This is a genomic window from Streptomyces sp. NPDC033177 (assembly GCF_055577715.1).
The window spans coordinates 216605-271475 of the sequence record NZ_JBVIPS010000001.1; the positions used below are offsets into that span (position 1 = coordinate 216605).

The 54871-nt window shown below is 69.5% G+C and carries 56 protein-coding genes and 2 pseudogenes (1 of these 58 only partly in view); 26 read left to right on the top strand and 32 right to left on the bottom strand.

Features of this window, described 5'->3' with window-relative positions:
* The first annotated feature begins 470 nt into the window (after nt 1-470).
* Nucleotides 471-998: a transglycosylase SLT domain-containing protein gene (locus ACZ5U5_RS01075; protein ID WP_469014753.1), complete on the top strand. Its 528-nt coding sequence runs from the start codon at nt 471-473 to the stop codon at nt 996-998.
* Nucleotides 999-1027: 29 nt separating this feature from the next.
* Here the strand turns inward: ACZ5U5_RS01075 and ACZ5U5_RS01080 are convergent, their stop codons facing one another.
* The gene (locus ACZ5U5_RS01080) at nt 1028-1825 is read right to left on the bottom strand and encodes an SAM-dependent methyltransferase (protein WP_469014754.1); all 798 of its coding nucleotides are present in this window, start codon (nt 1823-1825) and stop codon (nt 1028-1030) included.
* 200 nt (nt 1826-2025) lie between these two features.
* Between ACZ5U5_RS01080 and ACZ5U5_RS01085 the strand changes: the two genes are divergently transcribed.
* On the top strand, nt 2026-3072 hold the full coding sequence (locus ACZ5U5_RS01085; protein ID WP_469014757.1) for a sulfotransferase: 1047 nt from the start codon (nt 2026-2028) through the stop codon (nt 3070-3072).
* Between the two features lie 99 nt (nt 3073-3171).
* On the opposite strand, the gene ACZ5U5_RS01090 is transcribed toward ACZ5U5_RS01085, so the two are convergent.
* Nucleotides 3172-6168, bottom strand: a complete 2997-nt coding sequence (locus tag ACZ5U5_RS01090; protein WP_469014759.1) for a CARDB domain-containing protein — start codon at nt 6166-6168, stop codon at nt 3172-3174.
* 200 nt (nt 6169-6368) lie between these two features.
* On the opposite strand from ACZ5U5_RS01090, the gene ACZ5U5_RS01095 reads away from it, so the two are divergent.
* Nucleotides 6369-6530, top strand: a complete 162-nt coding sequence (locus tag ACZ5U5_RS01095; RefSeq protein ID WP_469014762.1) for a hypothetical protein — start codon at nt 6369-6371, stop codon at nt 6528-6530.
* Nucleotides 6531-6554: 24 nt separating this feature from the next.
* Here ACZ5U5_RS01095 and ACZ5U5_RS01100 read toward each other — a convergent pair whose 3' ends face one another.
* Nucleotides 6555-7805: an NAD(P)/FAD-dependent oxidoreductase gene (locus tag ACZ5U5_RS01100; RefSeq protein ID WP_469014764.1), complete on the bottom strand. Its 1251-nt coding sequence runs from the start codon at nt 7803-7805 to the stop codon at nt 6555-6557.
* A gap of 88 nt (nt 7806-7893) precedes the next feature.
* Between ACZ5U5_RS01100 and ACZ5U5_RS01105 the strand changes: the two genes are divergently transcribed.
* Genes ACZ5U5_RS01105 through ACZ5U5_RS01115 form a run of 3 tightly spaced genes read left to right on the top strand, consistent with a single transcriptional unit; the run spans nt 7894 to nt 9695 of the window.
* Entirely contained in the window at nt 7894-8121 is a 228-nt protein-coding gene (locus ACZ5U5_RS01105) for a hypervirulence associated TUDOR domain-containing protein (protein ID WP_469014766.1), read from the top strand.
* Entirely contained in the window at nt 8118-8246 is a 129-nt protein-coding gene (locus ACZ5U5_RS01110; RefSeq protein ID WP_469014768.1) for a hypothetical protein, read from the top strand. The genes ACZ5U5_RS01105 and ACZ5U5_RS01110 overlap by 4 nt, the downstream gene beginning before the upstream one ends.
* Before the next feature lie 57 nt (nt 8247-8303).
* The gene (locus ACZ5U5_RS01115; protein WP_469014770.1) at nt 8304-9695 is read left to right on the top strand and encodes a mycothione reductase; all 1392 of its coding nucleotides are present in this window, start codon (nt 8304-8306) and stop codon (nt 9693-9695) included.
* A gap of 42 nt (nt 9696-9737) precedes the next feature.
* On the opposite strand, the gene ACZ5U5_RS01120 is transcribed toward ACZ5U5_RS01115, so the two are convergent.
* The 5 genes from ACZ5U5_RS01120 to ACZ5U5_RS01140 all read right to left on the bottom strand — a co-directional run bounded on the left by ACZ5U5_RS01120 (nt 9738) and on the right by ACZ5U5_RS01140 (nt 13792).
* A complete protein-coding gene (locus ACZ5U5_RS01120; protein ID WP_469014771.1) occupies nt 9738-11369 on the bottom strand; it encodes an FAD-binding oxidoreductase in 1632 nt (543 codons plus the stop codon).
* Between the two features lie 196 nt (nt 11370-11565).
* Nucleotides 11566-11778 (bottom strand): hypothetical protein, encoded by a 213-nt coding sequence (locus tag ACZ5U5_RS01125; protein WP_363205737.1) that lies wholly within the window; start codon nt 11776-11778, stop codon nt 11566-11568.
* Nucleotides 11779-11822: 44 nt separating this feature from the next.
* Nucleotides 11823-12581: an ANTAR domain-containing protein gene (locus ACZ5U5_RS01130; protein WP_469014774.1), complete on the bottom strand. Its 759-nt coding sequence runs from the start codon at nt 12579-12581 to the stop codon at nt 11823-11825.
* A gap of 77 nt (nt 12582-12658) precedes the next feature.
* Nucleotides 12659-13345 (bottom strand): ANTAR domain-containing protein, encoded by a 687-nt coding sequence (locus ACZ5U5_RS01135; protein WP_469014777.1) that lies wholly within the window; start codon nt 13343-13345, stop codon nt 12659-12661.
* A gap of 171 nt (nt 13346-13516) precedes the next feature.
* Nucleotides 13517-13792, bottom strand: a complete 276-nt coding sequence (locus ACZ5U5_RS01140; protein ID WP_469016828.1) for a PAS domain-containing protein — start codon at nt 13790-13792, stop codon at nt 13517-13519.
* A gap of 272 nt (nt 13793-14064) precedes the next feature.
* On the opposite strand from ACZ5U5_RS01140, the gene ACZ5U5_RS01145 reads away from it, so the two are divergent.
* Nucleotides 14065-14349 (top strand): DUF4190 domain-containing protein, encoded by a 285-nt coding sequence (locus tag ACZ5U5_RS01145; RefSeq protein WP_469014780.1) that lies wholly within the window; start codon nt 14065-14067, stop codon nt 14347-14349.
* 129 nt (nt 14350-14478) lie between these two features.
* On the opposite strand, the gene ACZ5U5_RS01150 is transcribed toward ACZ5U5_RS01145, so the two are convergent.
* Nucleotides 14479-15132: a type III effector protein gene (locus tag ACZ5U5_RS01150; RefSeq protein WP_469014781.1), complete on the bottom strand. Its 654-nt coding sequence runs from the start codon at nt 15130-15132 to the stop codon at nt 14479-14481.
* A gap of 131 nt (nt 15133-15263) precedes the next feature.
* Between ACZ5U5_RS01150 and ACZ5U5_RS01155 the strand changes: the two genes are divergently transcribed.
* Nucleotides 15264-15695, top strand: coding sequence for an Hsp20/alpha crystallin family protein (locus ACZ5U5_RS01155; protein ID WP_363205743.1), 432 nt, complete (start codon nt 15264-15266; stop codon nt 15693-15695).
* A 159-nt stretch (nt 15696-15854) separates the two neighbouring features.
* On the top strand, nt 15855-16289 hold the full coding sequence (locus tag ACZ5U5_RS01160) for a DUF2267 domain-containing protein (protein WP_469014782.1): 435 nt from the start codon (nt 15855-15857) through the stop codon (nt 16287-16289).
* 10 nt (nt 16290-16299) lie between these two features.
* Here ACZ5U5_RS01160 and ACZ5U5_RS01165 read toward each other — a convergent pair whose 3' ends face one another.
* Complete coding sequence (locus ACZ5U5_RS01165) at nt 16300-17625, bottom strand: APC family permease (protein ID WP_469014785.1); 1326 nt, start codon at nt 17623-17625, stop codon at nt 16300-16302.
* A 151-nt stretch (nt 17626-17776) separates the two neighbouring features.
* On the opposite strand from ACZ5U5_RS01165, the gene ACZ5U5_RS01170 reads away from it, so the two are divergent.
* Nucleotides 17777-18232 (top strand): SRPBCC family protein, encoded by a 456-nt coding sequence (locus ACZ5U5_RS01170; RefSeq protein WP_469014786.1) that lies wholly within the window; start codon nt 17777-17779, stop codon nt 18230-18232.
* A gap of 98 nt (nt 18233-18330) precedes the next feature.
* Complete coding sequence (locus ACZ5U5_RS01175; RefSeq protein ID WP_469014787.1) at nt 18331-19908, top strand: phytoene desaturase family protein; 1578 nt, start codon at nt 18331-18333, stop codon at nt 19906-19908.
* Nucleotides 19909-19940: 32 nt separating this feature from the next.
* Here ACZ5U5_RS01175 and ACZ5U5_RS01180 read toward each other — a convergent pair whose 3' ends face one another.
* On the bottom strand, nt 19941-20804 hold the full coding sequence (locus ACZ5U5_RS01180; protein WP_469014790.1) for an SDR family oxidoreductase: 864 nt from the start codon (nt 20802-20804) through the stop codon (nt 19941-19943).
* A gap of 500 nt (nt 20805-21304) precedes the next feature.
* Here ACZ5U5_RS01180 and ACZ5U5_RS01185 point away from each other — a divergent pair, with 500 nt between their 5' ends.
* Complete coding sequence (locus tag ACZ5U5_RS01185; protein ID WP_469014791.1) at nt 21305-21532, top strand: DUF5133 domain-containing protein; 228 nt, start codon at nt 21305-21307, stop codon at nt 21530-21532.
* A gap of 24 nt (nt 21533-21556) precedes the next feature.
* On the opposite strand, the gene ACZ5U5_RS01190 is transcribed toward ACZ5U5_RS01185, so the two are convergent.
* From ACZ5U5_RS01190 to ACZ5U5_RS01200, 3 genes are all read right to left on the bottom strand, one after another.
* Complete coding sequence (locus ACZ5U5_RS01190) at nt 21557-21970, bottom strand: SsgA family sporulation/cell division regulator (protein WP_469014792.1); 414 nt, start codon at nt 21968-21970, stop codon at nt 21557-21559.
* A gap of 127 nt (nt 21971-22097) precedes the next feature.
* Nucleotides 22098-22424: a plasmid stabilization protein gene (locus tag ACZ5U5_RS01195; RefSeq protein WP_469014795.1), complete on the bottom strand. Its 327-nt coding sequence runs from the start codon at nt 22422-22424 to the stop codon at nt 22098-22100.
* A 118-nt stretch (nt 22425-22542) separates the two neighbouring features.
* The gene (locus tag ACZ5U5_RS01200; protein WP_451216910.1) at nt 22543-22770 is read right to left on the bottom strand and encodes a DUF5133 domain-containing protein; all 228 of its coding nucleotides are present in this window, start codon (nt 22768-22770) and stop codon (nt 22543-22545) included.
* A gap of 426 nt (nt 22771-23196) precedes the next feature.
* Between ACZ5U5_RS01200 and ACZ5U5_RS01205 the strand changes: the two genes are divergently transcribed.
* Nucleotides 23197-24438, top strand: coding sequence for a cytochrome P450 (locus tag ACZ5U5_RS01205; protein ID WP_469014797.1), 1242 nt, complete (start codon nt 23197-23199; stop codon nt 24436-24438).
* 39 nt (nt 24439-24477) lie between these two features.
* Nucleotides 24478-24702: a hypothetical protein gene (locus ACZ5U5_RS01210; protein WP_469014800.1), complete on the top strand. Its 225-nt coding sequence runs from the start codon at nt 24478-24480 to the stop codon at nt 24700-24702.
* A gap of 43 nt (nt 24703-24745) precedes the next feature.
* Here ACZ5U5_RS01210 and ACZ5U5_RS01215 read toward each other — a convergent pair whose 3' ends face one another.
* Nucleotides 24746-25126, bottom strand: coding sequence for an ArsR/SmtB family transcription factor (locus tag ACZ5U5_RS01215; protein ID WP_469014801.1), 381 nt, complete (start codon nt 25124-25126; stop codon nt 24746-24748).
* A gap of 102 nt (nt 25127-25228) precedes the next feature.
* Here ACZ5U5_RS01215 and arsM point away from each other — a divergent pair, with 102 nt between their 5' ends.
* The 3 genes from arsM (at nt 25229) to ACZ5U5_RS01230 (ending at nt 31320) form a co-directional block, all read left to right on the top strand.
* On the top strand, nt 25229-26038 hold the full coding sequence (arsM, locus tag ACZ5U5_RS01220; protein WP_469014802.1) for an arsenite methyltransferase: 810 nt from the start codon (nt 25229-25231) through the stop codon (nt 26036-26038).
* Nucleotides 26039-26262: 224 nt separating this feature from the next.
* Nucleotides 26263-28152 (top strand): ATP-binding cassette domain-containing protein, encoded by a 1890-nt coding sequence (locus ACZ5U5_RS01225; protein ID WP_469014803.1) that lies wholly within the window; start codon nt 26263-26265, stop codon nt 28150-28152.
* A 138-nt stretch (nt 28153-28290) separates the two neighbouring features.
* On the top strand, nt 28291-31320 hold the full coding sequence (locus tag ACZ5U5_RS01230; protein ID WP_469014805.1) for a 3-keto-alpha-glucoside-1,2-lyase-like domain-containing protein: 3030 nt from the start codon (nt 28291-28293) through the stop codon (nt 31318-31320).
* Between the two features lie 54 nt (nt 31321-31374).
* On the opposite strand, the gene ACZ5U5_RS01235 is transcribed toward ACZ5U5_RS01230, so the two are convergent.
* The 6 genes from ACZ5U5_RS01235 to ACZ5U5_RS01260 all read right to left on the bottom strand — a co-directional run bounded on the left by ACZ5U5_RS01235 (nt 31375) and on the right by ACZ5U5_RS01260 (nt 36416).
* On the bottom strand, nt 31375-32226 hold the full coding sequence (locus ACZ5U5_RS01235; protein ID WP_469014806.1) for a carbohydrate ABC transporter permease: 852 nt from the start codon (nt 32224-32226) through the stop codon (nt 31375-31377).
* Nucleotides 32223-33128, bottom strand: a complete 906-nt coding sequence (locus ACZ5U5_RS01240) for a carbohydrate ABC transporter permease (RefSeq protein ID WP_469016830.1) — start codon at nt 33126-33128, stop codon at nt 32223-32225. Before ACZ5U5_RS01240 ends, ACZ5U5_RS01235 begins: the two co-directional genes overlap by 4 nt.
* 44 nt (nt 33129-33172) lie before the next feature.
* On the bottom strand, nt 33173-34426 hold the full coding sequence (locus tag ACZ5U5_RS01245) for an ABC transporter substrate-binding protein (protein WP_469014807.1): 1254 nt from the start codon (nt 34424-34426) through the stop codon (nt 33173-33175).
* A 64-nt stretch (nt 34427-34490) separates the two neighbouring features.
* Nucleotides 34491-34673, bottom strand: a complete 183-nt coding sequence (locus ACZ5U5_RS01250) for a hypothetical protein (protein WP_469014810.1) — start codon at nt 34671-34673, stop codon at nt 34491-34493.
* Nucleotides 34674-34703: 30 nt separating this feature from the next.
* A complete protein-coding gene (locus ACZ5U5_RS01255) occupies nt 34704-35099 on the bottom strand; it encodes a hypothetical protein (protein ID WP_469014812.1) in 396 nt (131 codons plus the stop codon).
* 69 nt (nt 35100-35168) lie between these two features.
* Nucleotides 35169-36416: a glycosyltransferase gene (locus ACZ5U5_RS01260; protein ID WP_469014813.1), complete on the bottom strand. Its 1248-nt coding sequence runs from the start codon at nt 36414-36416 to the stop codon at nt 35169-35171.
* 88 nt (nt 36417-36504) lie between these two features.
* Between ACZ5U5_RS01260 and ACZ5U5_RS01265 the strand changes: the two genes are divergently transcribed.
* Nucleotides 36505-37545, top strand: a complete 1041-nt coding sequence (locus ACZ5U5_RS01265) for a YncE family protein (protein WP_469014816.1) — start codon at nt 36505-36507, stop codon at nt 37543-37545.
* A 14-nt stretch (nt 37546-37559) separates the two neighbouring features.
* Here ACZ5U5_RS01265 and ACZ5U5_RS01270 read toward each other — a convergent pair whose 3' ends face one another.
* Nucleotides 37560-38744 carry a hypothetical protein gene (locus ACZ5U5_RS01270; RefSeq protein ID WP_469014818.1) on the bottom strand — a complete coding sequence of 395 codons (1185 nt, stop codon included), beginning with the start codon at nt 38742-38744 and terminating at the stop codon, nt 37560-37562.
* 301 nt (nt 38745-39045) lie between these two features.
* Between ACZ5U5_RS01270 and ACZ5U5_RS01275 the strand changes: the two genes are divergently transcribed.
* A complete protein-coding gene (locus ACZ5U5_RS01275) occupies nt 39046-40689 on the top strand; it encodes an ABC-F family ATP-binding cassette domain-containing protein (RefSeq protein WP_469014820.1) in 1644 nt (547 codons plus the stop codon).
* 30 nt (nt 40690-40719) lie between these two features.
* Here ACZ5U5_RS01275 and ACZ5U5_RS01280 read toward each other — a convergent pair whose 3' ends face one another.
* From ACZ5U5_RS01280 to ACZ5U5_RS01290, 3 genes are read right to left on the bottom strand one after another with little or no spacing between them, the layout of a single operon-like run.
* A complete protein-coding gene (locus ACZ5U5_RS01280) occupies nt 40720-41322 on the bottom strand; it encodes a response regulator transcription factor (protein ID WP_469014823.1) in 603 nt (200 codons plus the stop codon).
* Nucleotides 41319-42485: a sensor histidine kinase gene (locus ACZ5U5_RS01285; RefSeq protein ID WP_469014825.1), complete on the bottom strand. Its 1167-nt coding sequence runs from the start codon at nt 42483-42485 to the stop codon at nt 41319-41321. The genes ACZ5U5_RS01280 and ACZ5U5_RS01285 overlap by 4 nt, the downstream gene beginning before the upstream one ends.
* Nucleotides 42486-42493: 8 nt before the next feature.
* The gene (locus ACZ5U5_RS01290) at nt 42494-42736 is read right to left on the bottom strand and encodes a hypothetical protein (protein WP_469014827.1); all 243 of its coding nucleotides are present in this window, start codon (nt 42734-42736) and stop codon (nt 42494-42496) included.
* 165 nt (nt 42737-42901) lie between these two features.
* Between ACZ5U5_RS01290 and ACZ5U5_RS01295 the strand changes: the two genes are divergently transcribed.
* Nucleotides 42902-43795 carry an ABC transporter ATP-binding protein gene (locus ACZ5U5_RS01295; RefSeq protein ID WP_469014828.1) on the top strand — a complete coding sequence of 298 codons (894 nt, stop codon included), beginning with the start codon at nt 42902-42904 and terminating at the stop codon, nt 43793-43795.
* Between the two features lie 60 nt (nt 43796-43855).
* Nucleotides 43856-44575, top strand: coding sequence for an ABC transporter permease (locus ACZ5U5_RS01300; RefSeq protein WP_469014830.1), 720 nt, complete (start codon nt 43856-43858; stop codon nt 44573-44575).
* Between the two features lie 30 nt (nt 44576-44605).
* Here ACZ5U5_RS01300 and ACZ5U5_RS01305 read toward each other — a convergent pair whose 3' ends face one another.
* From ACZ5U5_RS01305 to ACZ5U5_RS01315, 3 genes are all read right to left on the bottom strand, one after another.
* Nucleotides 44606-45484 (bottom strand): GNAT family N-acetyltransferase, encoded by an 879-nt coding sequence (locus ACZ5U5_RS01305; RefSeq protein WP_469014832.1) that lies wholly within the window; start codon nt 45482-45484, stop codon nt 44606-44608.
* Nucleotides 45485-45553: 69 nt separating this feature from the next.
* Nucleotides 45554-46642 carry an ABC transporter substrate-binding protein gene (locus tag ACZ5U5_RS01310; protein WP_469014834.1) on the bottom strand — a complete coding sequence of 363 codons (1089 nt, stop codon included), beginning with the start codon at nt 46640-46642 and terminating at the stop codon, nt 45554-45556.
* Between the two features lie 236 nt (nt 46643-46878).
* The gene (locus ACZ5U5_RS01315) at nt 46879-47574 is read right to left on the bottom strand and encodes a haloacid dehalogenase type II (protein ID WP_469014836.1); all 696 of its coding nucleotides are present in this window, start codon (nt 47572-47574) and stop codon (nt 46879-46881) included.
* Between the two features lie 120 nt (nt 47575-47694).
* Between ACZ5U5_RS01315 and ACZ5U5_RS01320 the strand changes: the two genes are divergently transcribed.
* The gene (locus tag ACZ5U5_RS01320; protein WP_469014838.1) at nt 47695-48234 is read left to right on the top strand and encodes a CGNR zinc finger domain-containing protein; all 540 of its coding nucleotides are present in this window, start codon (nt 47695-47697) and stop codon (nt 48232-48234) included.
* Between the two features lie 82 nt (nt 48235-48316).
* Nucleotides 48317-48943 carry a TetR/AcrR family transcriptional regulator gene (locus tag ACZ5U5_RS01325; protein WP_469014840.1) on the top strand — a complete coding sequence of 209 codons (627 nt, stop codon included), beginning with the start codon at nt 48317-48319 and terminating at the stop codon, nt 48941-48943.
* A gap of 3 nt (nt 48944-48946) precedes the next feature.
* On the opposite strand, the pseudogene ACZ5U5_RS01330 reads toward ACZ5U5_RS01325, so the two are convergent.
* Nucleotides 48947-49129 (bottom strand): annotated as a pseudogene (locus ACZ5U5_RS01330) (SMP-30/gluconolactonase/LRE family protein); the annotation flags it as partial.
* A 316-nt stretch (nt 49130-49445) separates the two neighbouring features.
* Here ACZ5U5_RS01330 and proP point away from each other — a divergent pair.
* The gene (proP, locus tag ACZ5U5_RS01335) at nt 49446-50990 is read left to right on the top strand and encodes a glycine betaine/L-proline transporter ProP (protein WP_469014842.1); all 1545 of its coding nucleotides are present in this window, start codon (nt 49446-49448) and stop codon (nt 50988-50990) included.
* 28 nt (nt 50991-51018) lie between these two features.
* Here proP and ACZ5U5_RS01340 read toward each other — a convergent pair whose 3' ends face one another.
* A complete protein-coding gene (locus ACZ5U5_RS01340) occupies nt 51019-51552 on the bottom strand; it encodes a carboxymuconolactone decarboxylase family protein (protein WP_469014844.1) in 534 nt (177 codons plus the stop codon).
* Nucleotides 51553-51814: 262 nt separating this feature from the next.
* On the opposite strand from ACZ5U5_RS01340, the pseudogene ACZ5U5_RS01345 reads away from it, so the two are divergent.
* A pseudogene (locus ACZ5U5_RS01345) lies at nt 51815-52015 on the top strand (STAS domain-containing protein); the annotation flags it as partial.
* Between the two features lie 197 nt (nt 52016-52212).
* Nucleotides 52213-53271: a vWA domain-containing protein gene (locus tag ACZ5U5_RS01350; RefSeq protein WP_469014847.1), complete on the top strand. Its 1059-nt coding sequence runs from the start codon at nt 52213-52215 to the stop codon at nt 53269-53271.
* An 80-nt stretch (nt 53272-53351) separates the two neighbouring features.
* Here the strand turns inward: ACZ5U5_RS01350 and ACZ5U5_RS01355 are convergent, their stop codons facing one another.
* The gene (locus ACZ5U5_RS01355) at nt 53352-54728 is read right to left on the bottom strand and encodes an outer membrane protein assembly factor BamB family protein (protein WP_469014850.1); all 1377 of its coding nucleotides are present in this window, start codon (nt 54726-54728) and stop codon (nt 53352-53354) included.
* Nucleotides 54725-54871, bottom strand: the 3' portion of a protein-coding gene (locus ACZ5U5_RS01360; protein ID WP_469014851.1) for a SigE family RNA polymerase sigma factor. The gene runs 405 nt beyond the window's last position; 147 of the gene's 552 nt are visible here — the last part of the coding sequence; its start codon lies off the right edge, out of view; it ends in the stop codon at nt 54725-54727. Before ACZ5U5_RS01360 ends, ACZ5U5_RS01355 begins: the two co-directional genes overlap by 4 nt.

A 54871-nucleotide genomic window follows, 5' to 3' on the forward strand; every position in this document is an offset into this window, starting at 1 on the left:
GGGCGCAAGAGCCCGGTACCCGAAGTCATCGGGTTCACGTGTCGGATTTCGGGCCGCTGCCCCGATCGGCCCTGTCAAAGGCCACGAGTGGCAGCGCCCGGGCCCGGCATTCGACTCCGAAAGGGCTTGGCAGATGCCGGGTGGGCAAATTCAGCAGACCAAGCAGGAATAGATGAGTCACGGCCGGGCATACTCGCCCCTTTCTTGTGAGCCCGCCCATAGGGGCCACATCACACGCTAAGGGCGGTAGTAGAAACCCAGCCGTTTCCAGGGCCGTGGAACGAAAGCGAACGTACTCATCCCGAAAATGGCTACGTAGCCGGGTAGTACGTCACATCCTTGCGCCGCTTTCCCCTCGCCGCTAACCATGGACGACGTCGCAGGGCCGGAACTCGAACAGCGCGAATACCTCGCCTTTTTGAACGCACCGGCCCCGCCCCACGTCCCCCATGGAAAAGGTTCACTCCCGTATGACGACGCGCACCAGCACCGCCCGAGTCAGCACCGCCCGCATCGCCCGTATCCGCTCGTTCTCCGTCGCGGGCCTCGCCACCGCCGGAGCCGCGGCCGCTCTGCTCACCGTCGCCCCCTCCCCCGCCCAGGCCGCCGAGCCGCACACCGCCGCGGCCAAGGCGCCTGCCGCCGTCGCGAAGGCTAAGGCCGGCGACAAGTCGTACGCCAACAACCTCGACGGCTGGATCAAGGAGTCCCTGGACATCATGAAGTCCAAGAACATCCCCGGCTCCTACGAGGGTCTGCACCGCAACATCATGCGCGAGTCCGCCGGTGACCCGAACGCCCAGAACGGCTGGGACGTGAACGCGCAGAACGGCACCCCCTCCAAGGGCCTGCTCCAGGTGATCCAGCCCACCTTCGACGCGTACCACGTCAAGGGCACGCCGAATAACCTGACCGACCCCGTCGCCAACATCACCGCGGCCGCGAACTACGCCGCCGACAAGTACGGCTCGATCGACAACGTCGACTCCGCCTACTGAGCCACGAGCCTCCCGTAACCGCGAAGGGCTTACGGCACTCGTGCCACGCCGACCCATCCGGCCCGGATGGTCAACGAGCCGGGCATGACCGCGTCCGGCTTCCACTTCGGCCAGGGAACAAAGCCGGGGTCGACCAGTTCGAGACCGTCGAAGAGTGAGACCGTCTGCTCCGGGCTGCGCAGAATATAGGGAATGGCGCCGGAGTTGTTGTACTCCTCCTGCACACTGCGGTGCAGTTCGTCGTCCGCATCCGAGTGACTCAGCGAGGCATAACTGCCGGACGGAAGTCCCGCCACCAGACCGCGCACCAAAGTCAGCACGTCTTCCCAGGGGTCTATATGACCCAGCACATCATTGATCACAAGGCCGATGGGCTGGGACATGTCGAGCGTTCTCGCCGCACCCTCGAGAATCGTCTCGGTGTCGCGCATGTCTGCCAGCACATAATCCGTTGCGCCTTCAGGTGTGCTCCGCAAAAGCGTGTCGACGTGCATCAGAACAATCGGGTCGTGGTCCACGTACACCACCCGGCTGTCCCTCGCTATGCGCTGGGCGATCTCGTGGGTGTTGTTGGCCGTGGGCAGTCCGGCGCCCACGTCGAGAAACTGCTTGATGCCTTGCCGCGCCATCCAGGTCACCGAGCGACGCAGTACGTCGCGTGACTCCTGCGCCATCGGCACGATCAGCGGGAACTTCTCCTTGTAGGCGTCACCGGCCCGCTGGTCGGATTCGTAGTGGTCCTTGCCGCCGAGCCAGTAGTTCCATACGCGCGCGCTGTGCGGAAGGGAGGTGTCTATCTTGTGGATGTCTGCCGGTTCACTGCTCATTACGGTGCCTCTCTCAACTGGTCAGGGCGGGAAGCAAGGACAGCGGAACGCAATCTGCTACGTCAACGGCCCTCCCGTCAAAGCGAGTTGTTGCCCCGCGTGTTGAAGCCACTGTCCCCACTGCCACCTGGTGCCCTCGCCGTGGGTGTGCTGAGGTGCACACAGTCCCGGCATCCCCACCCCGGCCCCGGAGAGCGACCTTGCGCAGTCTGACCTTCGTCATCGGCACCGGCCGCAGCGGCTCCACCGCGCTGTCCCGCATCCTCAACACCCACCCCGACGTGCTCAGCCTCAACGAGTACATGGCCTCCGTCGGTGACGCGGCCTTTCCCGAAGGCCAGGTCTCGGGCGCGGAGTTCTGGCAGGCCCTCTTCCGGCCCACCCCGTACTTCGCGAACATGATCCGCAGTGGCGTCCTCATGCCCGAGTTCCTCTACACGCGCCGTCCGGGGCGGTACACGGCAGGAAACACCGGCATCCCCGCGCTCTCCCTCATGGTGCTCCCGCACCTCACCGACGACCCCGACGGCCTGCTCGACGAGATCCGTGCGGCGGTCGTCGACTGGCCCGTGCGGCCCGCCGCGGAACACCACGAGGCGCTCTTCGAGCTGCTCGGCACGCGGGTGGGGGGCAGCGCCGTCGTGGAGCGCTCCGGGTACTCGACGGGCTGGGCCCCAGGGCTGCGCGCCGCCTTCCCCTACGCCAAGTTCGTGCACCTTTTCCGGGACGGACCCGACTGCGCCCTGTCCATGAGCCGCCACCCCGGGTACCGCGTGATCACCTTGATCCGTGAGATCAGAGAACGGACGGGCGTGGAGAACTTCGGTGACCTGACCGAGGAGCACGTGCGCTCCCTGCCGCCCGACCTGGCGCCCCTGCTCGGCGAGCGGTTCGACCCCGCCCTCGTACAGGACCGTGATTTTCCCCTGCGTCGGTTCGGCGCCCTGTGGTCCGAACTCGTCATCCAGGGCACACGATTCCTGGAGGGCCTGCCCGCCACCCACCGCATGACGCTCGCCTACGAAGATCTCCTCGACGCCCCGCGGCAGGAACTCACCCGTCTCGCCGCGTTCGTCGAAGTCGACCCCTCCCGCCAGTGGCTGGACGCGGCGTGCGCGCAGCTCGACACCAGTCGCCGGGGCTCCGCCGAGAAGCAGCTGACGGCCGCCGAACTCGACGACCTCAGGGAGAGCTGCGCTCCGGGCAGCCGGGCACTGGACATGGTTGGTTCCGCGTGCCCTGACTAGAGTCAGGGCACGCGGAACCAACAGGTGGAGCAGACTCCCCACGTGACGGCGGCCGGTGGACTGCTCGGGACACGCCACCGCGCCGCCGCCATCGCGGCGTTACAACCCCTGCCTGGTCCCCGGTATGTCGGGGTCAAGGCGCGCGTTCGCTCCGTTGATCACGAACTGTGAGCCGGGCTCGATCAGGATGTCCCCGTCCCGCGAGTCGCTGATCTTCACGTTGTTGAGCGTCGCGCTGCCACGCGCGCCGCCCATGGCGAGGATGCCGGAGCCGTTGTTGGACTTCGAGATCGTCACGTTGCTGATCTTCACGTCCGGCATGGCACCTCCACCCGTCTTGAACTGGATCCCGTCGTACGTCGAGTCATGGATGTCGGTGTCGCGGATCGTGACACCCGGGATGCTCGGGCCCTGTGCGAACAGCGTGATGGCGCCGAACTCCTGGTCCTCGTTCCAGAACGCCCCGCCGGTGCGGTAGAGCCCGTTGTTCGCGATCAGTGTCTGCCCGGTGAAGGGGATCGGGTCGTGGTCGGTCGCGAGCATGATGCCGGGGTAGTTCATGGTGTCGTACACCAGATTGTTCTCGATCTTGTTACCGTAACCGCCGTACACCGCGATGCCGTTGGCACGCCACGGCAGTTGCACCGTGTTGTTGCGGAACACGTTGTCGTGGCCGACGTCGACCGACGTGTCCTTGACGTACTTGCTGGCCCACACGGCGAGCGCGTCGTCGCCGGTGTTGCGGAACGAGGAGTTGAAGACGGACGAATTACGGGTGCCGTTGGTGAAGTTGATGCCGTCGGCGTAGGTGTTGCGGATGCGCATCCCGCTGAATTCGAGGCCGTCGCCGGGGCCCCACAGCTCGGGGATGTTGCTGTAGTCGCGGCCGACCCAGGTACCGACGTTGGCGTGCTCGATCCACACATTCGCGATCTTGGTGTTCTTGCCGAAGCGGCCGTTGAGACCGACACCGCCCTCGGCATTGCCGTCGCCACCCCGGATGGTGCCGGAACCGAAGATGGCGATGTCGGAGATCTTGGTGTTGTCGTCGATGTCGAAGCCGAAGTTGCCCTCGTGCGGGTGATTGATGCCGCCCGCGTCCTGCGGCGGGGTCAGCGAGTACAGCTGCGCGTGCCACATGCCGGCACCTCGGATCGTCACGTCCTTGATGCCCACCTGGTTGAACTGGCCCCGGTTCAGCGGGTCATCGGTGAGGATCTTCTTCTCCTGGCGCCACTGGCCTGCCGGGATCCACACACAGTCGATCTCGCCGTTCTGGTCGGCGGTCACCGCCTTCTGGATCGCGTTCGCGTCGTCGATCCCGTCGTTGGGGACGGCCCCGTACTCGGTGATCGACCTGCACGAGGCGGGCCTGCTCGCCGCCGGCGCCACCTGCTCCAGATCGATCAAGTCGATCATGTAGTACGCGGCGTCGTCACCGGCGTCGCGCTGCAGGCGGAACTTGGTGCCCTGCGGGTAGGTCTGCGCGAGCAGGGCGTGCGACTCGTCGAAGAGCCGGCGCGCGTCGCCGCCGGGGGTGTTGGTCAGGCCCTCGGGCTGGTCCGTGTTCCCGTACAGCCAGCTGTGCTTGGACGAGAGGATCAGCTTTTGGACGAACTTGCCGTCGGCGTAGAGGCTCAGCGTCTTCTCCTGGCCGCCGCCGCCCGGGGCGTCCGGGATGGAGTTGCGTACGACGATGGAGTTGGTGGCGCTGGTCGAGGTGAACTCCACGTACTGACCGGTCGAGTTGAGCCGCACCGACTTGCGGCCCGAGGACTCCGTGGCGAAATTGGTGTGGCCGAAGGTCCGCTCGGCGTCCGCCTCCAGGAGCGTGCCGTTGTGCTTGCCGTCCTCCGCCTCGTACTCGACGTAGGGTGCGGCCGCGCCGCGCCCGACCACGATGGAGCGCGCGAAGACGTTGTTGTCCTCGTTCGTCTCGTCCACGACGTCGGTGGCATCGGCGGTCGCGGTGAGTGTGGCGCCGCCGCTGGCGGCGGTCCATGTGCCCGAGAGGCCGACGGTGGCGCTCTCACCCGCGGCGATGGCGGGCGTGGTGCCGTTCAGCGTCTTGTCGCCCACGGTCAGACGGGTCACCGATCCGGCGCTCACGGCGCTGGTCCCGCGGTTGTGCACCTTCGCCGCGAAGGTGACGTTCGCACCGACCGCGGGGTTGGCCGGGTTCGACGTGATGCCGGTGATCTCCAGGTCGGGTCCGGGGCTCTGGCCGACGGTCAGCTGCGCCTCGGCGGTGCGGCTGTTGTTGTCGTTGTTCTGCTCGGGGACCGTGTCGCCGGGGTCCACCACCGCGGACACGGTGTAACTGCCTTGCGCCCGCTTGCCGATGTCGACCGGGACCGTGGCCGACTCACCGGCACCGAGCGCGCCGACCCTGGCGTTGCCCGCGACCGTGCCGCCCAGACTGACGTCGACGGTGGTGGCGGCCGAGGCAGCCGAACCGGTGTTGCGCACAGTGGCGTCGACCTTGATGGCATCGCTCTCGCTGGGCTGCGCGGGACGCCAGTTCAGGTCGGTGACGGTCAGGTCGGGGTTGGGCGCCGGGGTGCCGTTGACCTCGAACTCCGCGACCTGGCCCCCGTATCCGGAACTGTTGGAGTAGATCTTCAGCCGGACCTCGGCATAGCGCCCGGAGACCGGGATCGTCACGCTGTTGCGGTTGCCGGCGGGGTCGAAGGTGTAGTCGGCCCTGGCCTTCACCGTACTGAAGTCGGTGGCGGACTGCGCGCGGCCGAGTACCTCGATGTTCTGCTTACGGGTCGACCACGCCGCGTCCGGGTTGAGTTTGAGGACGACTGAGTCGAGCTCCGCGTCGGCGCCGAGCTTCACGGTCAGCGTCGACGGATGGCCGCTGGATTCCCAATAACTGTTCGTGCTGCCGTCGTTGGCGTTGGGGGCGAAGTAGTTCTGGGTGGACGTGGACGCCTCGATGGGCTTGTTCAGCGCCAGATTCGTGGCCGCCTTGGGTGCCGACGGGGCTGACGGCGCCGCGTGGGCGGCGACGGGCAGGACCCCGGCTCCCAACAGTGCGGCGGTGAGCCAGACGCCGATGGTGCGTCGGCTCCGCTGTCTCCATCTCATGAATGTTCCTCTCGGTGCATGGCAATGACGCGTTCATGACATAACGACTTTCACGACATACCGACCCACAGATGTGGCGCACCTTTCGGGTGGGGGGCGTGGCGGCGACGGCAGCACTCAACCGCCACCCCAGCAAGAACGCAAGATGCGTGGCATAGATTGCAAATATTCGACAGATTTACGAGAGCATTAGATGGCGCATGGGATCTCGCGGACTGTCGCGCGAACTGTCCGATGCCGGCCTCAACCGGATGCTGGAGCGGAACACCCGCATGGTCAGGGCCGTCCGCGGCTTTGACCGACTCGCGGATCTGGACGAGCTGTTGGCGCAGCAGGCGCGCGTGGGCGACGAAGCCCCCTGAGGTGCGCCGACCGCCGACGCGGCATCAGCGACGCGCCGAGTCGGCCAGCACCTCCCGCGCGGCGCGCGTGCCCGACGCCAGCGCGCCCTGCACCGAACCTGTCGCCCTGTGGTCCCCGCACACATACCTTCCCGGGCTGTGGCGGGCCGTGCGGCTGAGCGGCCAGGGCGGCAGCATGGCGGGCAGTGCCTCCGGCACCGTGCGCACGGCCACCTGCTGCCAGCCGCTCGTGTCGGTGCCGTACAGCTCGGCCAGGCGTCGGAGTACCGCGTCGGCCGCGCCGGGCCCGTCCGTGCCGAGCACCGAGGTGGAGATCAGCGCGATGCTGGGCGGTGCGTAGGTACGTGCCACCTCGCTGAGCACACAGGTGTTCAGCACTGTCCCGGTGCTGTCGACCACCAGGGTCGGTTCTCGCAGCGGCGTGCTGTCGGACGCGTGGTAGTAGGTGGTGACCGTACGCCCGTCCGGCACGGGCAAGCCCGGCAGCAGGCGGGCTGCGGTCGCGGCATCCGTGGCGACCACGACGCTCGCGGCCGGCACCTCACTGCCGTCCGTCAGCAGCACGCCCGCGTCGGTGACCCCGGCGACGGGCGTCTCCAGACGCAGGACGCCGGTGGGCAGGTTCCCGGCCAGCTGCGCGGGCACCGCGCCGATGCCCTCGGCGGGCAGACACAGCGACCCCCGGACCATGCTCCGCCACACCAGGTGGAAGAAACGGGCGGAGGTCTCCAGGCGATCCTCCAGAAAGACTCCCGAGAGGAACGGACGCAGGATGTGGTCCACCGCCGCGCCCGAAAGGCCCGCTCGGGACAGAGCGGCCGCGGTGGAGCGGTCGGAACGTCGTTTGAGGAAGGCGACGGGCAGCACGGCGTCGCGGGCGGTGAGCGCCGCCATCGCGGCCAGGTCGCGGGACGCGAGGGCCCGTCCGGGCAGCAGGGACCCCGCCGCACTGGGCTGCCTGGTCGGATCGACGAGACGGACCGGCCCGTCCGGAGTGTGCGCGAGGAGGCCGGGGGTGAAAGGCCGCAGCCGAAGACTCTGCAGATAGACGCGCCGTTTCACCTGCGGGTAGGCGGTGTTGAACACCTGGAACCCGCGATCCAGCAGGAACCCGTCCTGCCGGTCCGTCCGCATCCGGCCGCCCGGTCCGTCGGACGCCTCCAGCAAGGTCACCCGCCGCCCGGCGCGGCACAGGTCCAGGGCGCAGGCGAGACCGGCGAGACCGGCACCGACGACCACGACGTCCGCTGCTCCGCGGTCATGGACCTTCGCCATCGGCTCTCCTCCGCTCCCGAAATGCTCCTTGTGATGTTCGGCTCCATCATGGGACTCGTCGTCCCGACGACCGGAAGGAACACGCCACATGGCCAAGGACAAGAAGCTGCGCAAAGGCGACGAGGTCACCTGGAGCAGCCACGGGCAGACCACCCCCGGCACGGTGAAGAAGAAGATCACGGGGCGGACCGAGACCGCAGGCCGCACCGTCGACGCGTCCAAGGACGAACCGCAGTACGAGGTGGAGAGCGAGAAGTCCGGCAGCCGAGCGGTCCACAAGCCGGAGTCGCTGCACAAGAAGCGCAAGTCGTCATGACCAAGGCTGCTGAAACGGACCGCAAGGAGGACTCCCACAGCGTGGGCCAATCCCCCGAGACCCCCTGGCGCTACTCCCTCATGAACTGGGGCCACGATCCGAAGAAAGCGGGCACCGGGTCCTGACGGTCCTGACCCGGCCGGATGCCGACGCGACTGGGGTCGCGCAGGTGTGAATACGCGGTGGACGGCTACATATTCTTCATGCCGCATCATGATCTTGTCGTAATCGGAGCAGGCACGGGCAACTCACTCATCGACGACCGCTTCGCCCACCTGGATGTCGCCGTCGTCGCCGAGGGGCCCTTCGGGGGTACGTGCCTCAATGCGGGGTGCATTCCCAGCAAGATGCTCGCGTTGACCGCGGACGTGGCCCGTCATGTGCGGGAGAGCGAGCGTCACAACGTCCGGGCCACGCTGCACGGTGTCGTCTGGCCGGCGGTTCAGGAGCGTGTCTTCGGGCGGCTCGACGCCACATCGCGCGACGGGGAGCAGGGCCGTCGGGACGAGGACTTCGTGACGGTCTACCGGGGGCACGCGCAGTTCACCGGGGAGCGTGAGCTGCTCGTGGAGAGCGAGGGCCGGAGCGAGCGGGTCACCGCCGACCGGATGGTGATCGCCGGGGGCGGGCGCCCCGTGGTGCCGCCGGTGGTCACCGACTCCGGGCTCCCCTTCGAGACCTCCGACACCGTGATGCGCCTGGATCAGGTGCCCGAACGGATGGTCATCCTCGGCGGCGGTTACATCGCGGCGGAGCTGGCTCACGTCTTCCACTCGGCAGGGACCGCCGTCACCGTGGTCGAGCAGCAGGAGCGCCTCCTGATGCCGCAGGACGAAGAGATCTCCCGGGCCTTCACCGATCTCGTGGACGGTCAGTGGGATCTGCGGCTCGGGCGCGAGCTGAGCGAGGTGGCCGGTGAACCGGGCAAGCTGCGGCTGACGCTCGACGACAAGACGGTCATCGAGGCGGACACCCTGCTGGTCGCCGTCGGGCGTCGCCCCAACAGCGACCACCTCGACGTCGAGCGGGCCGGCATCGCATGCGACGACAAGGGCCTGATCACCGTCGACGCGCAGCTGCGGACCAGTGCCTCCGGCGTCTGGGCGCTGGGCGACATCGCGGCCGGTGGCCCCCCGTTGAAGCATGTCGCCAATCGCCAGGCCGCCGTGGTGGCCGACAACCTCCTGCACCCCGGCCGGCCGCGCTCGATGTCGTACGACGTGGTGCCGTCGGCCGTGTTCACCTCCCCGCAGATCGCACAGGTGGGGCTCACCGAACAAGAAGCCCGTGAGCAGGGCCTCGACTACGCGAGTGGCGTGCACCGCTACGCGGACGTGGCGTACGGCTGGGCCCTGGAGGACACCACCGGCTTCTGCAAGGTCCTGGCCGAACGCGGTACCGGCCGCCTGCTCGGAGCCCACATCCTCGGGGACCAGGCCGCCACCCTGGTGCAGCCGCTCGTCCTCGCCATGCGATTCGGCCTGACGGCTCGGGACGTCGCTGAACAACCGCTGTGGATCCATCCCGCCCTGACCGAGGTCGTCGAGAACGCCCTGCGCGACCTCGACGAGTAAGCCGCACGCGTACGCCGGGGCCTTCCCCCGGCTGCCTCTGCCTCAGGAAGCAGGCAGCGGATCGATGACGACCCCGGGGTTGAGGATGCCCGCCGGATCCAGGACCTTCTTGCCCGCCTGCAGGGCGGCGGCGAAGAGGTCGGGGCGCTGCTGGTCGTACCAGGGGCGGTGATCGCGGCCGACCGCGTGGTGGTGGGTGATGGTGGCGCCGTGTGCCATCAGGGCCCCGGAGACGGCTTGTTTGATCTCGTCCCACTGCTCCACCGTCTTGCCCCACCGGCCGGCGGCGTAGATCCCGAAGTACGGGGCGGGCCCGTCCGGATAGACATGGGTGAACCGGCAGGTCACGACGCCTTCCGCACCGACCTGGCGCATGGCGTCCTGCGCGGCTTCGTCGACGGCCGCGCGCAGCGCCTCGAACCGGTCCCAGGTGCAGGCCGTCTCGAACGTCTCCACGATCATGCCCTGCGCGGCCAACGCGTCGCGCTGGTACGGCATCCGTACGAAGGAGGAGCGCCAGGCGTCGGCGGCTCCGCTGCTGGCGCCGCGGTCGGTGCTGGCCCCGCTGTCCGTGTTGTCGGTGTAGCGGGGCGGCTCGGCCAGGGTGCCGCCGTGGTCGCGGCAGAGCTCCAGCGCGCGTTCCATCCAGGCGTGGACGGGGTGGTCCGCCGATTCGAAGCCGAGCACCAGGACCGCGGTCGGTGAACCCGCGTTGATCAGCGCCTCCACGGGGTCCAGGAGGCGGCAGTTGGCGGGGTTCAGCCCGGACTGGGACAAGGCGCGCACCGCCCGCACGCCCGCGTCGTAGTTGCTGAAGCCCACCGACACGCCGGCCCGCCACCGAGGACGGTCCTGGAGGCGCACCCAGGCTTGGGTGATCACGCCCAGTGAGCCTTCGGAGCCGAGGAACATACGGTCGGGTGACGGCCCGGCGCCCGAGCCGGGCAGCCGCCGGGACTCGACGACTCCGCTGGGGGTGACGACCCTCAACGACTCGGTGAGGTCGTCGACATGAGTCAGCTGCGTCGCGAAGTGGCCGCCCGCCCGAGTGGCCAGCCAGCCGCCGAGGGTGGAGAACTCGAATGACTGGGGGAAGAACCGCAGGGAGTATCCGCGGGGCCGCAACTGCTCCTCCAATCGAGGGCCCAGGGCGCCTGCTTGGACGAGGGCGGCCCGGCTGATCGTGTCGACGTCGAGGACTCGGTCCATCGACGTCATGTCCAGACTGATCACCCCGGCGTACCGCTCCCCCACCCGCGGCTCGACGCCTCCCACCACCGATGAGCCGCCGCCGAACGGGACGACCGCGATGTCCGCGTCGTGACACCAGTCAAGGACGTGGACGACCTGGGCCTCGGAGGCCGGGCGTACGACCAGGTCGGGCACGTGGGGCAGCTGGCCAAGCAACGCCCGCACGACATCGCGGAAGGCCTGCCCATGGCTGTGCGCGAGCCGGTCGCGCACGTCCGCCGAGACGATCGGCGCCAGAGACGCCGGGGTGCTGACCCTGCTCGCGCCCACGCCGAACGACGCGATGGCCGGCGCCTCGTGGACGGTCAGGTCGGCACCCGGCAGCAACTGGGCGGTGCGGCGGGTGAGTTCCGCACGCTCCCGGCCCGACACCGCGTCCTCGACGTTGCCCCAGCCCCACCACGAACGTGTCTTGCCGGTCATGACCGCCACCCATCTGAACGCCGGGTAAGTTACCTGACGGTCACCTTGGCACAGGGAGGGCTACGCGCGCCGCACGCACCCTCGCATCCCTCTCCCACGCGCTGGAGCCACGGCGGTGACATCGTCTGCAACTGGTGACGCCACGCGCCTGGTGCCTGGGCCTCGCACTATGCCGCCCGACCGGGCACACGGCTCTTCAGGCTGCTTCGTAGTGATGCGCCCGCCCGCCGCGCCACTTCACCCACGCCGGGTCGTCGAGAAGCCCCTCCGCGTCGGGCAGGCCCGCGCGCCGCAGGAACTCGACCACGTCACGATCGCTGTGGGCGAGGCCCAGAATCTCCCCGCGCGCCGTCACCCTGCGCCCACCGGTGGGCGACAAGGGGTGAACGACTATCGGCGCGGAACCCATGACTCCAGGGTGCGGGGGCGCCCACGGCCGCGCATCCCGGGCGGCTACTCGCCTGCCGCTTTCCGGCGCGTCGTCTGCCCTCGGGCCGCGGGCGGGTCGGGCGGAACGAGCCCGGTGTCGATGACATTCTGCGCGACCTTGCTGAGCAGGATCCGGTGGTGACGTGCGTAGTGGCGGATGGCGTCGAACGCCTGGTTGAGGGGGATGTTCCGGCGGGCGGCGAGAATGCCCTTCGCCTGTTCGATGAGGATGCGGCTGTGCAGAGCGGTGTGCAGCTGCGTGTTGACGGTCTCCTGCTGGCGGAGGGTACGGGCGTGCAGCAGGCCGATGGTGGCCGCGTCGGCGAGGGTCTGGGCGAGCGACAGGTCGTCGGCCGTCAGCGACCGTTCGCCGGTGTGCAGAAGCATCAGGCAGCCGATGCTGTCCTTGCGCAGCCGCATCGGCACGACGCTGGGCAGCGCATAGCCGGCCTGCACTACCTGTTCGGTGAACCGTGGCCAGCGCGTCGCCGCGTCGGCGGCGTTCTCGGGGGCGACCGGGCGGGCGGTGCGGTAGGCCTCCACTGCCGGGCCCTCGCCCAAGGCCACCTCCAGCACGCGCTGCAGCCCGGGGGCCGGGTCGCACGGTGCCGGGCTGTAGAGGCGGGTGCGGGAGTGGGCGAGGAAGACCGCGGCATCGGTGATGTCGAGCAGTTCTTGGCAGCGGACGGTCATCTGCTGGAGGAAGTCGATGACGTCAAAGTCCTCCACCAGGGTGTCGGCAAGCTCCACAAACGTACGCGCGATGTGCTGCTCCCTGCTCATGCTCCTTCGCTTTCTCCTGGTTTCCGTGGGCCCGTCGTGGGTCTGCCCGGAGCTGTGTGGGCCCCGGGCTTTCCAGGTCACGGCGGAAGTTCTTTCTCGAGAATGATGCGGGCGGTGTCCGTCAAGGACCGACTGGAGGCAAAGGCCTGGGCCCGCAGTCTGGCCAGGGCCTCGGCCGCCGGAACGTCGAGCCGTACGCTCAACACCCCCGTGGCCTGGTGCACTTCGGCTCGGTGCAGATCCACCGCCCCGGCTCTCCCTGGGCCGTCCCCGTCCTCCCCGGCGGACATGCCCGGCCAGCGTCCCAGCAGGTGTCCGGCCAGCGAATCGGCCACCATCCAGCCCTCCGCAAGGTGCCGCCCGGCCAGCGGCCCTGCCGTGCGGCGATACCCGGTCAGTGTCCCGACCTGCGCCGCTCCGACGTTGACGGGCCACACGAACAACGCGGCGACACCCAACTCCATCGCCTCGGGCACGAATTGAGGCCACTGACCGACGAGCAGGCGGTCGAGGTCAGGGACCTCGAGCACCCCTCCCTCCTCCAGGAGGAACAGACCGGGCCCCTGCCCGATGACGCACTGAACGTCCTCCAGTCGCGCACTCGTCAGGTCGCTGAACCAGACCAGCTCCTCCCCCAGCGAGACCGCCACACCGTCGAGCCCCAGTGCATGCGCGCAGGCACCCGCCCACGCCCGCCACTCCTCCTCGTCCACCAGCAAATCCAGGCTGCCCAGCAAGTCCTCGACAGTCGCTCCCCTGTCCACGCACAGCCCTCCCTCACCACTCTGAGCACCCCCGCCACCGCGCACCGGGGGCGAGGCCGACCGATGTGTCCACCGTAGAGCCGGGCACTCGGCACCACAGCCCTTTGGCGCAACCATCCACCAGAGGGGTACCGCAGCACCGTGACCAAGCGTGCCCGCCGCGAGGGGAGTTCAGTAGCTGCCGTCCGGCCTGTGGCCGTGCCGGGCCGCGCGGCGCAGGACCCGTTCCAGGGAGGAACCGAGGTTGAGTACGCCGGTCGCGTCGGCGTCCTCGGGATTGTCCGGGAAGGCGTCGAACATGAAGACACCCGTCAACTCGTCGCGCGAGCGTCCGGTGGCACGCAGGTAGGCCGGGTTGACGCCCTGAATGCACAGGTCCGTGTCGAGCACCACGTACGGAGCCGCGGTCACCTCGAACAGCGGGCTGCCGGACGTGGCCCGCAGCATCTCGTGCACGGTCGCTCCCCTCACAGGCCGGGCAACCGTTCATCCCCTAGGACACACCCGGGGCGAGGCTCGGACAAGCCGAATGAGATGAAACAGCGCCGGGCGGGGGTGAGTTGGTCTGGGCGGGCGCGTTGTGCGCGTTGCGCGCGTCCGGCACGTCACGTCGGATGAATCCTCAACTACGTGTGCGCATCGCTGACTACGAACCGAATTCCGGGGCACTCGGCTGCACGTCACGCAATGCTGGAATGCGATCTCCAAGGAGTGTGGCCATGTCGGCTTACGGCAATCCGTCAGCAGCTTCTTCCGGCTCCCGGACGAACGGCCTCGCGATAGCCGGCCTTGTCTGCGGCATCGTCGGTGTGTTCTTCCTCAGCTTCATCCTCGGGCCGCTCGCGATCATCTTCGGTGCGGTCGCGCTGCGCCAGAAGTCGTTCAAGGGCGGCGGAGGCATGGCCAAGGCAGCCGTCATTCTGGGCGTCATCGACGTGATTCTGTTCATCGTGCTGATTGCCGTCGCCGCTTCCGGCGGATTCAGCTGGTACGTCGGCGGTTGACCGGAATCCGGAATTCGGGAGCTGTTCCACACCATTACGGTGGCCGGGGGAATGCGCTGCACGCGCATTCCCCCGGCCTTTGCTCATGTCGACCCCGCAAACCCCGGTGACGGCGCGCGGCACCGCCGGTCAGCCGGGGTCGTTCTCGTCGGCGTGGCGGGTGAGGGCGTCGAGTTGGGCGACGACATCGGGGTGCGTGCGTGCCAGGTACGGGCGGGCGGTGGTGAGGGGGTCGATCAGCGCCGCGGGGTCGTCGTGCGCAAGCGCCGCGTCCAACTGGCCGAGCGGGACCTGGGCTTGCGGCGGTAGGCCCGTGAGTGACATGACCTGGCCCGCGAGGCGGCGCAGGGCGCCGGCATGGGTCCGGGCCCAGGCGGTGCGGGAGCGGTCGGCGGCGCGGCGCCGGCGGGTGGCCTGCACGCGTTGCTCGCCGGTGCTCCCGGTCGGGCCGGGGCGCTGGCGCAGGTAGCGGCGTTCGGCGGCCTGGCGGCTTGCGACCCCCAGGGGGTGGGCGAGGTCGGCCCAGCTCGCTCCGGCGTGGCGGGCGGTCTCGATCAGGCCGGCTTCCCACCCGGCGAGCTGTTCACGGACCTCGCGCAGCAACAGCAGGGAGGCAAGGGCCTGTTCGGGGTTGGTGCGGCTGGTGGGCGTCGCGTCGGTGTCGGCCTCCTGGGCGACCTGCACGGCGTCGCTGATGGCTTCCAGGGCGGAGGCCGCGGCCAGGAAGGACGCCGGGTTGTGGGCGTGGGCGTGGGGTGGTTCCGGCGGGCCGGTCGCTGCCATGGGGGGCCTCCTTCGTCATTGTCATCGCGTGGACGACATGCAACTTGTCATCCATTGGACGACATGCTACAACCGATGGCAGGTGAAGCGCATTGGCAGTTACTGCCCGGACCTTCAGGAGGTGTTTCGCGATGTTGATGCGCACCGACCCCTTCCGCGAGCTCGACCGCATCGCTCAGCAGCTGGTCGGCCCCGGCACGTGGTCACGGCCTTCCGCGATGGCCATGGACGCCTATCGCGAGGGCGACGAGTACGTGGTGGCATTCGATCTGCCCGGCGTGACCGCCGAGGCGATTGACATCGACGTGGAACGGAACATGCTGACCGTCAAGGCCGAGCGCCGTCCGGTCGCCAAGTCCGAGAGCGTCCAGATGGAACTGTCCGAGCGGCCGCTTGGCGTGTTCTCCCGCCAGATCGTGCTGGCCGACACGCTGGACACCGAGCGCATCAAGGCGGATTACGACGCGGGTGTGCTGACCCTGCGTATCCCGATCGCCGAGCGCGCCAAGCCCCGCAAGATCTCCATCGGGAACGACGCGTCCCATCGGCAGATCAGCGGCTGAGCCGCAGCGCGTACACGTGGCGCGGGGGACGGGCAATTCCCCCTGACCCTGTCCTCCGCGCCTGACGGGGCGAAGCCCCCAAGACCCACCCGCGGGTGCCGTCCAGCTGCCCGGCGCCCGCGACACGACCTCCGCGACGAGAAAGGCGCGCAATCAGCGATGTTCGAACGACCTGAACCCACCCGGCCCTTCCCCGCGATGACCTACCAGCAGATGCTGGAGAAGGTCCGCTACGAAGGCGCGTACCCCACCCGGGAGCGGGCCGAGGAAGCCGTCCGGCTGGTCCTCGGCGGACTCGGCAGGCAGCTGACCGGGAACGAACGCGTCGAACTCGCCGCCCGCCTTCCCGTCGAGGCCGCCCTCGTCCTCACCGCCCAGATCCCCGACCCCGAGCCCCTCACCGGCTGGGGCCTGGTCAAGGACCTCGCGACCCGGGCCGGGGCGAGTCCCGCCACCACGCGCTGGGACACCGGCGCCGTCCTGGCCGCCGTCGCCGTACTCGCGGGCCCCGATCTGCTGACCCGCATCCTGGCCCAACTCCCCTCCGGCCACGCACTCCTGTTCGGCCGGGCCGAGCTGATCCAGGCCGCCTAGGCGCAGCGGCTCAGGGCCGTCGGCGTCGGCGTACCGCAGTGACGGCACCCAGCACCGCGCCGACCAGCAGGACGGCCCCGCCCCGGAGCCACACCTCGCGCTCGATCTGCGCCGCGAGCAGGACGCAGGACGCCGCAGCGAGCACCGGCAGAACTGTCGGGGCCCGGAAGTGGTCCTGCGGGGAGGCATCGCGGCGCAGCACCAGAGCCGCCGTGTTGACCAGGAAGAAGACCACGAGCAGGAGGAGGACCAGGGTCGAGGCGAGCGTCGACACGTCTCCGGTCAATGCGAGCAGCAGCGAGAGGGCGGTGGTCGCGGCGATCGCCGCCCACGGCGTACGCCTGCCGGGCAGCACCTTGGTGAGGAAGCCCGGCAGCAGCCGGTCGCGTGCCATGCCGTAGGCGAGGCGCGAGGACATGATGCCGGTGAGCAGGGCGCCGTTGGCGACGGCGACCAGGGCGATGGCGCTGAACAACTCCGTGGGGACGCCGCCGGCCGCCCGGACGACTTCGAGGAGCGGCCCGCTGGACTCGACGAGCGTCTTGGTCGGCACGGCGGCCGCCGCGGCGGCACCGACCAGGGCGTAGACCACGCCCGCGGTGATCAGCGCGCCGAAGAGGGCCCGCGGATAGGAGCGGCGCGGATCACGGGTCTCCTCCGCCACGTTGACGGAGGTCTCGAACCCGACGAACGAGTAGTAGGCGAGCACCGCCCCGCTCAGGACCGCTGCCACGGGCCCGTGTTCCGGTGTGCCCAGGTCGGTGAGGCGCCCGACGTCACCGTCGCCGCGCAGCACGATCCACACGCCGAGCCCGATCACGAGCAGAAGCCCGCTCACCTCGATGACGGTGGCCACGACGTTGGCCCGCGTCGACTCGCTGATCCCCCGTGCGTTCAGCAGGGCGAGCGCGGCCAGGAACACGACCGCGACGAGCGCCACGGGAAGGGTGACGAACTCCGCCAGATAGTCACCGGCGAAACCGCGGGCCAGAGCACCGACCGACACGATCCCGGCGGCCAGCATGCAGAAACCGGCGAGGAATCCGGCGAAGGGGCCGTAGGCGAGGGTCGCGTAATGCGAGGCGCCGCCTGCCCGGGGGTATTTCGTGGCGAGTTCGGCGTACGAGGCGGCCGTCAGGAGCGCCAGACACAGCGCCACGACGAGGGGCACCCACACGGCGCCGCCCGTGTCGGCCGCGACCTGACCCACCAGGACGTATACGCCCGCGCCGAGGACGTCTCCAAGGATGAAGAAGTAGAGCAGGGGGGTGGTCAGTGCTTTCTTGAGCGGAGTCGCCGTGTCGGACGCCGCCGGAATGGTGCGGGGAGATTTCACGCGCACACATGTACCCGGTTCGGCGTCCGGCAGGCAGCGAACCCCTCGAACGCCTGCGAGGGTGAAAAGGAATGACAACGGACGGGCCGGGTACCGGGAAGCCGCCGCATCCGACGCGGGCTGCCGTATCCGACGAGGGTTGGAGAGTCGAATGGCCGTACGACACCGATTGATCAAACGGTCCGTGGCAGACGTCTGGGCGGTCCTCGCGGACGGGTCACGCTACGGCGAGTGGGTGGTGGGCACGGCCCGGTCGGAGCCCAAGGAGGGCCACTGGCCCAAGGTGGGCTCCAGCATCACGTACACCGTGAAGGTGGGCTGGCGGACGCTGTCGGGAACCACGACCGTCCGGCGATGCGAAGAGCCCCGCATCCTGGAGCTCGAGGCCGACAGCGGATGGCTCGGCGCCGCGCGCATCGCCGTCGATGTACGCCCCTGGGGTGACTACGCCTTGGTCATCGTCGATGAGCACCCGCTGACCGGCCCCGGCGGAAAGCTCCACAATGCGGCCGTGGACGCGCTGATCCAGCTGCGGCACCGCGCCATGCTCGCCCGACTGGCGGACGTCGTGGAGAAATCCCCGAAGCGCGCCTACGCATCGGCCTGAGAGCCGGTCGAGCACGTTGGCCGAGGGGGCGCGGCCCCCACCCACGATCGATCGACCCGCCGGGCCCGACGGACCTGGGCGGACGTCAGGAGTCAGGCATGCCGGACGCGGTGATCATCGGCGCGGGGCCCAACGGTCTCGTCGCGGCGAATCTGCTCGCCGACGCCGGATGGAGCGTGGAGGTCCTCGAGGAACAGGACGAGCCGGGCGGTGCGGTCCGCAGTGACCGCGGTGTCCATCCCGACTACGTGAACGACCTCTTCAGCGCCTTCTATCCGCTGGCCGCGGCCTCCCCGATCCTCGCCGACCTGCAGCTCCAGCAGGAGGGCCTCAGCTGGAGCCACGCCCCCCGCGTCCTGGCCCACCCCCTGCCCGACGGCCGGTGTGCGGTCCTGGCGCGCGGGGCCGCGGAGACAGCGGCAGGCCTTGACGCGTTCGCGCCGGGCGACGGGGCCTCCTGGCTCAACCTCTGCGCCACCTGGAACCGCGTGGGCCCCGACATCCTCGGAGCTCTGTTCACCCCGTTTCCGCCCGTACGGCACGGGGTCCGGCTCGCCGCCAAGCTGCGAGCCGCCGGGGGGCTGCGGATGGCCCGGACGATGGTGCTGCCGGTACGGCGCCTGGGCGAGGAGGAGTTCCGCGGTGAGGGTGGCCGGCTGCTGCTCGCGGGCAACGCGCTGCACGCGGACCTCGGCCCGGAAGCGGCCGGCAGCGGAGGCTTCGGTTGGCTGATGTCCATGCTCGGCCAGACGTACGGCTTCCCCGTTCCGGTCGGCGGGGCGGGCGCGCTCACCGGGGCCCTGGTGCGGCGCCTCGAGCGGTTCGGAGGCGTGGTCCGGTGCGGGGAGCGCGTGCGTGAGGTCGTCGTGCGGGGCGGTCGCGCCGTCGGTGTGCGCACCGCCGGAGGCGAGAACGTACCGGCCTCCCGCGCGGTTCTCGCCGACGTGTCCGCTCCGGCGCTCTTCGGCGAACTGGTCGACGAACGCCATCTGCCCGGACGGCTGCTTGGGGATCTGCGCCGTTTCCAGTGGGACTTCGCGACCTACAAGATCGACTGGGCGCTGAACGGGCCGGTGCCCTGGACGGCACCGGAGGCGGCCACGGCGGGAACGGTGCACCTGGCCGACGGCGTCGACGGGCTCACCCAGTTCGCGGCGCAGATCGCCATGGGGCAGGTGCCCGACCGCCCCTTCATGCTCTTCGGCCAGATGACCACCGCCGACGCCACGCGCTCGCCGGCCGGCACGGAGTCGGCCTGGGCCTACACCCATGTCCCGCAGCGGATCAAGGGCGACGCGGGCGCGGACGGCCTGACCGGATCCTGGGACCAGCGGGAACAGGAGGCGATGGCCGACCGCATGGAAAACGAGGTGGAACGCTGGGCGCCGGGCTTCCGCTCCCGCATCAGGTCGCGGCGCCTGCTCGCCCCGACCACCCTCCAGGCCATGGACGCCAATCTGCACGGGGGCGCGATCAACGGCGGCACGACCTCCGCCCACCAGCAGCTGGTGTTCCGCCCCACGCCGGGCACCGGCCGCCCGGAGACTCCGATCAAGGGCCTCTACCTCGCGTCGGCCGCCGCCCACCCCGGCGGCGGCGTCCACGGAGCCCCCGGCGCCAACGCCGCCCGCGCCGCGCTGCGGGGCCGGCTCGACCGCCGCTTTCGACGGAGCTGACCCGGGTTCACCTCACGACCGCCGGGCCGGGCTCAGTCGGCGGCCTCCGCCGCACGCCCGCCCGGTCCGAGCAGGCCCGTGGACGAGAACTCCGAGCGCATCAACTCCTGCCGCGAGTACCGGGCGACGAGGGGCGGCAGGCCCGCCCGCACCGCCTGCAGCGCACGGAGCCAGCCCGGTACGTACACGGTGGCCGACCGGCGTTCGACGGCATCCGCCAGGCATCGGGCCACGTGCTCCGTGGGGTAGATCTTGCGGGCCGGCGGCGGCATGTGCGCGCGCAGTTCCCGCAGCACGGCGTGCTGGTCGGCGTCCCGGATCATGTCCGTGTCGGTCCAGTTCAGATAGGCGACCCCTACGCCCACGCCCCGCGGGGCGAGTTCCGCGCGCAGCGACTGGCTGAGGGACTCCACGCCCGCCTTGGAGGCGCAGTAGGCGCTCATCAGCGGCGATGCACCGATGGAGGCGAGTGAGGCGATCTGTAGGAAGTAGCCGCGGCTGTCGAGCAGTTGGGGCAGAAAGGCCCGGGCGGTGTTCGCGCTTCCGACGAGATTGACGTCGATGACGCGTCGCCAACTGGCGGGGTCGGAGTCGACAAAGGGTCCGCCCTCGGCGACTCCCGCATTGGCGACGACGACCGATGCGGGGCCCTGACGCTGGCGTACCTCGTCGGCCACGCGCGCCATCGCCGCGTCGTCGGTGACATCCACGTACCAGTGCCGCGACGGTGTGGGGAGCTCTTGGGCCACTCGGGCGAGGGCCTCCTCCTCCAGGCCGAGCAGCGCCACCGTGGCTCCCCTGGCGGCGAGCTCTCTGGCCACGGCCTCTCCCACACCGCGCGCGGCGCCGGTCACGACAGCTGTGCGACCGCGCAGGACATGCTTCCGGTCGGTCACGAGAACTCCTCCGGGTGGGACGGCAGCGACGGGTGCTCCACCCGCCAGGACGCACACGGCCATGGTGGCAGGCGGCGCCGAGGGCCGCATACCAGGCGTCGGCCGACCCAAACACCGGGCGCGTGCGTCTCACGTCACAGCTCCGGGTGGCGTCCGGCGCTTCCTCGTGGGCACACTGACCTTGAGGTCAGGAAGCAGCCGCGCCCAAAAGCCCTGCTTCCACGGAGCAGGTTTTGTTCTTCCTCAGCCGCCATCCACACGAACCCCGCCTCGGCGGGGATTTCGTCGACCTCGGCGATGAAATCGAGCCCGGACAGGAAATCCGGCGTCCGTCGGCCTGTCCCGGCTCGCGCACCGTGGTTGTGGACAGGTATGCGCCGGTGGCCACCTCGCCCACTCCGCCCGCCATGGTGCGCGCGCGTGCAAAAAGGGCGGCCAAGTACCCCCGCATCACAGCCTGTCGAAGGCACCAAGACCGTTCAGAGCGAAGGAGACCTGCCGTGCTGATGGCCGACCCGAGAGTACTGCGCGACCTGGTGGAGCAGTACGACGCACTGAGCGCGCTGCATGCGCGCAACGGGGGCTGCGAGGCCCGCACGAGGCTTGAGGACATCGCATACACCTTGTGCGTGTCCACCGGCACCCGTGAGGTGGTGTCGGCACTCGCGGCCGCCCGTTCACAGATGGCCATGGCCGAGGGCGAACCGGACGCCCCGCAGCCCGTGTGAGGGCCGGCGGGGCAGCGCCCACGTTCAGGGTGTCGCGAGGAGAGCGGATACCAGCTCGTCCAGGTCCAGTGCGGCGCTCTCCTCGGGAGCGGGCAGCAGGGCGTACGACTCATGGATGAACGCCTCGACCGGTGCCCGCTCCAGTTCGCCACGGACACGTCCGCTCGGGGACGTCAGGGTGACGAGCACCCGGTGACGCCCCGTCGGCCGGATCACGACGTCGCCTTCGCCGGCCGGGGCGTGCAGTCCCGACGCCAGCAAGTTCCTGGAGAACACCCAGGTCGTCGGGGCCTGCTCGGCCGCGGGCGGCGGAAACGTGAGGGTGACGGCCAGCGGATCCTTCGTGGAGTACGTGAGGACCAACTCGGCTTCGATCACGAAGTCGAGGGCGTCTACGCACAGGTGAGACCGGATGGGGCAGGTGAGGCTGGATTCCATGGAACACGGGGTTCCCGGCACTCGCTCATGCATGCACAGCGACAGCTGTCCGGGTGACACATTCGTCGAAAGCTGACGGCGTACGGGCGGCGCCCACGGCGGTGGTCACCGCCGTGGGCATGCGCGCTCAGCGCCCGAGCGCCTTCTTCAGCTGCTGCTTGTTCATCGACGAACGGCCGTCGACGTTCTTCTTCTTGGCCTCTTCGTAGAGCTGGTCTTTGGTGGGGCCCTGCGCTCCGCTGTGCGAACGCTCCCCGCCGCGCTGTGACGCCGACTTCAGGTCCTTCGTCGATGTCTTGCTGGCGGTCTTCGATTCACCGGAACGGGCGCGCTCCTTGTTGACCGTGCGCGCCGCGATCTCCTTGGCCCTGCCCTTGGAGGCACCGCGGTCCTCGGCGCTCTCCTTGATGTGCTCGTACTGGCGCTCGCGCTTGTTGCTGGATCCAGCCGGCATGCTGACCTCGCCTTTCCTGATGGCCCGGGTCACGGCGCGTGCTCGCTGTGGCCGCCTTTCGGGCATTTCCCAGTCTCACACCGGTATCCAGGGTGCGCCCGGTCAATCATGTGGCGGTTCAGGCGGACAAGCGGGCGTCGTCCTGCGAACGCACTCCCGCGAGTTGGGCGCGCGCCGCGGCGACGGCCATCTCGGGGGTCCGCGTTCCGGTGGAGACGCACAAGGTGTACGAGACGTCGTCCAGTTGCCGCCGGACCTCGGCCGAGTCCTCCCGGGCCTGCAGATGCAGCAGCGAGGCATGCGTTTCGAGAAGGGACTGCAGGAACGTGGGGTGAGGCCTGAGCACGGGGTGCTCCTTTCGGTGGATGCGATTCACGAGGGAGGCGATGAACTGCCGCCGGCCGACACATGGTGCCCGCGCGGACGACCGGTATTCACAGACCTTCGGAACTCCGCCCCAGTCCCCTGGGCAGGCACACGGCTCCGTACAGCACGCGTCTCATCCGCCTGATCGTTCGCATGAGTTGACCCCCTCCGGTCGGTACGGCCTCCCTGGCCGAGCTCTACTCCTGTGCCCCGAAATTCGATCCTCTATCAGGACCAAAGGCCCGTGCGGGAGTGACGTGTGGAACGCATGATCGTGATCCTCCAGGGCACCCGCCTCCGTGGTCGCGAAGCGTTCGGCGCCGCTCCGGTGGTGTTCGCGCCCTGACCGGCAGAGGCTGGCTGGAGCCGGGGCACGCCGAGCGGAGAGTCATCCAGGAGGAATCTGATGCCGGACAGCACCCTGCCACTCCTCTCGCAGGGGTACGCATGGCTTCCCGATCTGAGCCGCCGCAAGGGCCCGGGGCCCGTCCGCACCCGCCTGCTGGGCAGACCCGCCATCGCCCTGCGGGGGCCGGCCGCCGTCACGTTCTTCTACGACGAGGACCACGTACGGCGGCGTACCGCCTTGCCCGAACCGGTCCTGAGCACTCTGTTCGGCAAGGGCGCGGTGCACACCCTCGACGGGGCGGAGCACCGCGCGCGCAAGGCTCTTTTCGTCTCGCTCCTCCAGGACGCCTCGGGAGTGGCCCGTCTGGCGGAACAGGTGGCCGAGGAGTGGGAGCGGGCGAGCAAGGAGTGGACGCGCCGGCCCCGGGTGACGCTGTTCGACGAGGTGAGTCTCCTGATCACGCGTGCCGTGTGCCGGTGGGCGGGAGTGCCCCTGGCGGAGTATCCGGACGACGAGGCGCGCCGCACCGCACAGGACCTGGTGGCCATGGTCGACGGCTTCGCGACCGCAGGACCCCGGCACTGGCGGGCCCGGCGCGCCCGGCGCCGCCGGGAGGACCGGCTGGCCGAGCTGGTCGAGGAGATGCGGGCGGACGAGGGCGCCTCGGAGTCGGACGACGCGCAGCCCGGCTCCGTGGTGCGGGCGGTGGCCGCCCACCGCGACGCCGACGGCGGACTCCTCGATCCGCGGACCGCCGCCGTCGAGATCCTCAACGTCATCCGTCCCACCGTCGCCGTCACCTGGTACACCGTGTTCGGTGCCCACGCGCTGCACCGGAATCCGGCGCTGCGACAGCGGCTGGCCCAGGACCGTGACGGGTACGCCCGGGCGTTCGCCCACGAACTCCGGCGCTTCTACCCGTTCGCGCCGTTCGTCGCGGGACTGGCCCCGCACGACCTGGAGTGGCACGGCGAGCCGATCCCGGAGGGCTCCCTCGTCCTCCTCGACCTCTACGGACAGAACCACGACCCCGAGCTGTGGCACGACCCCTACATGTTCGACCCCGAGCGTTTCGTGGGCCGCGAGCCCGGTCGTGACGAGCTGGTCCCGCAGGGCGGCGGGGACGCCGCACAGGGCCACCGCTGCCCGGGCGAGGACATCACCCTGGCGGTGCTGAGCACCCTGCTCCCCCGTCTCGCGGGACTTGACTACGAGGTCCCCGATCAGGACCTGCGCATCCCGTTGAACCGGATGCCGACGAAGCCCCGCAGCGGCTTCGTCATCACCGCGGCGCGCTGACCTGTGCGCCGCCCCGCACCAGCTGGACGGAGGCCCGGCATGAACCCCATGCACGACAACGAACACGAGAAGAACCAGAAGCCGAAGCACGCGGAGACGGCCGCCGAGGAAGTCTTCGACGAGGCCGAGGATGCGGAAACCCGTGTCCCCGGCGGGGAACGGGACCGCAAGAAGGACGGCGAGGCCGCGGACGCGCTCACCCCCAACCCCTCCGCGCAGGATGACGTCCAGCGCGGCGACGAGCGCGGGCAGCACGACCGCTGAGGCAGCGGGCAGGCACCCTGATCACCGCGGCCGCCTTCCTGGCTCACGGCCGCGACGGCCCCGGGGGACATGACAGCGCCTGCGCGCGCCGGTCCGTCGCCGCGGGAAGCAGCCAGTAGTACACCCAGGTGCCACATCGCTCGGAGTCGATGAGACCGGCCTCCTTCAGGAGCTTGAGGTGGTACGAGATCGTCGGCTGGGACAGGTCGAAGGCGGCCGTCAGGTCGCATACGCAGATCTCCCCGCCGTCCCGCGAGGCGATCATCGACAGCAGCCGCAGACGGACCGGGTCGCCCAGGGCCTTGAAGGTCCTCGCCAGGTCGACGGCCCGGTCCCCGTCCATCGGCGCGGCCAGCAGCGGCGGGCAGCACCCGGCGCCGTCGGCCGCATCCCGACCGATCACCACCAGCTCTTGCTTCGACATCCTTCTATGTTGACAGCCTTCGATCCAGGGCGCAAGGTTGTATCGAGAACCATCAATGCAGCCTCCCCGGGTCTCGCCGGACCCCTGATCGAGGAGCCACCCATGAGCGAGAACAGCACCGACCTGCGCGAAACCGTCCGCCGCCGCTATGCCGCGGCCGCCGTCCAGGTGGCTGAAGGCGGCGCGGCCTGTTGCGGCCCCTCCGCGATCGAGGTCGACGACACCTTCGGCTCCGCCCTGTACGGCGAGGGGGAGCGCGAGGGGCTGCCCGCCGAGGCCGTCGCCGCCTCGCTCGGCTGCGGAAATCCCACCGCCGTTGCCGATCTCCATGCAGGCGAGCGCGTCCTTGACCTCGGATCGGGCGGCGGCATCGACGTCCTGCTCTCCGCCCGGCGTGTCGGCCCCAGCGGGAGGGCCTACGGCCTGGACATGACCGAGGAAATGCTCGCCCTCGCGCTCGAGAACCAGAAGAAGGCAGGGGCCACCAACGTCGAGTTCCTCAAGGGCACCATCGAGGCCATCCCGCTACCCGCGAACACCATCGACGTCGTGATCTCCAACTGCGTGGTCAACCTGTCCACCGACAAGCCCGCCGTCTTCGCCGAGACCTTCCGCGTGCTGGCCCCCGGGGGCCGCATCGGCATCTCCGACGTCGTCGCCGACGACAGCCTCACCCCCGCGCAGCGCGCCGAACGCGGTGATTACGTCGGCTGCATCGCCGGCGCGCTCTCCTTCACGGAATACCGCCAGGGGCTCGATGCCGCCGGATTCACCGACATCGAGATCACCCCCACCCATACCGTCGCCGACGGCATGCACTCCGCCGTCGTCCGCGCCACCAAGCCCGCCACCAAGCGTGCCGTCGGCGACACTCCCGGACCCGGCGCCGAGGCGGCGGGCTGCTGCAACTGACCGGCGTACGGGCGCACTTGAGCGCCCGTACGCGGAACATCGGCGATTCGGCCAACCGGCCCCGCCCCACGACCGCACCAGCACGCCCTCCACGCGCGCCACCCCTTGCGGCTGACGGGCTCCAACCCGTCCTGAATCGAGCGCGTTCGATTCTGTCGCCCTGTCGTTAGTCCCAGCACCGCCGAGCCATCCAGGTGCGGCACGCACCCCTTGGAGGGACGCAGGTGACTGTGAACGACACCTCGACCGATGACGCCAAGACGCCTCCCCCTCCCCCACCCGCCACGCTCACCTTCGGAGGCAAGCACGGCAAGAACCCGCTGGCCGAGGCCACGTTCGCCGCCATGTGCAGGCGTCTTCCCGCCGTGCTCAGGCACACCGCGCGGATGGCGTGGGCCGTGGACAGGTTCGGCGTCGTACTGCTCCTCGTCTGCCAGCTCCTCACCGGCGCGGCGGCCGCCGCCGTGCTCGCCTTCACAGCACGAGCCATGACCCACCTCCTCGGCACGGGCATTGTGTCCGAACGCCTGCACGCGGCACTGCCCGCCCTGATCGTCGTGACGACGGCCGCCGCCCTCGGTCGTGTCAGCAGCGCCGTGTCCTCGTACGCGGACGGACGGATCACGCCGCTGCTGATGACCGAGGCGGACGTCGCCCTCGTCGCCGCCGTGTGCCGCGTGGAGTCGTCCGCATACGGCGAGGACGGGTTCGCCGACCGGCAGGAGGCCGCCGAGGTCGGGGTCACCCGGACCCGGATGATGGTGCAGGACGCCCAGCGGTTCATGTCGGCCCTGATCCGGATGATCGCCGCGAGCGGAGTGATCACGGCTCTGCATCCGCTGATGCTGCCCTTGCTCCTCCTGGCCGTGCTCCCGGCCGGCGCCGGGGCCGTGCTGTCTGCCCGCGTCACCTACGAGACCCACTACCTCAACGTCGGTGACAGGAACGTCCGCTCGATGATGCGCTGGTGGGCGACGTACTCGCGCCACGGCGACGAGGTCCGTGCCAACGGCATGACCGGCTACCTCATCTACTGGTACCGCGCCCTGTCCGACCGGATCGACCGGCGCACCCTGACCGCGGCCCCGCGGATGCTGCGCATCGTGCTGGTCACCAGCGCCCTCGGCGGGCTCTTCCTGCTGGGCACGTGGGCCACCCTCGCCTGGCTGGCCACCACCGGCCGGGTCGCGCTGCCCGTCGCGGCGACGGCGGTGGTCGCCGTCCAGACCACGCTGGCCGCGCTCTCCCAGTCCGTCATCCATGGCGCCGCGATGTTCCATACCTCGCTCTACCTGGCGGACATGCGGTCGTTCCTCGACATGGCGGGTGAACGGGCTCCCCAACGCGGTGACTTGACGCTCCCCGAGCGCGTGGACCAGATCCGCCTCGACGAGGTCGTGTACCGCTACCCCGGCAAGGAGGAACCGGCCGTCGCGGGCGTGTCGCTCACCCTGCGACGCGGCGAGATCCTGGCCGTCGTCGGGGAGAACGGCTCGGGCAAGTCGACCCTGGCCAAGCTCTTCACCGGCATCCTCCTCGCCGACAAGGGCCGGGTCCTGTGGGACGGTGTCGATCTCGCCCAGGCAGACCCCGACTCCGTGTGGCAGCGCACCGCGCTCGTCCCGCAGAACTTCGCCTGCTGGCCCCTGCGCGCCCGCGAGAACATCACCCTCGGCCAGCCGAGGACGTACGACGACGGGCCGGTGTGGGACGTCGTCGACGCCGTGGGGATGCGCGAGGCGATCGAGGCACTGCCGCGACAGCTCGACACCTTGCTCGCCAAGGAGTTGTGGGGCGGCGCCGAACTCTCCGGCGGCCAGTGGCAACGGCTCGTGTGCGGCCGTGCGCTCTACCGGCGGACACCGCTCCTGATCCTGGACGAGCCGACCTCACAGATGGACGCGCGAGGCGAGCACGCGGTCTTCACGGAGATCAAGCAGATCGCGGCCGAGCGCATGACGATCGTCGTCACCCACCAGCTCGAGAACACCCGGCTCGCCGACCGCGTCCTCGTGATGGACAAGGGCCGCGTGATCGAACAGGGCACGTACGAGGATCTGGTGGGCGCCGGGGGCCTGTTCGCGGATCTCGTCGCACTGGCCAAGGACCGCTGACGAGGGTGCTGCCTTCCCGCCCTCAGTTTTTCCTTTCTGTGGACAAAGTATGGACGCGGTCCGACGCCGTCCCTACGCTGAGCGTCGCTTTGCCACATAGATCTGCGTAACCCCCGTAGGAACCACGCAGGAGGAAGAGTGAAGCCACGCCCCGAGCCGATATCCGGCACCACCCGCCGCAGGGCTCGAAGATCCACCGGTCTGCTGCTCACGGCGATGCTCTGCGGCGGGCTGGTGGTGCCCGCCGCAGGCGCCGAGGACGATCCGCGGCCGTTCGCCGACCTGCCGCCGCAGGAACCCGGCGTCACCCTGCGGGTGTTCGACATCCAGTCCCCGCTCAACAAGCTGTGCGACCTCAAGCCCGCCCAGACCCCGAACGTCGACAAGCTGATCCCGACCGCCGACTGGACCTCCACCGAGGGCTTCGGGTTCAGCAACAACTTCGTCTCGCAGATCACCGGCAATCTGAACGTGCCCGAAGCGGGCGCCTACGGCTTCCGGTTGATCAGCGACGACGGCTCACGCCTCTTCGTCGGCGACCAGCAGGTCATCGACCACGACGGAAAGCACGGCGCCGAGCCCAAGGACGGCGAGATCACGCTGAACGCCGGCTACCAGCCGCTGCGCATCGACCACTTCGACGCGGACGGCGAACAGCAGGTCACCCTGCAGTGGAAGCCGCCGGGAGCCGACGAGTTCAAGGTCGTGCCGAACTCGGTGCTCAGCACGGACGCCGACGTCGTCCGCGTCACCGCGCCCGGCCGCAAGGAGTGCGAGGGAGCGCTCGACACCCCCGGCGACGGCCTTCCGCTCACCGAGGTCAACCCCGGATACAAGCTGACGGACCTGCGCCCCAAGGGCTTCGAGCCCCAGGTGTCGGCGATGGACTGGCTGCCCGACGGACGGCTGGCGATCTCCACGTGGGGCGGCAGCACCGAGACGAAGGGCGAGGTGTACCTCCTCGACAACGTCACCGGTGACACCGGGCCCGACAAGGTCACGTACAAGAAGATCGCCGACGGGCTCAAGGAGCCGATGGGCATCAAGTACGTCGACGGCAAGCTGTACGTGTCGGAGAAGCACCAGCTGACCGAGTTGAACGACACCAACGGCGACGACGTCGCCGACGACAAGAAGAAGATCGCCGAGTGGCCCTACGGCGGAAACTTCCACGAGTTCGCCTTCGGACTGCTCTACGACAAGGGCGACTTCTATCTGAACCTCTCCGTCGCCATCGACTACGGCGGCGCGACCACCGACCCGCAGCCCGCCAAGAACCGCGGCACGACCATCAAGGTCAACAAGAAGACAGGCAAGGTCAGTTACATCGCCGGCGGCCTGCGCACCCCCAACGGCATCGGACGCGGCCCCTCCGGAGACCTCTTCGTCGCCGACAACCAAGGCGGCTGGCTCCCGGCGTCGAAGCTGGTGCACGTCAAACAGGACCGCTTCTTCAACCACTACATGAACCCCGAAGGCCCCTTCGACGACCAGCCGGTCACCAAGCCGGCCCTGTGGCTGCCACAGAACGAGATCGCCAACTCCCCCAGCACGCCGATGCAGTTGAAGAAGGGCCCCTTCGCCGGACAGATGGTCTTCGGTGACGTGACCTACGGCGGACTGCAGCGCGCCGACCTGGAGAAGGTCAAGGGCGAGTACCAGGGCGCCGTGTTCCGGCACACCCAGGGCCTTGAGTCCGGCATCACCCGGATCAGCGAAGGGCCCGACGGCGCCCTCTACACCGGCGGCCTGGGCGCGGACGGGAACTGGGGCCAGGCGGGCAAGCTCCGCTTCGGCCTGCAGAAGCTGACGCCGAACGGCAAGACGGCCTTCGACATGAAGACCATGCGCGCCACGTCCGACGGCTTCGAACTCACCTACACCAAGCCCCTGTCGGAGGAGACCGCGGCCAAGCTGACCAAGGGCGCGTACTCCGTGGAGCAGTGGCGCTACGCCCCGACCCCCGCCTACGGCGGCCCGAAGGTGGACGAGGAGTCGCTGCCGGTCACGTCGGCGAAGCTCTCCGACGACCGGCGCAAGGTCAAGCTCACCATCCCGGGGCTCAAGGCCGACCGTGTCGTCCACGTGCGCTCCCCGCGCCCGTTCTCCTCGTCCTCGGGCGAGCAGCTCTGGTCCACGGAGGCCTGGTACACGCTCAACGCCAAGCCGGGCCCTGCCGAGCCGGTCACCACGTACGACGCCGAATCGGCACGCCTGTCCGGCGGCGCGGGCACCGACACCGAGCACAGCGGCTTCACCGGCGCGGGCTTCGTCGACGGTTTCGGCGAGCAGGGCGCCAAGGCGAGCTTCGACCTCCAGGTGGACAAGGCGGGCAGCTACGACGTCGGGCTGCGGTACGCCAACGGCCCGCACCCCTTCACCGGCACCAAGACGCTCAGCGTCGGCGTCAACGACGGGGCGGCCAAGCAGACGAGCCTGCCGTCGACGGGACAGTGGAACCGCTGGTCCACCAAGACGGAGAAGCTCGAACTCCGCAAGGGCCGCAACACCATCACGTACTCGGTCGGGGCCGGGGACACCGGGCACGTCAATCTCGACGCGCTCGACGTGCGCCGTCCCGGGGCCCGGATCGACCTCTTCTCGGGCGGCAGCATCTCGTCGGCCTGGCAGCACACCGACGGGCGCAGCGCCGAGTGGCCGCACACCGCCGAGAAGTCCATGGAGGTCTGCTGCGGGGATCTGCGCACGAAGCAGCATTTCGGCGACTTCAAGCTGCACGTCGAGTTCCGTGTGCCGAAACTGCCGGACGACGTCACCGGGCAGGACCGCGGCAACAGCGGGGTCTATCTCCAGGAGCGGTACGAGGTGCAGATCCTGGACTCGTACGGCGTGGAGAAGCTCGCGAACAACGAGGCGGCGGCGATCTACCAGAAGAAGGCCGCCGACCTCAACGCCTCGAAGGCACCAGAGACTTGGCAGACGTACGACATCACCTTCCGTGCCGCCCGTTTCGACGCGGACGGCAAGAAGACGGCGGACGCCCGGGTCACGCTGGTGTGGAACGGCGAGAAGGTCCACGACGACGTGGCGATCGACGGCCCGACGGGCGCGGGTGACCCGGAGTCGGCGGCGGCGGGTGCGATCCGCCTCCAGGACCACGGCAACAAGGTCCGCTTCCGCGACGTATGGGTGGAGCCCCTGTCCTGACCGACTGTTCTGAGTGAGCCCTGCCGGCGGCCCCCAGCCGCCTGCAGGGCTCACTCAGTCGTCGATGCCCGAGCGCTCCACTCCCGCCACGATCCACCGCTGGAAGAACAGGAAGACCACGAGCAGCGGCACGATCGACACGGCCGCTGCGACGAACAGTTCGTGCAGCCGGATCACCTGTGACGTGGTGAACGACGACAGGGCCACCTGCACCGTCCACGCGTTCCGGTCCTGGCCGATGACCAGCGGCCACAGGAAGGAGTTCCAGGCGCCGATGAAGACGATCGTGCCCACGGCGGCGAAAACCGGCCGCGAGTTGGGCACGACCACCCTCCAGTATGTGCGCCAGTAGCCGAGCCCGTCGACTCGCGCCGCATCCTCCAACTCCCGGGGAAATCCCAGGAAGTACTGCCGGAAGATGAAGCAGGCGAACGCCGAGAACAGCGTCGGGATGATCAGGCCGCGCAGCGTCGAGATCCAGCCCAGCGAGGAGACCAGGACGAAGCTCGGCACGAAGGTCACGGACGCCGGGACCATCAGGGTGCCGAGGATCGCGTAGAACACCTTGTTCGCGTGGCGGTACGGGATGCGGGCCAGGCCGTAGCCGGCCAGCGAGGCAAGCAGCAGCGTGCCGGCGGTCGTCGCGACGGCGATGAGCGAGGAGTTGAGCAAGGAGCGCGCGAACGGCACCGATGTGTCGTCGAAGAGCTCCTTGACGTTCCCCCAGCGCAGCGTGGAGGGGAAGAAGGTCCACTCGGGCGAGGTGATGTCGCTCTCGGACGAGAGCCCGTTGCGCACCAGGAGGTAGAAGGGGATCAGGAAAAGCAGCGCGAGGGCGATCAGCAGCGAGAGCCGCAGCGCGCGGCCCGCCCTGACCCTCGCGTCGCCCCTCAGGTGGTCTCTCATTCCGCCTCCTTCCTGCCGAGCCCGAACCACTTCGCCTGCCCCACCGTCACCACGGCGATGATGAGGGCGAGCAGGACGGCGCCCGCGCTGCCGAGGCCGAGGTTCTGACCCTGCCCGAGGGCCGTGTAGTAGAGGTAGACGAGCGGGGGTCTGGCGTAGGGCGGATAGCCGCGGGAGTCCGACAGCAGGTTGTAGAACTCGTCGAACGCCTGGAAGGCGTTGATGACGAGCAGCAGCACGACCGCCACGGACGTGGCCCGCAGCTGTGGGAACGTGATGTGCCTAAAGACCTGCCAGCCGGGCCGCGCCCCGTCCACGGCCGCCGCCTCGTAGAGGGTGGGGCTGATCCGCTGCAGGCCCGCGAGGAAGAGCACCATGTAGAAGCCCGCCTGGAGCCAGAGCCGCACGGTGACGATGACGGCCCAGTACCAGGGCGGGTCGGTGGTCGAGAGCCAGGCGATCTGGTCGGCGCCGAACCAGCCGAGGACGGTGTTGGCGAGCCCGAACCGGACCCCGTTGAAGATCGACATCTTCCAGATGAGCGCGGCCACGACGTAGGAGCAGGCCGCGGGCAGGAAGAAGACCGAGCGGAAGAACGCCTGGGCGCTGCGCTGGCGGTGGACCATGAGGGCGAGGGCGAGGGAGAGCGCGTAGGTCGCGGGCACGATGAAGAGCGAGAAGACGAGGAAGGTCCACAGGCTGTCGGTGAACGCCTCGTTCCGCAGCATCTCCGCGTAGTTGCCGAGGCCGACGAAATCGCTCGGGGTGACGGTGTTGTGGGCGTCGAAGAAGCTGAGGTAGACGCTCCAGCCGAGCGGGATGTACGTGAAGACGCCGAGGCCGAGCAGGAAGGGCCCGACGAACACCCAGAACCAGAGGGTGCGGTTCTGGTGGCCCCACAACTTCCTTCGCCCTGTTGCTTTTTGCTCGCGAGGGGCTGCTGTGGTCACGACTTCTTCTTCACCCGGTCGAGCTCGGCGGACACCTTCCGTACGACCTTCTTGAGCTCGCTCTCAGGGTTCGCGCCGTCCTTGATGATGCGGCTGAGGGCGTCCTGGTAGGCGCTTCTGGCGGCCGGGGTCCACAGGAGGGGTTCGGCATGGCCGTAGTCCGTGGTGTAGCGGACGGCGTCGGCCGCCGCGCCCTTCCTGAGCTTCTCGGCCTTCTTCGCCAGGGACATGCGGGCCGGGATGTGGAATCCGTAGGAGAGGGCGAAGTCCTCCTGGCGATCGGTGCTGTCGATCCACAGCCACTTGAGGAAGTCCTTGCCGGCCTTCTGGTGCTTGCTGCGGGTGCTGACCGCTGCGGCGTACGCACCGACCGGCACCGCGGGCCTGCCCCCGGCTCCGTCCTTCGGGAACGGCAGGACGCCGAAGTCGTCGCCGAGTTCCTTCTGCACGGTGGGCAGCGCCCACAGTCCCGACCACTGCATGGCGGTCAGACCCTGGACGAACGCCGAGGGGTCGGACCAGTCGGCGGGCGCGCCCAGGAGCAGCGACTTGTCGGCGTACAGCCGGTTGATCTTGCCGAGGGCGCGGGCGGCGGCCGGGTCATCGAAGCCGACCTCGCCGTCGGCGGTGACGAGTTCGAGGCCGGCCGCGTAGAGGGGTGTGCCGCCCAGGACGCCGGCGCCGCCGTCATTGCCCAGGAAGAGCCCCTTCGTCTTCTTCGAGGTGAGCTTCATCGCTGCGTCCACGAGCTCGTCGAGGGTCTTCGGCGGGCGGACACCGGCGTCGGCGAGCAGGCTCTTGCGGTAGTAGAGCATCTGCATGTCGATGACCTGCGGGATGCCCCAGATCTTGCCGTCGTACGTCTTCGGGGCGAGAACGGCCGGATTGAAGTCATCCTTGACGCCGTCGAACAGCTCGGTGAGATCGGCGACCTGCTTGCCCTGGATCTGGTCGAGGGTGGGCCCGTTGACCTCGAAGACGTCAGGTCCGGAGTCCGTGAGGAGTGCGGCCGCGGTCTGTTCGTCGTAGTTGCCGGGCCGCCACTGGACGGTGACGTTCGCCTTCTTGTAGGCGGTGGCGTACTTCTTGACGGCCTGCTCGGTGCCCTGCTCGCCGTACTGGTGATACCACTGCGACAGCTTCGGCCCGACACCCGAACCACCGTCATCGCGGCCGGTATTGGAGCCACATGCACTGAGCAGCCCGACCGCCGCACCCGCCCCGAGCAGTCCCCTGCGGCTGATGGTCATGAAAAGTCCCCCTGTCCGGCGTGCGGCTGATTCCAAAGACCCAACGATCAACCATGCAGGCGGATTACGACAGGGGGCCTCCCCGCGGTCCGGGCGAGTCCGGCAAGGACATCGCACCGTCGGCGGCAGCCCCTGCGGGCACGCGCCTGCGCTCGCTGCACGCCTTGCAGAACTCCAGGCACACCCAGATGCCCACGGCGCCGACGGTGGCGAGGATGGTGATGCCGACGATGAACGGGATGATCATGCGACGAGAGTAGCCCCGAGCCATACGGTGTCAGGCGCGGGAGCGGGTCCTCTTCGCGCGTGCCTTTCGGGCCTCTCGGGAGTCCATGTAGGCAAGGGCGATCACCAGCAGCGGGGAAACGAACCAGAGCAGCGCGACGCGCAGGGCACCATCCGTGAGACCGGCGACCATGGCGATCACCACCCCGGCCACAATGAACCCGATGAACTGCCGCCAGGAGTCGTAGCCCCCGAACCCGGCCCTCATGGGGGTCATCTCGTCGTCATCGTCCTCGCCCAACTCGTCCAGCGCGGCGCGCCCGGGACGTCTTCGCCCCTCCAACTGGGCCTGACGCCACGCGAAGAACCACCGCCCCAGGGCGTAGAGGGCCAATGCGCCGAGGAGGATCCACCACTCGGTCGAGCTGTCGGGAAGAGATCGCGCCATAGTCATGAACCTCGGTTGCCCCCGCCGCAGGGGAGTAGCCGATTCCGTATCCGCGACGGCTTTAGCTCCTCATCGCCGAGAGACTTGCTCGATGGCCTCCAGCACCTGGCGGGTGCCATCCTCACCGGCGATGGCCGTGGCCGTTTCGTGGGTGCGGGCGCGCAGGGCGGGGCTGTGGACGGCTGTGGTGATCGCCTGCGTGAGACGTTCCGCGGTCAGGCGCTGGAAGCGCAGCGGACGCGGTGAAAGGCCCAGCGTGTGCAGGCGCGTGGCCCAGAAGTGCTGATCCAACTGGACCGGTACGGGGACGGAGGGGACCCCGGCGCGCAGCCCGGCTGCGGTGGTGCCCGCACCGGCGTGGTGGATGACCGCGGCCGTCCTGGGAAACAGCCACGCGTGGGGGACCTCCCGCACGGTGATCAAGTCGTCGTTCTCCGCGTGCAGACCGCTCCAGCCGGCCTGGATGATGCCGCGTACCTTCGCGCGGCGCAGGGCCTCGGCCAGCAAGGTGCTCAGCCGTTCGGAGTCGGCGGTGACGAAGCTGCCGAAGCCCGCGAACACCGGCGGTGTGCCCGAGTCGAGGAAGTCGAGGAGGCGGGGCTCCGGCTTCCAGTCCGGCGGGGTCTGCGGCCACCAGTAGCCGCCCACCTCGTGACCCGACGGCCAGTCCGTGGGGCGGGGGACGATCCGTGGGCTGAAGCCGTGCAGGACGGTACGCCCGCGGGGCAGACTCAGCGGGCCGCTGAACCTCTGTCGCGGCAGCCCCAGTTCGCGACGCAGGGCGCTGACCGCGGGGGCGAAGATCGGGTCGCTGCCGAGCCACAGGGCCTGGGAGGCCAGACGGTTGCCGCGCGGCCCGAAGGAACGGGCGCCGGTGATGAGCGGCGGGAAAGCACCCGTGGGATGGACCGGCTGAAGATAGACCCCCATGCTCGGCAGGCCCAGCGCCTCGCCGAGCGCCGCGCACATGGGGTCGGTGACCGTGGAGCTCAGCACCACGTCGGTGCCCTCGCGCACGGCGTCCGCGACGCCGGCCGTCAACCGGGGCATGAACGCCCGTGCCATACGCATCAGTCGCGCCATGGCCACGGGTGGGCTGACCGCTCTGGCCAGACCCTGGCCGACCTGCGAGGCCAGTTCCTGCCGTGGGTCGACGGGCAGGGGCCGATAGCCGAGTCCGTGGGAGGCCACCGCCTGTTCGAAGCGCTCATGGGTGGCCAGGACCACCTCGTGGCCTGCCGCGCGCAGCCGCACGCCAAGTCCGGTGTAGGGGGCGACATCGCCCCAGCTTCCCGCGGTCACGATCAATACGCGCACCGCGTCAGGATGTCAGACCGGGGGCACCCCACCGGGCGCGACAGACGTGCACAATCGGCTGACTGTCGAGAGATCGGAGTGTGGGACTGTGACGACGCGTCGGACAGTGATCAAGGCGATGGGGACCGGGACGTTGGCGACCGGGCTCTCCACGCCTGCCTCGCCCGCCTCGGCCGCCTCCCGTACGGCGAGAGCCGACGTACTGATGGTGGTGGAGAAGAGCGGCCACGCGGTCAGTTTCTACGATGCCGATTCGGGACAGCGCCAGGAGACCGTCGGACTGCCCGAATATCCGCACGAGATGGTCGTCGACTCGCGCAGGCGATTCGCCTACGTCGGGCACTACGGAGTGCGCATGGCGTCGACCGTCGGCGAGGGCGGTGCCGCTGTCTTCGTCATCGATCTGGCCGAGCGGTCCCTGGCCCGGACGATCGACACCCGCCCCTTCCGTCGCATCCACGGCATGGGCATCGACCGTCATGACCGGCTGTACGCACTGAGCGAGGAGAGGGCGCTTCTGCTCGGCTTCGACGACCCGTCCACCGACCTCGCGCCCACCAGGGCGGTGCCCACCCACGGGGTGAAGACCCACCTGTTCTCACTCAGCCGTGACGGCGAACGCGCCTATGTCACCGGGCTGTTGTCCCACACGGTGAGCCTCGTGCGCCCGCACGACGCCTCGGCCCCGCCGCTCCTGGTCACACCGGGCCAACTGCCCGAGAGCAGCTGTCTGAGCCGGGACGAGAAGACGCTGTTCGTCGGTGCCCGCAAGAGCTCCGCACTGGTCGCGATAGACGCCCGCACCATGAAGGTGCGACGCACCAGGAAGACGGGCGGGGACCCCTTGCGGGTCTACACGCTCGACGACGAACGGCTGTTGGTGACGGACATCGTCGCCAACACCCTCACCGTCTGGAGCACCGACCTGCGGCGTATCCGCTCCCTCGACCTCGACGGCACCCCGTCGGCGGTGACGCTCCACCCGAGCAAGCCGCTCGCGTACGTGTCTCTCTTGGGCACCAACCGGATCGCCGTCGTCGACTTGGACCGCTTCGCCGTCGTGAACGGCTTCGCCACCCAGTTGGAACCGGACGCCTCAGCACTGCTGCCTGCTCCTTCCCGAACCTGACCGGCTTCAGCCCCTCAGCGCTTCAGGCTGACGATCACCGACCTGCTCAAGGAGTTGGCCCCCTGGGAGACAGCGACGGAGCCGATGCCGATGATCTTGTCGGTGCCGGGGACCGCCGTGATGGCGTCGAGCCGCAGTGACTGCTCGGAGTCGGCCCTGATTCCGTCCGTACTCGGCAGCTCTGCGCGAGCGATCCCCGTGCAGTCGCCGTCCGCGGTGAGGTAGTGGCCGGCACCGAACACCCTCCCGCGCTCGCCGTCGCGGATCGCGCGGCCTCGGTCGGCGCACGGTCCTTCGGCGTCGGGCAGCTTGAGCCAGCGGGTTCCGTCCCAGCGGAGGCGGATGTCCGCGTCAGCGGGCTCGGGATGCTGCTCGCCGTGGTTGAAGGTGTGCTCGCCGTAGACGCGGACGTCGCCCTTCGCCCGGGAGACGACATCGGTGAGCAGGGCCTGGGCCTCGGGCGGCGAAGGGGCCGGGAAGTGGTAGTCCGGCATGCGTACGGGCTTCCAGGCTCGGCCGTCCCAGTGTGCGGCGGCGGGCTGCGTGAGCTCCGGCCCTCGCGTGCTGGTTTCCTCGACATTCTGGTGTCCGACCGCCCACAGGTCGTCGGGCGCGACGCCGTCCAGCGCGACGGCGGTGACAGGCAAATGCGTGACCTTCCAACGCGTGCCGTTCCAGTGATGTGCCGTGCCTTCATCTCCCAGGACCCAGATGTCGTCCGCGGCGAACGCCCGTACGTCGGTGGCCCGGTGGCCTTCGGGCAGATCGGGCAGGGCAGTCCAGCGGGTGCCGTTCCAGTGAGCTGTCCTCGGCGCGTTCAGGTTCTGCAGGCTTGCCGTCAGGAGAAAGCCGCCGGAGTCCACCGCGTCGAAGCGTGCGTTGTAGACGCTGTCACCTAACGCCGAAGGCATCGGGCGGCGCTGCCATCTCTCGCCGTCGTAGTGCAGGAGGAATCCGTCGGCCGCCGCGTCGCCAGAGATGCCGACGGCGCGGGTGGCGTTGCCCGCTACCCAGACGTCGTCCCCGGCAGTCGCCGTCACATCGGACAGATGGCCGGTGCCCGCGTCGTCGAAGACCTCGTCGTACGTCCACTGCGCATCGGAGTCACTCGTCGCACGTATCGCGACCACGGCCACGAAGAGGAGCAACAGCGCGATCAGCGTCCCGTTGACCTTGACCATGCGCGCGTTGACGTCCATGCCCCTCCCCCGGCCCAGCCTACTTCGGCATGGTGCACGCGGGGGGGGGGGGGGGGGGGGGGCCGCGTCCGCACGCCCGGCGACCGGAACGGCACCCCTGCTAATCTGATCGTTATGGCACTAGGTATCTGGTCGCAGAAGGTTCGCTCCGCCCGCTGACGGCGGCGCCTTCTCCCTGTTGAATTCGCCGCCGTTCCGGTTCTCGCCGGGCGGCTGTTCTTGCTGCCCGGCTCCACTGCGAGCTGCGGAGCATCTGTTGAACCTCTCTCCTTTCCCCCGTACCCCCCATCTCCCCGTAGCCGTGTCCCAGCCCGTCGATGCGGGCGGCAGTGCGCACGTCCGCGCCCAGGGCGTCGTCGTCACCCGTGGGTCCCGGCGTGTCCTGGACGACGTCTCGGTCACGCTCTCCGCGCGCTCACGTATCGCCGTCGTGGGCGAGAACGGCCGGGGCAAGACGACGTTGCTGCACGTCCTTGCCGGACTGATCGCGCCCGATGAGGGCACCGTGCACCGGGCCGGGACGATCGGCCTCGCTCGCCAGGAGCTGTCCGTGCGCGACGGGGAGACCGTCGGCACCCTGACCACCCAGGCGCTGGCCGCATCGCTCGCGGCCCTCGCCGCACTGGACGAGGCGACCCTCGCCATGACCGAGGGCGACGCCTCCGCCGACGACCGCTATGCCGCGGCGCTCGACGCCGCCACCCGGCTCGACGCGTGGGACGCCGAACGCCGCGTCGATGTGGCCCTGGAGGCGCTGAACGCCTGCACCGACCGCGACCGTCTCCTGTCGACGCTCTCGGTCGGGCAGCGTTACCGGGTCCGTCTCGCGTGCCTGCTCGGCGCGCGGCACGACATCCTGCTGCTCGACGAACCCACCAATCACCTCGACGCGGGTGGCCTGGACTTCCTGACCCGCAGGCTGCGCGAGCACGACGGCGGCCTCGCTGTCGTCAGCCACGACCGGGCGCTGCTGCGCGATGTCGCGAACCGCTTCCTGGACCTCGATCCGTCCCGTGACGGCAAGCCACGTCTCTACGCCGGCGGTTATGAGGCCTGGCAGCACGCCCGGCGCCGCGACCGGGAGCGCTGGGAGCAGGACCATGAGGAGCAGCAGGCCGAACACCGGCGGCTGCACGACGCCGTCTCGGCGGCCCGTGACCGGCTCTCCACGGGCTGGCGGCCCGACAAGGGGACCGGCAAGCACCAGCGCCAGTCCCGCGCCCCCGGCGTCGTACAGGCCCTGAAGCGGCAGCAGGACGCCCTGGAGGCGCACCGGATCGACGTCCCACAGCCTCCGCCGATGTTGCGGTGGCCGGACCTCGGTGTCCGGCGGGGCGCGCCGCAGCTGCGGGCGCACGGCGTCGCGGTCGGGGGGCGGCTGGACGAGCCGGTCGACCTGACCCTTGACGCCGGCGACCGGCTCCTTGTCACCGGGCCCAACGGCGCCGGTAAGTCCACGCTGCTCGCGGTGCTCTCCGGTTCCCTCGCGCCCACGCACGGTCACCTGTGGACGGCGAAGGGAGTCAGGATCGTGCAGGTCACCCAGGAGACAGCCCAGCAGGACCCCGACCTCACCGCTCACGAGGTGCACACCCGCCATGTGGGGCGGCTGGTGGCCGGTGGGGCGATCCGCGATGCTGAAGCCGTTCCGCTCGGGGCACTCGGTCTGCTGGATGCCGAGGCGCTGCGCACGCCGGTCGGGCGCATGTCGCAGGGCCAGCAGCGGCGTCTCGACCTCGCGCTCGCGCTGGCCGGCCGGCCCGGCCTGATCCTGCTCGACGAGCCCACCAACCACCTGTCGGCGACGCTGGTCGACGAGTTGACCGACGCGCTGCGCGCCACGAGTGCCACCGTGGTCGTCGCGACGCACGACCGGCAGCTGCTGCGGGACCTTGCGCACTGGCCGCATCTGGAGGTGGGCAGACCCCCGGGCGCCGGGATCTGACGCGGCCCGGCCCCAACCCTCCGTGCGCCGCTAAAGCCAGTCGTGTTCCCGCGCGTAACGCGCCGCTTCGTGCCGGGTGCGTGTCTGGGTCTTCTGCATGGCGTTCGAGAGGTAGTTGCGTACGGTGCCTTGCGCAAGGCTGAGACGGACGGCGATATCAGCGACGGAGTACCCCTCACCGGTCACCCGCAGTACGTCGATCTCCCGGTCGGTGAGGGGGCAGTCGTCGACGACGGCGAGCGCGGAGACGTCCGGGTCGATCCAGCGTTTGCCCTCGTGCAGGGTCGCGATGACCGACGTGATGTGCGCGGGCTCCGCCGACTTGCTGACGAAGCCCTGGACGCCCAGCTTCAGCGCCTTGCGAAGCACCCCGGGCCTGGCGTGGCGGGTCAGCATGAGGATCACCTGGCTTGGCTGCGTGCGGCGGATCTCGGCGACGGCGCCGAGTCCGTCCACGCCGGGCATCTCCAGGTCGATGACGAGCACGTCGGGCCGGTGGCGCAGGGTGGCCTCGATCGCCGATGTGCCGTCCTGCGCTTCGGCGAGCACGGTGATGTCGCCTTCGAGCGGCAGCAGAGCCGCGAGCGCCTTGCGGAGCAGTACCTCGTCGTCGGCGAGCACCACGGTGGTCATCGGTCGTCCTCCCGCGCCACGAAGGCGGGTGTCGCTGATCCGGGGCGGGGGAACGCGGCAGCGGTGACGAAGCAACCGTCCTTCTGTTCCACCGTCAGCTCGCCTCCGTTGTCGCCCACGCGTTCCGTGAGGGTGGCCAGGCCACCGAGCCTCGGGAGGGGGCCTATGGGTGCGCCGTCGTTGACGATGCTGATGCCCGATGCGGAGAGAGTGATCCGCACCCGGGTGGCTTCCGCGTGGCGCAGGATGTTGGTCGTCGTCTCACGGAGCACCTGGCCGAGCAGCCCGTTGACTCTATCGTCCACGTCAGCCTCGCGGTTGACGCGCACGCGGATACCCGCGGCCTCGAAGAGGTTCTTCGCGTTCTCCAACTCCACGGACAAGTTGAGCCGCCGTTGCGCGTAGGCGAGCTCCTTGGTCTGGGTGATGGTGTCGCTGACCAGGGCGTGCACCTCGCGTAGTTCCTCCTGTACGCGTGCGATGTCGCTGTGCACCAGTTTCTCGGCCAGCGTGATCTTCAGTTTCACCACGTGCAGGGTGTGGCCCTGCATGTCATGCAGATCGCTGGCGAATCGGATGCGCTCCCGGATGACGGCCAGCTCCGCGTCGCGTTCCCGGGACTGTTCGATGACCTGGTAGAAGCGCTGGTTGACGACCATGAGGCCCGTCGCCGCCAGCGTGATGCCCGTCGGCAGGAGGACGAAGAGGATCAGCACGCGCCAGACGTCGTCCGGCTCTTCGAGGAGCCTCGCCGCGCCCACCCCGGCGATGAACGCAGCAAGACCCAGGGTCACCGCGCCTCGGTGGCGGGGCAGCTGGGAGATGAAGTAGGGGGCCACGACCGTGATGCCGTAGCAAGCCGTGCGGCTGTCGGTCACCAGCACCCCGAGCACCCACACGGCAGCCGTGACGATCAGGCAGGGCAGCACGACACGGGAGGTGTCGCCCGCCGTCCACCGCTCGACGACCACCAGGCCCGCCACCACCCCCAGGGTCAGCACGACGGCCTCCCCCCAGGACCGGGCATCGACCGCCACCAGGACCGCGCCCACGACAACCAGCGGCGGGATGAACATCGTGAGGTTGACGGCGCGCAGCCGCCCCTGTGTGGTCCGGGCGTGCTCGGCCGCCGCCGTCTGTGCCGCCCGGAGGGTTGGCCTCACCGTTGGCCTCACCGGCCGTCGTCCGTGAGCGCGGCGGGCAGTCTGTGCCCGCGGGCCACCAGGGCGCTCGCCACGGCGAGGGACGCGGCGGTCGCGGCCGTCCGCATCGCCCACTGGCTGTTCCGGGACCACAGCTGCATGGCGTCAGGATAGGGGCTCGCGCCGAGGCAGGAGAGGGCGAGCGCCGCGCTGACCAGGGGGAAGACGGGCGTGGGGGCCGTCAGCACAGGGCGCGGGGGCCTGGTTTCCATGGGCGGTTCTCCGGGGTCGCACGGCAGCGTCTGCCCGCAGTATTTGTCGCGCTCCGTGGGCGGCACCAGTGACACCGCGTCATGGGTGCGCCCCGAGAAATGTCACGGCTCGGTGGTGACACCACGCCCCTGCCGGGTCCGCGTGCGGCAGGCTGAGATGGATGCATGACCTCGACACCAGTCATCGACGTTGACCGTCTCAACCTCAGCTACGGCGACTTCCATGCCGTGAAAGACCTGTCCTTCCAGGTGAACAAGGGGGAGCTCTACGCGCTGCTCGGCACCAACGGGGCCGGCAAGACCTCGACCCTGGAGACCATCGAAGGCCACCGTACGGCGACCTCGGGCACCGTGCGGGTGTTCGGGCAGAGCCCGCTCGACCGGCGCTCCGTGCGGCCCAGAATGGGCATCATGCTGCAGGAGAGCGGCTTCACCCCGGATCTGACGGTGAAGGAATCGATCCGGCTGATCGGCAGCCTCTCGCAGCGCGAGGACCGGGTCGAGCGCGTACTGAGCATCGTCGACCTGACCCACAAGGCAGGCACCAAGGTCTCCCAGCTCTCCGGCGGCGAGAAGCGGCGTCTCGACTTCGCGACCGCCGTGTACGGAAGCCCTGAGCTGATCTTCCTGGACGAGCCGACCACCGGCCTGGACATCCAGTCCCGTGACGCCCTGTGGGACGCCGTGGACAAGCTGCGCGATGACGGCTCCACCATCGTGCTCACCACGCACTACCTGGAGGAGGCACAGCAGCGCGCCGATCGCGTCGGGCTCATGCACCAGGGCGCCTTCCACCAGGAAGGGACCGTCGCCGAGCTGACGCGGACGCTGCCCGCCGCCATCAGCTTCTTCCTGACGCCCGCTGCACCGGCTCTGCCGCTGCAGGCCATGCGCGAGAGCGACGGCAAGGTGCTCGTCGAGACCTTCGGTCTGCAGAAGGATCTCCGCATCCTGCTCGGCTGGGCGCACGCCAACGGGGTGGAGCTGCGCGAACTTCAGGCCGGGCCGACGCGGCTTGATGACGTCTTCCGCGCCATCGGCACGACACAGAGCCCGTAGCCCACCCCGCAGTTGCCATCAACCCGCCCCCCGGAACCTCCCCAGAAGAGGACCCTCACGATGTATGCCATCGCTCTGAGCGAGCTCACCCAGATCTTTCGGAACCGGTTGGTCCTGCTCAACAGCTTCATCATTCCCGTGGCCGTCTGCGTGTTCTTCGTCTACCAACACGAGACCTTCGCGGACCTACGCAGCCTCGGATACATCGCGGCGGTGGTGATGTTCACCGTGTCCGCCTTCGGGCTCTACGCCTCCACGGTGACCACGCTCGCCTCGCGCCGACAGACCCTCTTCCTCAAGCGACTGCGCTCCACCCCCGCGAGCGACGCCGGCATTCTCACGGGACTCGTGCTTCCGGTCACCGTCCTCGCGCTGGTCCAGGTGGGCGCGATCCTCGCCGTGCTGGCCGCTGTCGCCGGCAAGCCGGACAACGCGCTCCTCCTTGCGGTCGCGGTGCTCTCGACGGTGCTCATGATGCTCGCCCTAGGGCTGGCCACCGCGGGCCTGACCAACTCCCCCGAGCATGCCCAGGTGACGACGCTGCCCATCAGCCTGGGCGCCATCGCCGTCACCAACTGGGTGGCCATCACCGGGACCGAGGAGCTGACGCTGCTCAAGCGGTTGCTCCCCGGCGGCTCGGCCACCGAACTCGTCCTCAACGCCTGGAACGGCGGCGTTCCCGTGGCCGAATCCCTGCCGCTGCTCCTCCCCACCCTCAGCTGGGTCATAGTCTCAGCAGCTCTGGCCGCCCGCCTCTTCCGCTGGGAACCGCGCCGGTGACAGGACCGCGGAGTCACCGAGGAGGCGGAGTCACCGAGGAGGCTGACCTTCGCGCAACCGGTCCCGTACCTCCGGCAGTTGATCGAACCCAGCTGCCCGATAAGTGGCGACGGCTCCGGCGTTCGAGCTCGGCGTGCAGACCAGCGCACTGGACGAGCCCATCTCCTGGAGTGCGGCGGCCGCGGCGACGCACATCGCCGTGCCGTAGCCGTGACCGCGGTGCGCCCGGTGTACGCCCATCGGCTCGAGGATCCCCGGCCGCCCCGGACCGGCCGACCACACGGCCACCGCCGCCACGGCCTCGCCCTGGTCGTCGTGGGCGACCAGGGAGCGAGCGGCGGCGTACGGCGATCCGGTCGCCATCACCTGCCAGCGCTCGCCCGTGTACCTCGCCCCCTCGAACGCCGCCTGGAGTACGGCGGCGAACACGTGGGCCCGCTCCGGGCCGATCGCCTCGATCCGCACTTCGGGGCCCTTCACCGGCTCGGTGAGGTCGCGGCGCAGCGGCGTCCACGGCTCGCCGGTGGGCCAGCCGTCCTCGGCCAGCAGTTCCTGGACCAACGCGTCCATCGGCGCCTCGATGTTCGCCTCGCCGTCAGGGAGTACGCCACGCTCCGGCGCGGACACGTCCCGCACCAACTGCCGCGCCAGCTCCTCGTCCTGCCGGGCGTCCGGCGCGATCGTCAGCCGCAACAGCCCCGGGCCGTCGAGCAGTCCGATCGCGAGGATCCGCCCACCCCGGCTCCACGTCCGGACCGCCGCGGCCGTCGCTTCCGCACCTGACCGCCAGAACCAGCCCAGGTCCCCCGGATGCAATTGCATCGGCGCCCCCTCGCGCTGCCACTCCCGCAGCACGCCCACAGCCTCGTCCAGCCCCTCGACTCCCGGCACACTCAACACAATCGCCATGCCACCGATGACACATCACCGGACCGACTGCCCGCACCTGGTTTTCGACCGACGGGTGTTATGACCGTTTCACGCTGTGTCGATGTGCAGGATCCGAAAGCGGCCAGGTTCCGCCGGGTCTCGGTCGACCACCTGGATCGGCGTCCCGGTCCACTGCCAGACACTGATGCCCGGCGTACGGGAGAGCTGGATCTGCCCGCGGGTCCCTTCGACCGCGACGCGCGGCCAGAGTTCGGCAATGCGTGTCCGGTCCGCGCCTTGGGAGCGCAGGACTTCGGCCAGGACGGCGACGGTGTCGTAACCCTCGAAGGCGACGAAGGAGGGCGCCGCACCCAGCCGCTCGCGGAGGACCGTCGCGACTCGTGCGCCGAGTGGGCTGAGGCGCTCGGGCAGGTAGCGAAGGAAGGGGATCGCGGCGCCGTCGTCGCCCAGGAGCGCCGCCCATTCGGCGAACTCCGGCTGTCCGGCCGGAGCGCCGATCTGCATCTCCGCGAGACGGGGGTCGCGGCGGACGGCCTTGACGATCGGTACGGCCGGCTCCGGGTGACCGACCAGCAGGAGGAGCGCTGTCGCTTCCTGGTCGACGAGCGCGTCACACACGGCGGCGGGGGCGAGCGCGCTCATGTCGAGTTCGACGACGGTGCCGCCGCGAGGAGCGAGGTGATCCCGCAGAATGCGCGTCCCAGCTGCCCAGTAGACGCTCGGCTGGGTCGCCACGGCGATGCGGCTGTGGCCCGCGCCGAGCAGGAAGTCCGCGTAGACCCGCCACCCTCGGGACTGCGGCGGGGACAGGCGCGCGACCCATCGCGTCGGCTGATCGGTGAGCGCGTCGAGAACCGACGACGAGCAGAGGTACGGCAGGCCGAGTGCGTCGGCCCGCCCGGCAGCCGCACGAGCCACGACGCTGTGGTACTCCCCCACCACGGCGGCCACGCCCAGAGCAGCCAGTTCGTCCACGGCCGCCGCGGCTTTGAGCGGATCGGCAGCGGTGTCCCTGACCACCAGTTCGAGTGGCTTTCCGGCGATCCCGCCGACGTCATTCACCTCGCGAACGGCCAGTTCGAGCCCTGCGAGCAGGTGCCGGCCCGCCTCGATCCAGCCGGGCCGGGTCAGCGGGACGAGAGCGCCGATGCGAACGGACGGAACGTCAGTGATCATGCCGGACATTGCATCCACCGTCGCCGCCCACGGGCAACCGATTTCCGCCATCTCCTTTCGTACGCTAAAGTCGATCTTGAGCCTGCGGCCGGAGAACTCCTGGCAGCGGGCCCGGCGTTGGTCGTCCAAGGAAAGACGCCCCGCTTCCTGCGGGGAAATGCAGGTGCAAGGCCTGCCCAGCGCTCAAGGCGAAGCCCCGGACTTCAGCACGAAGTCCGGGGCTTTCTGCTGTCCCACTACGCCACCCTCAGTGCGGCCGCCAGCTCCTCCAGACTCTCCACCTGCAGGTCGAAGGTGTCGGTGCTTCGCGGCGGATCCCCCAACGGCCGCCGCACATACGCCGCCCGCATCCCCGCCGCTTGCGCCCCTCGCAGGTCCCACGCATGCGCGGCGACCATCAGCACCCGCTCAGCCGGACACCCCGCCGCCTCGATCGCGAGCCGGTAGACCTCCGGTGCGGGCTTGTACGCCCGCACCTCCTCGCCGGACAACGCCTGATGCCAACGCAGCCCCGCGTAAGCGTTCAACCGCAGCAGCACCCCCCGGCTGGCATGCGACAGTCCCAGCACCGGAAACCGCCCCGCAAGCCGCGCGAGCCCGGCAACGGAATCTGGCCACGGCTTCAGCCGTTGCGATGCCCCGGCCAGGCGCCCGATGGCCACCGGATCGCTCAGCCCGGCGTACTCGGCCACGCGCTCGGCCGCCTCCCGATCGATGACCTCACTGTTCGCGTACGTCCGCCTTCCGTCCCCGATACGCCGTTGCTCACGCTCGACGTGCTCCCGCCAGACCGTGAGCAGACGGTCCACGGACGCCCCGTCGGCGGAGGCGGGCAGCGCCTCGCGAAGGGCCGCCCGCAACCCTCCCGACTCGTCCACCATCGTCCCCAGCACGTCGAAGACGACCACCTCGACATCGCCTGTACTCGGCATCCGCTCTCCTCCTCGCAGCAGTTGGGCGTGACGAGAGCTCCGCGGACCGCGCCCCGCACGTCACCGGCTGAACAGGTGACGAGTCTTGCCCCGACCCGCGTCACCGGTCAAGATGGTGACGTGCACTTCGCCTTTGTGAGCGGCAATCCCGCCCTTGACCTGGTCGCCACCGTGGAATCCCGCCGCGATCAGCCCCGCGACCTCCTGACCACGCCCGGGGACCTCGAACAGTGGATGCAGGCCTGCGACGAGCTCCCGGATCAGGTCAGCGCCGACGCCACGGCCCTCGCCGATGCCCTGCGGCTCCGTGAGGCCATCCACCAACTCGCCCTCGACCGCATGCACGGACGCCGCTACGAGCCTGCCGGTCTGGACATCCTCAACAACGCCGCCGCCGGACCACCCCCGGCTCTCCACCTCCGCGACACGGGCATCCGCCGGACGGGAGATGTCGCCTCCGCGCTCGCCCACGTCGCCCGGCGCGCCATCACCCTGCTCGCCGATCCCCGCACCTGCCTCAAGGAGTGCGGCCGCCCGAGCTGCACCCGCCTGTACCTCGACCGCTCCCGCGGCACGCGCCGTACGTGGTGCGGCATGCAGGCGTGCGGAAATCGCGTCAAGGCCGCCGCCTACCGAGCCCGCAAACACACCACCCCGTGAAGCACGATCACCCCGAGACCGAGGCTCAGCCGCAGGCGCTGGGCTGCGAAGCCGGACAGAGGGGTCGTACTACCCTTCCAGCGTGACAAACCCCTCCCCACCCCCTGGCGCGCGATGGGACGCCCGCGACAGCGCGGCCGGCGCGACCCGTCCGGCCAACCAGGGGCGGCGGGTGGCGGCACGCAATCGCGCCGCCCTGATCGCCGCCGCCCGCGAGGTCTTCGCCGAGCTGGGTCTTGACGCACCGCTGTCGGCCGTCGCGCGCCGCGCCGGGGTCGGACAGGGCAGCCTCTACCGGCATTTCGCCGACCGGGTCGCGCTGGCCTCGGCGGTCCTGGACGAGAACGTCCAGCAGATCGAACAGGCCGCGGACGAGCCCGACGCGAGCCCGGCGAGCGTCCTGGGTGTGGTCACCTGGCACCTGACCCGCTCGACGGCGTTCGTGGACCTGTTGCGCATACGCGGTGCCCGGGGCGACGGCGAGCAGGCCCAAGCGCTGGCGGGGCGCGTCCACAGCGTCCTGTCCCGGTGCCTGCCCGCCGGGCACCGGCTGTCCGCCGATGACGCCATGCTCGCCGTCGCGATGGTCTCCGGGGCCGTGACCGGCCCCACCCCTGCCGAGCGGGAGCGCCGCGCTCTCGCGGCCTGGCGCCTGCTCGGCGTCGAGGTGGGGCCGTTGCAGCCCGTCGAGACCGACGCGCAGAGGTGAGCGTCAGCCGCCGTTGGACTGGCGGATGCCGTCGGCGAGCGCGGTGAACCGGTAGACGTATCCGCCGTCGGGGCCGCTCACGGTCATGTAGGCCTTCCTGCCGCCCGGCGTGACGGCGACGTTGGTCGCCGACTCCAGACCCTCGGCGGCCTTGGCCGGGACCTCAACGGTGGCCAGCCGTTCACCGTCCGGGCTGAAGACGGCGAGGGCCGAGGCCGCCCGAACGGCCCCACGGCCTACCCGCACGGCGCCGTCGCCTTCCATGAACTGCTGCGGCGCTGGCGCGAGGAGAACATGGGCGAGGCCCTCCGGGCCAGGGCCGCCACCTCGGCCTGACAATTTGCCGGTCCCTCTTGAGCAGCCTAATTTTGCGGCGACACGGCTTTTTCTCAGGCAAGAGGAGAAAAGCTTCATGGCGAAAGGCCCACCGCACCGAACCCCCCGGCGGCCCCGGGGACCGGAGACGGAATCGACGCGCGGATCACGGTCGGAAACCGACCGCATGGCGCGCACGCTGCTGCGTCGCAGGAAGAAGACGCTCAGTGCCGAGGACGTGATGGTCTCGGACCGTCCCAAGGTGCGGCGCGCGGTGACGGCGGCCGCGCTGGGCAACACCATGGAGTGGTTCGACTTCGGCGTCTACGCCTATTTGGCGGGCACGATCGGAAAAGTCTTCTTCCCTTCCAGTTCGCCCGGGGCGCAGGTCGTCGCCACGTTCGCCACCTTCGCCGCGGCCTTTCTCGTCCGCCCGTTGGGCGGTCTCGTCTTCGGGCCGCTGGGCGACCGCATCGGCCGGCAGAAGGTGCTCGCGGCAACCATGATCATGATGGCTGCAAGCACCTTCGCGGTCGGCCTGCTGCCCTCGTACGCCTCCATCGGATTCGCCGCCCCGCTGCTGCTGCTCCTGTGCCGTCTGGTGCAGGGCTTCTCCACGGGAGGCGAGTACGCCGGTGCCACCACCTACATCGCCGAGTACGCGCCCGATCAGCGCCGCGGCTTCCTCGGCAGCTGGCTCGACTTCGGCACCTTCGTGGGCTACTCCCTGGGCTCGGGTCTGGTCACCGTCCTCACGCTGACCCTCGGGACGGACGGCCTGGAGAGCTGGGGCTGGCGCATCCCCTTCTTCATCGCGGGGCCGCTCGGGCTCATCGGCCTCTACATGCGGCTGAAGCTGGAGGAGACGCCCGCCTTCCAGCAGGAGGTGGCCGGCGCCGCGGCCGAGCGCGAGGAAGGCTCCAAGGGGGGCGAGGACGATCCCGTCGAGCAGGCACGCCAGTCCGGCAAGGGACGCCTCAAGGAGATCTTCACCCGCCACTGGCAGGCGGTGCTGATCTGCATGGGCCTGGTGCTGCTCTACAACGTCACGAACTACATGGTGACGTCGTATCTGCCCACGTTCATGACGGTGACGCTGGGCGAGAGCGACACGACGGCCCAGTTGCTGGTGCTCGGGACCATGCTGCTCGTGGCTCTCGCCATCACCACCGTGGGCCGCAGTTCCGACCGGTGGGGCAGACGCCCGATGTTCATGGGCGGCAGCATCGCCCTGATCGCGCTCGCCATTCCGGCGTTCCTGTTGATCCGGGAGGGCGGCATCCTTCTGCCCGCGTTCGGCTGTGCCATCCTCGGCCTGCTCCTGGTCTGCTTCGCCGGCACGGCCGCCGCGACCCTGCCCGCCCTGTTCCCCACGCGTCTGCGGTACGGAGCCCTGTCGATCGCCTACAACATCTCCGTCTCCCTCTTCGGCGGCACCACCCCGCTGCTCGCCTCCTTCCTGGTCGAGAAGACGGGCAACACGCTCGTACCCGCCTTCTACTTGATGGTGGCCGGGGCGATCGGCCTGGTCGCGACGTTCTTCCTGCACGAGACAGCGGGCCGGCCGCTGCGAGGCTCGGGACCCATGGTCGAGACGCACGACGAGGCCCGCGAGATGGTCGCGCGCAGCCGCTCGGAGGCAGGGCGCCACGCGCGGGACGTATGGCTGCGGCTGTGGCACCCCCGCGGGGGCCGCAGCGACTCCACGAAGGGCCGCAAGCGCGGCGACTGACGCGGGGCGCGGCGGCTCTCCGCTCTCCCTACTGCGGGGGCGCCTCACCGTACGGCGCGGAGCCCTCGCCCTCGGTCGTCACCTCGAAGGTGTTGAGGAAGCCGCACATGAGCTGGTAGAAGCCCACGGTGATGACGAGGTCCGCGAGTTGGTTCACCGTCAGGAATGCCAGCAGCTCCTCCCGTGTGGCCTCGTCGAGGGTGTGCCGGGCGAGCAGCCGGTCCGTGGCGTTCAGGACAGCGGCTTCGGGGCCGGAGAGCTTCCCGGTTGCACCGGTCTCGGCGGCGGCGATCGCCTCCTCCCCCAGGCCGACGAGACGAGAGATGTTCTCGTGGTGGTGCACCTCGTAGGCCGCTTCGTAGACCCGGCCGACCCGCACGATGGCGAGCTCGCGCAAGGTGTCGGGCAGCGAGTTGCTCTGCAGGACCGCGTCACCGAGCGTCAGCACGCCTGGTGCGAGCGACGGTGAGTGCATCAGCATCCGGAAGACGTTGAGCGATCCGTACGAGGTCACGACCTCCTGCAGTTCGACGGGCAGTGCGGAGAGATCCGGATACTCCATGTCGGCTCCGTTCGAGATTCGAGAGGGGCGACGCGCCGCATCTGGCGTCGAGCTCGCGCGCACGCCGGAGACTAAGGGACCGACGATGCATCCGGCTTCACCGTGAGGTGATGACCTTGCTGTGCGGGACTGACAAATCTGTCCGCCTCTGGCCGGATCGGCACCATGGAAGTCCGGCATGGTGAAGTGCCCCCGGCATGGGTGACCTCGGCCCTAACGTGGGCGGGCATGGGCACGGGGAACGGCGTCGCGGGCCGTACCGGTCCTGGACCGCGAGCTGCGGGGCGCCATGGAACGGCCCGCCGACCGCGTTCTGCCGGACCTGAGCCGGGTGACGTTTTGTGGGACGGACGGAGTGGCCCTGCTCGTGGACGCCCGGCTGCGGGCCACCGCGGCGGGCGCCAGCCTGGTTGTGGAGCGCGCCGCACAGCGGTTCCGATCACTTCCGGGGACGGCGCGCTGATCGAGGCGGTGGCCGGACGAGCAGCGCCGCGCCCTGGAGGGACTCGCCCGCGCCGCCCATCTCTTGTGCTGAGCGGCTCACAGCCGTGCACTGCGCGCCGACCGCATGGTCGGTGACGGTTCCTCAAAGGGCGTTGTCAGTGCCTCCCCATAGAGTGGAATCACTCGGGAAGCAGCCCTCGGAGAAGGAGCAGAAACATGTCCGCCAACAGGATTCAGCACAAGGTGAATCACGTCGCGCTGGTAGTGGACTGTTCGGGTTCCATGAGTCCTCACCAGAATCAACTCATTCGTGTGGTGGACGAGTTCGTGTCGGGTTTGAAGGCCGAATCGGACAGCCTCGGCCACGAGACCCGTATCAGTCTCTACTCCTTCGACCACAGGGTGGAGAATCTCGTCTGGGACATGGATGTGAAGCACCTTCCGTCCATGCGAGGTCTCTACCAAGTCAACAATGGGGCTACGGCACTTATTGAGGCCTCGCTGAAGTCCCTGGACGACCTGGGACACATCTGGGAGGAATACGGCGAGCACAGCTTCCTCCAGATCGTGGTGACGGACGGCGAGGAGAACGCCTCCGGCGGCGACAGGCGGCACGACGGCGACATGAAGATCCTCGGCCCCTGGCTCGACAGGATCGCGGCGAAGATGGGCGGACTGCCGGGCCACTGGACGTCCGCCATCCTTGTGCCGAACTCGCTGGCCAAGCGGACAGCGCAGAACTACGGCTTCCCTGCCGGGAACATAGCCATCTGGGACGCGGACTCCCAGGAGGGCGTCGAGGAGGCCATCGGCACCGTGCGCGCCGCCGCCACCAGCTTCCTCCGGGCCCGCGAGCAAGGCGTGCGCGGCACGAAGAACCTGTTCGCCGTCGGCCAGGACATATCGATCGACGAAGTACGGGCGAATCTCGAACCCATTCCGGCCGACAAGTACCGTCTCCTGAAGGTCGACAAGGAAGTCGAGATCCGCCCCTTCGTCGACTCGCATCCGGGCGTGGCCTACGAACGCGGCTCTTGTTACTACCAGTTGGGTGCCCGCGCTCAGGTCCAGCCCAACAAGGAAGTCATCGTGGTCGAGAAGGACACCGATCGCGCCTATACGGGAGACGCGGCGCGCAGCCTCCTCTTCGGGTCCGGCATTCAGGGGACGGTCTCGGTGAAGGCGGGGAACAATCCCAAGCTGGAGGTCTACGTACAGAGCCGTTCGGTGAACAGGAAACTCAAGCCGAAAACGCGTCTGCTCATCATGCTCTGATTCCTGAATCCTGAGACCTGAAAGCCAGGAGGGCCGGGCCGGGGCAGGAAGTGCCACCCCGGCCCGGCCCTCCTGCGAGGTCAGTGGCCGACCCCCGGCAGCAGCGAGACGATCTCGCCGCCCTTCCGGGCGACCAACGCGTCCTTGTAGAGCAGGAGTTGCGACGACCTCCAGGAGCCGGGCCCCTGCTTCGGCTCGCCGAAGTCCACGTTCCCGTGCCAAACCTGCTCGCCCGTGCTCAGATCGAGGCCGGACAGGCCACCGCCCTCGCCGAGGAAGTACACCACTCCCTGCGCCATCGACACCACGGGGGACGCGACCTCACGCATGGTGTCCTTGTCAGGCAACTTGATGCCGACCGGACCCGTCCACAGAGTCTTTTCTGTGGTCAGCGAATAAGCCGAGGCCTCGCCCTTCCAGTTCACGGTGATCAGGCGGCCGCCGACGACGTCCAAGCTGGCCAACTCCCCGTCGACCCGGTAGGAGTACGAGGTCTGCTTGCCGGAGCCACTGATGGTGGTCAGCCGCAGATCCCTGTGGGCGGGGAAGTCAAAGCCCTTCGTCAGGTCGGGCGCCTCGCTCAGGACCATACGGTCCCCCGAGGTTCCGATGAGCTGCTGCCCGCCGGGGAGCGTGGCGACCTTCCTGGCATCTCCGGTGGCGGGATCGAGTCGCAGGATGTCGGTGCCGTCCGGCTTCTCGATGTCCTGCGTGCATGCGAGATGGGGCACGCCGCCCAGCACCGCACGTTGGCACGCGACCCCCTTGTCCCAGGTGTGGCGCCACTTCTCCTTGCCGGTGTACGGATCGAGGGCCGACATCGTACGAAGGTTCGGTGTGTTGACGAGGACCGCGCCGTCGATGAGCATCGCGGCCTGGTCGGTGCGGTCGTCCTGCGGCATCTCGACCGTCCACAGCACGTCGCCGTTGTCGGCGTCCACCGCCATCAGGTCGGTGCCGCCGGCGTAGTCGCCGCTCGGCTCGTTCTTCGTGGTGTGGTTGCGGTAGGCGTAGACCACGCCGTCGCGCACGGCGAACGGGTGGTCGATGCCATCACCTTCGCGCTTGACCTTGACCGTCCACTGCCGCTCGCCGGTGTTCGCGTCGAACTTGGCGGCGTCGTACTTGGACCCGGCGCAGTACAGCGCGGCCCCGTCCACCAGGCAGCCCCGCGCGGCGGCATCCGCCACGTCCTTCTGCCACGGCTTCCAGCCCTCCGGTGACACCGCGGGCCGTGCGGGACGGTCGTCGTCGGTCGCACCCGTGCCGCCGAAGCCGAACAACGCCCCCATGGTGATCGCGGCGACAGCCACCACCGCCCCCGCGGCCTGCGAGAAGCGGCGCCGGCTGCGCCGCCGCTCCACCTGCTCGACCAGGTCCCCGGGCGCGCGCACCTGATCCAGGGCGACCGCGTGCAGCGTCTCCCGGACTTTTTCCTCCACCCGTTCCGTCGTCATCCCTGCATCTCCTTCGGCGTGTAGCTGAGCGACTGCGCCTGTTCCAGGGGCCTTTCGGGCCCGAGCTCCGGGACGAGCGCGCGGAGCTTGGCGAGCGAGCGGTGCGCGGTACTGCGTACTGTGCCGACCGGGCACCTCAGCAG

Coding starts and splice junctions, on each gene's coding strand:
- ACZ5U5_RS01190 (WP_469014792.1), bottom strand. CDS start 21,970: ATGGAATCCAGCCTCACCTGCCCCATCCGGTCTCACCTGTGCGTAGAC.
- ACZ5U5_RS01105 (WP_469014766.1), top strand. CDS start 7,894: ATGGCCAAGGACAAGAAGCTGCGCAAAGGCGACGAGGTCACCTGGAGC.
- ACZ5U5_RS01090 (WP_469014759.1), bottom strand. CDS start 6,168: ATGAGATGGAGACAGCGGAGCCGACGCACCATCGGCGTCTGGCTCACC.
- arsM (WP_469014802.1), top strand. CDS start 25,229: ATGAGCGAGAACAGCACCGACCTGCGCGAAACCGTCCGCCGCCGCTAT.
- ACZ5U5_RS01110 (WP_469014768.1), top strand. CDS start 8,118: ATGACCAAGGCTGCTGAAACGGACCGCAAGGAGGACTCCCACAGCGTG.
- ACZ5U5_RS01210 (WP_469014800.1), top strand. CDS start 24,478: ATGAACCCCATGCACGACAACGAACACGAGAAGAACCAGAAGCCGAAG.
- ACZ5U5_RS01130 (WP_469014774.1), bottom strand. CDS start 12,581: ATGAGCAGGGAGCAGCACATCGCGCGTACGTTTGTGGAGCTTGCCGAC.
- ACZ5U5_RS01095 (WP_469014762.1), top strand. CDS start 6,369: ATGGGATCTCGCGGACTGTCGCGCGAACTGTCCGATGCCGGCCTCAAC.
- ACZ5U5_RS01255 (WP_469014812.1), bottom strand. CDS start 35,099: ATGGCGCGATCTCTTCCCGACAGCTCGACCGAGTGGTGGATCCTCCTC.
- ACZ5U5_RS01175 (WP_469014787.1), top strand. CDS start 18,331: ATGCCGGACGCGGTGATCATCGGCGCGGGGCCCAACGGTCTCGTCGCG.
- ACZ5U5_RS01310 (WP_469014834.1), bottom strand. CDS start 46,642: ATGATCACTGACGTTCCGTCCGTTCGCATCGGCGCTCTCGTCCCGCTG.
- ACZ5U5_RS01140 (WP_469016828.1), bottom strand. CDS start 13,792: ATGCTGCGGGCCACGTCCGGCAGCCCGCTGTTCGAGGTGACCGCGGCT.
- proP (WP_469014842.1), top strand. CDS start 49,446: ATGGCGCGCACGCTGCTGCGTCGCAGGAAGAAGACGCTCAGTGCCGAG.
- ACZ5U5_RS01150 (WP_469014781.1), bottom strand. CDS start 15,132: ATGGCAGCGACCGGCCCGCCGGAACCACCCCACGCCCACGCCCACAAC.
- ACZ5U5_RS01205 (WP_469014797.1), top strand. CDS start 23,197: ATGCCGGACAGCACCCTGCCACTCCTCTCGCAGGGGTACGCATGGCTT.
- ACZ5U5_RS01250 (WP_469014810.1), bottom strand. CDS start 34,673: ATGATCATCCCGTTCATCGTCGGCATCACCATCCTCGCCACCGTCGGC.
- ACZ5U5_RS01170 (WP_469014786.1), top strand. CDS start 17,777: ATGGCCGTACGACACCGATTGATCAAACGGTCCGTGGCAGACGTCTGG.
- ACZ5U5_RS01215 (WP_469014801.1), bottom strand. CDS start 25,126: ATGTCGAAGCAAGAGCTGGTGGTGATCGGTCGGGATGCGGCCGACGGC.
- ACZ5U5_RS01080 (WP_469014754.1), bottom strand. CDS start 1,825: ATGAGCAGTGAACCGGCAGACATCCACAAGATAGACACCTCCCTTCCG.
- ACZ5U5_RS01290 (WP_469014827.1), bottom strand. CDS start 42,736: ATGGAAACCAGGCCCCCGCGCCCTGTGCTGACGGCCCCCACGCCCGTC.
- ACZ5U5_RS01125 (WP_363205737.1), bottom strand. CDS start 11,778: ATGGGTTCCGCGCCGATAGTCGTTCACCCCTTGTCGCCCACCGGTGGG.
- ACZ5U5_RS01155 (WP_363205743.1), top strand. CDS start 15,264: ATGTTGATGCGCACCGACCCCTTCCGCGAGCTCGACCGCATCGCTCAG.
- ACZ5U5_RS01075 (WP_469014753.1), top strand. CDS start 471: ATGACGACGCGCACCAGCACCGCCCGAGTCAGCACCGCCCGCATCGCC.
- ACZ5U5_RS01235 (WP_469014806.1), bottom strand. CDS start 32,226: ATGAGAGACCACCTGAGGGGCGACGCGAGGGTCAGGGCGGGCCGCGCG.
- ACZ5U5_RS01280 (WP_469014823.1), bottom strand. CDS start 41,322: ATGACCACCGTGGTGCTCGCCGACGACGAGGTACTGCTCCGCAAGGCG.
- ACZ5U5_RS01315 (WP_469014836.1), bottom strand. CDS start 47,574: ATGCCGAGTACAGGCGATGTCGAGGTGGTCGTCTTCGACGTGCTGGGG.
- ACZ5U5_RS01160 (WP_469014782.1), top strand. CDS start 15,855: ATGTTCGAACGACCTGAACCCACCCGGCCCTTCCCCGCGATGACCTAC.
- ACZ5U5_RS01195 (WP_469014795.1), bottom strand. CDS start 22,424: ATGCCGGCTGGATCCAGCAACAAGCGCGAGCGCCAGTACGAGCACATC.
- ACZ5U5_RS01270 (WP_469014818.1), bottom strand. CDS start 38,744: ATGGACGTCAACGCGCGCATGGTCAAGGTCAACGGGACGCTGATCGCG.
- ACZ5U5_RS01295 (WP_469014828.1), top strand. CDS start 42,902: ATGACCTCGACACCAGTCATCGACGTTGACCGTCTCAACCTCAGCTAC.
- ACZ5U5_RS01300 (WP_469014830.1), top strand. CDS start 43,856: ATGTATGCCATCGCTCTGAGCGAGCTCACCCAGATCTTTCGGAACCGG.
- ACZ5U5_RS01355 (WP_469014850.1), bottom strand. CDS start 54,728: ATGACGACGGAACGGGTGGAGGAAAAAGTCCGGGAGACGCTGCACGCG.
- ACZ5U5_RS01340 (WP_469014844.1), bottom strand. CDS start 51,552: ATGGAGTATCCGGATCTCTCCGCACTGCCCGTCGAACTGCAGGAGGTC.
- ACZ5U5_RS01100 (WP_469014764.1), bottom strand. CDS start 7,805: ATGGCGAAGGTCCATGACCGCGGAGCAGCGGACGTCGTGGTCGTCGGT.
- ACZ5U5_RS01305 (WP_469014832.1), bottom strand. CDS start 45,484: ATGGCGATTGTGTTGAGTGTGCCGGGAGTCGAGGGGCTGGACGAGGCT.
- ACZ5U5_RS01245 (WP_469014807.1), bottom strand. CDS start 34,426: ATGACCATCAGCCGCAGGGGACTGCTCGGGGCGGGTGCGGCGGTCGGG.
- ACZ5U5_RS01145 (WP_469014780.1), top strand. CDS start 14,065: ATGTCGGCTTACGGCAATCCGTCAGCAGCTTCTTCCGGCTCCCGGACG.
- ACZ5U5_RS01120 (WP_469014771.1), bottom strand. CDS start 11,369: ATGACCGGCAAGACACGTTCGTGGTGGGGCTGGGGCAACGTCGAGGAC.
- ACZ5U5_RS01350 (WP_469014847.1), top strand. CDS start 52,213: ATGTCCGCCAACAGGATTCAGCACAAGGTGAATCACGTCGCGCTGGTA.